Below are 57671 nucleotides of genomic sequence, written 5' to 3'. Positions count from 1 at the left end.
AGGAAGGCTTAACTCGACGCTGTCAGGGTAACTTGCGCGCGCATCTCGTTAACCAAGACGGCGCCGCGCCTCATCGCGCATCTGTTCGCGGAATGCAGCGCGCTTTGCGGGCCGGTCTTCCTCGCGCACGTCATGACGATCGAAGACGTCGAACTTCTCCAGGATCGGATAGCGCTCGCTCGCCATCGCGAGCACGCGCAGCACCTTGGTCGCCGACGGTGTCGGGCCGCTCACTTCCCAGCGCCGGATGGTGTCGGCGCCGCCCTTCTCGGGCAATCCGCAAAGCCGGGCCATGTCGGCCGCGGTGAGCTTGCGCTCGAGGACGTCCGAGAGATCGTTGCGGAGTTGCTTCAGTTCGGGACCGGTCATATCGCCTCAATACGCGAAGTCGATGAGGTGAATGCACTAGCGCTGATTCGGGTCCATCCGAAGGCGAGGCACGCGAGCGGGCGGGCGTGCTAGTCGTGCGACCGCTCCCGGCGCCTCCGCCCGCGCACGGAGTTATGAACGGCTGCCTATGGAAATCCGCGGCTGAATGAACAGATGGCAAGGGGCCCGCAGCGAATGAAGGGATCAGCCATGACAAGCATCAAACCCGCCATTGCCGCCCTAGTCACCGTCGGGTTGCTTGCCGCGCCGATCGCGGCTGAGGCCAAGAAGCACCGGTCAAGCCGAGCTTACAGCACCGGCGTGGTGGCTCCGAGCTATGGGAGCGCCGGATCGTTGGCAGCACAGCCCAGAGCCTACGGGTCGAGCGGACAGTCGGTCGGGACGGTCACGGCGCCGTCGGTCGGTACGTATAACTGGCCGTCGGTCGGCGTGACCAACGCAGTCCCGACCTGGAGCAACACCAACCCGCCGGTCAGGTAGGCGCGCCTGTCCGGCGAGCCAATGCCGGTCACCCTGTGACGGTCGCAAGGCCAAAGAAGATGATAAAGTGCGACCAGCAATGATCATGGCGGTGGACCAGACATTGCGGATCGTTCAGGGAGAGCCCGTCCGATCCTAAATTCCCCGCCCGGCCTGTTGGCCGATCACGCAGCGCCAGCCGGCGAGGCGCTCGGCCGGATGCTGGTTCATCCATTCGGCGAGCTGCGGCGCGCCCATCAGGCACGATTGCATCGAGACGTCGGCGAAGTCGGATGTGGTGACGGTCTGCTCATGACAGTTCGCTGGAGAGGCGAGGTTGCAGAGCACGGCGATGATTTTGATCACGCGAGGTTGCCCCCGTCGCTGCGACGTGCGGAGGCTCCGCCTGATCTCTCGCTCATCGGATCAGTCGGCGGGAAGATGCTGTCGTAGATCGCGCGCGCTTCCTGGATGAGGCGAATGCGCTCGCGCTCGGATTTCGAGACAAACTGAATAATCTGGCCCATGTCGGCTCCAATTAGATCTTCAATCCACCATCACATGATGGAAATCATTTCATGCGGATGTGGGGTGGCGGCTTCGGCTTTGCAGCCATGCGGGCGGTCACGAGGGATAAAAAGCCCGTGACTATTCCGTTCCTGAGGTGGAACGGGGTACCTTCAGCGATGCACCGATCTCACGGCGCATCTGTTCGGCGGGGACCGCTTCGTAACATCGTGATGAAGAGTTGAGCCCACGGGATGATGGCACTGCGGCACATTTTCTCGCGCGTGGAGTTGTAAGATCACTCAGTGCACGGGCGCCTCGAGGAACGGCATTGCGAGTGAGAGACAGCGCCCGAAAGGACCAGCCATGACAAGAACAAAACGCACCATTGCTGCACTTATTGCTCTCGGATTGGCCGCCGCGCCACTTGCTGTAAACGCACAAACATCGGGGACGGGTACACCAGGCAGCACGAGCGGACGCACCGGAGCGCCGGTGCAGCAAGGGACCATCGGAAGTTCCGGGCAGACCGTCGGGACCGTGACGGCGCCGTCGATCGGAACGTCCAACCAGCCCTCCGTCGGCGTAACAAACTCAGTCCCCACCTGGAACAACACGAATCCTCGAACGAAGTAGAAACCGCGGTCGGCTGACTTACGCCGGCGCGCGCTCTCTCTGCCCCGGGACTGCTGCGAGCAATTCGCGTGTATAGGCATGCTCGGGCGCGGCGAACAGCTGCGCGGTCGGCTTCAGCTCGACGATGACGCCGCGCTGCATCACGGCGATGCGGTCACAGATTTGCGCTGCGACTCGCAGGTCGTGGGTGATGAACAGCATCGAGAGGCCGAGGCGGGCCTTGAGGTCTTCGAGCAGCCTTAGGACCTGCGCCTGCACGGAGACGTCGAGCGCGGAGACGGCCTCGTCCGCGACGATGATCTCGGGCTCGAGCGCGAGCGCGCGCGCAATGCCGATGCGCTGGCGCTGGCCGCCGGAGAATTCATGCGGATAGCGTTCGAGCGCGCCGGCATCGAGCCCGACCATCTTGAGGAGATCGCGGGCGCGGTCGAACGCCACTTTCGGATCGGTGCCGGCCGCGATCGGGCCGTCGGCGATGATATGACCGACCTTGCGGCGCGGATTGAGCGAAGCGAACGGATCCTGGAAGATCATCTGGATGCGAGGGCGCTCGGCGCGTAGCGCCTTGCCCGCGAGCTTTGTGAGATCGGTCTCGCCGATCCGCACGGTGCCGCGGTCGGCCTCGATCAGCCGCATCACAAGGCGGGCCACCGACGATTTGCCAGAACCGGATTCGCCGACCAGGCCGAGCGTCTCGCCTTTGAGGATGTTGAAATTAACCCCGCGCGCGGCATCGACGCGGCGGTCCTCGCGAAACCAGCCGCCCGAGGTGACGTAGGTCTTGTCCAGTCCGATCACCTCGACCGCCTTGGCCTGGTCGTCCAGGGGGCTGCGGGCGGGTGGGTCCATCGAGGGCACGGCGGCGAGCAGCGCCTTGGTGTAGTCGTGTTGCGGCGCGTTGAAGACCGCCGAGGCGGGGCCTTCCTCGACCACCTTGCCATGGCGCAACACCACGACTTGGTCGGCGATGTCGGCGACCACGCCGAAATCATGGGTGATGAACATCACCGCCATGTTGCGATTGCGCTGGAGGTTGCGGATCAGTTTCAGGATCTGCGCTTGCGTGGTGACGTCGAGCGCGGTGGTCGGCTCGTCCGCGACCAGCACCGCCGGTTCGAGCGCGAGCGCCATCGCGATCATGGCGCGCTGGCGCTGGCCGCCGGAGAGCTGGTGCGGATAGGCGCGCACGATGCGCTCGGGGTCGGGGAGGCCGACTTCGCGCGCCAGCGATAGCGCCTTTGCGCGCCGCTCCCTCGGCGTGAGCAGCCCGTGCGCCTCGAACATCTCCGCCATCTGGTCGCCGATCCGCATCAACGGATTGAGCGCGGTCATCGGTTCCTGAAAGATCATCGCAAGCCGGCGGCCGCGCAGATCGCGCCAGCATTCGTCGTCGAGTTTGAGCAGGTCGCGTCCTTCGAACTGGATCTCGCCGGAGGTGACGGTGACCGTGTCCGGCAACAGGCCCATCAGCGCATGCGCGCACATCGACTTGCCGGAGCCGGATTCGCCGACCACGCAAACGATCTTGCCGGGCCGCAAATCGAGCGAGATGCCGTCGACCGCGAAGGGACGCTCGGCGCCCTTGGGCAATGCGATCCGCAGATTCTTGACGGAGACGGCGGGCGGTGCGGTCATGATCAGCGGCCCTCCCGCGACAGCCGCGGATTGAGCGCGTCGTTGAGGCCTTCGCCGATCAAATTGAGCCCGAGCACCGAGATCAGGATCGCGACGCCGGGAAACACGGTGATCCACCAGGCCTGGCGGATCACGGTGCGGCCGGCACCGACCATGTAGCCCCAGGAGATCAGATTGGGATCGCCGAGGCCGAGGAACGCCAGCGAGGATTCCAGCAGGATCGCGGTCGCCACCATCAGCGAAGCCAGCACGATCACCGGCGACAGCGTGTTCGGCAGGATTTCGCGCAGGATGATCCAGGTGTTGCTCTGGCCCGTGACCACCGCGGCCTGGACGTACTCCCGCGTGCGCAACGACAGCACCTCGCCGCGGACGAGGCGCGCGACCGGCGGCCAGCTTACCAGCGCGATCGAGGCGACGATCGAATAGATCGAGGGCTGCAGGATCGCGACCAGGACGATCGCGAGCGCAAAGCTCGGAATGGTTTGGAAGAACTCGGTGAAACGCATCAGGGCGTCGTCGACCCTGCCGCCGAAATAGCCGGCCATGGCGCCGATCGGAACGCCGACGACCAGCGCAACCAGGGTGGAGACCATGCCGACGAGCAGCGAGACGCGTGCGCCGAAGATCATGCCGGCGAACACGTCGCGGCCGAGTGCATCGGTGCCGAGCGGCACGGTCGCGAGCGTGAACGGCGGCAGGAACGGCCGCTGCACCATGCGCCAGGGCGAGTTCGGGAACAGCATCGGACCGAACAAGGCGACTGAGATCGCAAGGAGCAGGATGATGAGCCCGATGACGCCGCTCGGGCTCCTCAACATCGATTTCCAGAACTGTTTCATGTGGAGAATTCGATGCGCGGGTCGACCAGGCGATAGACCAGGTCGGTGATGAGGTTGAAGATCAGGACAATGGCGGAGCAGATCACGAAGACCCCGAGCAGCAGATTGTAGTCGCGCTGGAGCAGGGCGTCGTACATCAGGCGTCCGATGCCGGGCCAGGCGAACACGGTCTCGGTGATGACGGCGCCGCCGATCAGGGTGCCGGAGTGGACTCCGGCGAGCGTCACGACGGGCAGTAGCGCGTTGCGCAGGACGTGGCGACGCTGGATCACGGCGTCGGACAGGCCTTTGGCGCGCGCGGTCTTGACGAAGTCGAGACGCTTCACTTCGAGCATCGAGGCTCGCGTCATGCGCGTATACGTCGCCATAAAAAACAGGCCGAGCGTCATCGCCGGCATAATCAGGTGCCTTGCGACGTCGACCACATGGGCAGGGCCGGAAAGGTTGGCGCCGACCGTCTCGTAGCCGAAGCTCGGCAGCCAATCCATGGTGACCGAGAACAGCAGGATGCTCATGAGCGCCACCCAGAAGATCGGCATGGCGTAAAAGATCAGCGCAAAGACGGTGATCGCGGTGTCGAGAAAGGTTCCGGCAAAGCGCGCGGCGAAGGTGCCGAAGAGAATGCCGAGCACGAGCGAGATCGCGAAGGCCGTCAGCGTCAGCAGCAATGTCGCCGGCAGCCGCTCGCCGATCAGCTTCGCGACCGGCGCCTGCTGGCGGAAGGAGAAGCCGAGGTCGAGGGTCAGGATGCCCTTGACGTAGATGAAGAGCTGCTCGGGCAGCGGCTTGTCCAGGCCGAACTTCTCCCTGAGCTGCTGGACGAAGATCTGGTCGCTGGCGCCGGCCTCGCCCGCCATCACGACGGCGGGATCGCCGGGCGCGAGCCGGATCAGGAAGAAATTGAGGACGACGATCGCAAGCAGGACGATCACGCCCTTCGCGACACGCTGAGCGACAAAGGAGAGCATCTAGAGGATCATATCGGTGGTGTGACCTGGAGCGACAGAGACGGAGCGCCCACCTCTCCCCGCAAGCGGGGAGAGGTGACGGAGGTAGCCCTCACTTGTCGAGCCATGCATCCTTGAAGCCGTCGTTGACTCCGATCCCGGTGGTGATCAGGTTCTTGACCTTGCAGCGCATGATGGTCGGGAATTGCAGCTCGAGCATCCAGGCCACCGGCACGTCCTCGACCAGGATCTTCTGCGCCTTCTCGTAGATCTCCTTGCGCTTGGAGTCCGGCGTTGCCACCGCGCCCTCGGCGAACAGCTTGTCGATCTCAGCGTTGGAGTAACCCTCGACGTTGTTGAACACCTGGCCCTTGGCAATCGCGCTGGAGACGTAATTGCGGCCGACGCCGAGCGCGGGGTCGCCGTACTGGTAGAGGTAGGTGAAGGCGATGTCGTAGTCCCAGTCGCCGATCTTCTGGTTGCCGCCGGCGACGTCGGTGGCGATGGTCTCGATGTTCATGCCGACGTCCTGGAGGTTCTGCTTCACGGCTTCACCCCAGCGCTGCCAGGTCTCGCCATAGGCGAGCGGCAGAAGGCGGATCTTCTCGCCCTTGTAGCCGGCTTCCTTCAGCAGCGCCTTGGCCTTGGCGGGATCGTAAGGGTACTTCGGCACGTCGTCGGTGTAGTATTTGATGGTCGAGGCCGACGGGCCGGTTGCGACCTTGCCGAGCCCGTTCCAGATCACGTCCTTGGCGAACTCGCGGTCGATCGCAAACATGACCGCCTGCCGCACCCGCTTGTCGGCGAGCGGACCCTGCCGGTTGTTGAGCCACAGCCAGGCCAGCGGCGAGAAGAACTCCCAGCCGGCGCCGGTGACGCAGGTGTCCTTCAGCTTGGAGAGCCGGGGCACGTCGAAATTCTCGACCGAGCCGCCGGGCAGCACGTCGACCTTGCCGGTCTCATACGCCACCGAGCGCGCCGCGGCATCGGGAATGATCTGCCAGTAGATCTCGTCGAGATAGGGCTTGCCCTTCTCGTAATAGTTCGGGTTCTTGACCAGGCGGATGAAAGAGCCCTTCTGCCATTCCTTGAACATGAAGGGGCCGGTGCCGACAGGGGCGTTATTGTAGGGATTGGTCTTCCAGTCGGTGCCTTCATAAAGATGCTTGGGTACCATCGGCATTGAGCCGACCTCGAAGATGCCCAGGAACGGGCCGAACGGCTGCTTCAGCGTGAACACCACCGTGTAGTCGTCGGGAGCCTCGACCTTGTCGACCTGCGCCAGATTGTTGCGGGCACGCGCGTGGGTCTGTTTCAGCATCTCGAGCGAGAACAGCACGTCGGCGGCGGTGAAGGGCTTGCCGTCATGCCAGGTCACGCCCTTCCTGAGCTTGAATGTGTAGGTTTTTGCGTCCTCGCTGACACTCCAGCTCTCGGCGAGCTCGGCCTGCGGTTCGAGCTTGGGGCTGTAGCGAAGCAGGCCTTCGAAAATGTTGCCCGACACCATCTGCACCGGGCCGTTCTGGACCATCGCCAGCATCAGGCCGGGCGGCTCGGGCTGAATCACGGCATTGATCGCTCCACCCGCTTTCGGGTCTTGCGCCAGCGCCGGGGCCGCGAGACCGCAAGCCAGGAGGACACCAAGCAACACTCGTTTTGACATGTCGTATCTTTCTCAAGCGAGACCAGCCGCAAACGCTTCGCACGTCATGGCGCGCAAAGCTATGGCCGGCCCATCCCAGTCCCCATCCGGGATCGAGGCTCACACAGTCTCGTTCGGCGCCGCAAGATGAAAGTCTCGACAGTGTTCGCACAAAAAATGTACAGCGCGTCCTGTTATGGCGTTTGGCAGCCAATCCGGCGCCGCAGCGCCGCGCGATCCGTCCATCTGCGCCGCAAGCGCGACGCGGACCCGGCGTGAGGATCGTCTAGCGCAAGCCCGCCCGCCGGAATCCTTCCAGATAGTGCTCGCGGTCGGCCTCATTGGCCCATGGCAATTGCGTCGAAATCCAGTGCAGCGAGATGTTGGGCTGGGTGCGGCGGAGCTCGCCCAGCGCCATCTCCCCAAGCACGCCGTCTCCGGTCATGCCGGCAGAAACCGCGAGCACGCGGTAGGCGCCGGTAAGGTCGCCGCGATGACGGATTGCCTCGCGCGCGAGCGCGATGGCCTCGGCATAGCGCCGCTCGGTGAAGCGGGCATAGCCGGCGATGCCGTGATAGATCGCCAGGGATGGATCGCGCGGCGACAGCCGCATTGCCCTCTGCGCTGCCTCGAATGAATCCTTCGGCCGCCCGGCATAGGACAGCGCCAGTGCGTAATAGCCCTGCGCCAGCGAGAAGTTCGGATTGAGTGCGAGCGCCTGCTCGAACTCGGACAGTGCGTCGGCAAGTCTTCGCGTCGAGAAGTAGACGCTGCCGAGCGCGGCGTGCGCCCAGGCATCCTCATGGTCGCAGCGCACCGCGGCGAGCGCGGCGGCTTCCGCCGCTGGCGCCACCATGGCAAGCTCGGCCCAGCCGAGATGCACGCCGAACATGTGGTTCGCCGCGAGCACCGACAGCGCCTGGCCGTAGTTCGGGTCGATCCCCACCGCGCGTTCCAGCAGCGCCCGTGCGGTCTCGTGATCCCGCCGCGTCACGCGCCAGTAATGCGACAGCGCCCGCATCAGGAGATCCCAGGCATCCAGGCTCGCGGGGGGCTTGCGATGGGCGCGAAAACTTTCCGCCGCATGGATCTGCGGCTCGATCGCCGCAGCGATCGCATTCGTGATCTCGTCCTGCACGGCGAACACGTCGACCAGCTCGCGGTCGTAGCGCTCGGCCCAGAGATGGCTGCCCGTCGTGGCGTCGTTGAGCTGCGCGGTGATGCGCACCCGGTTGTCCGACTTGCGCACGCTGCCTTCGACGACGTAGCGGACGCCCAGTTCCTCGGCAATCTGCCGGATGTGGACCGCGCGTCCCTTGTAGGTAAAGGACGAGTTGCGGGCGATCACCATGAACCAGCGCTGCTTCGACAGCGCGGTGAGGATGTCCTCGCTGATGCCGTCGCCGAAATAGTCCTGTGCGGGATCGCCGCTCATGTTCTCGAAAGCGAGCACCGCGACCGCCGGACGGTCCGTCAGGACGCGCGGCAGGGCAGCGACGGGCTGCGCGGGCGCAGTCGTGGCTGCCACTTCTTCCCGGACTTCGCCGACGAAACGAAAACCCTTGCGCGGAATGGTCTTGATCAGCCGCTGGCTTGCGCCATCGTCGCCGAGCGCCTTGCGGGCGGCGTTGATCCGGCTGTTCAGGGCGGAATCCGAGATGATCCGATCGCTCCAGATCTGGCTGATCAGGTCATCCTTGCTGACCACACGCGTGCGCTGCGCCACCAGATAGAGCAGGAGATCGAACACCTGCGGCTGCAACGGCACAGCGGCTCCGCTGCAAGTGAGTTCCCGCAGGTCGCCGTCGAGCACGTTGTTTTCAAAGCAAAATCGCACGTTTTTGTCGTCTCAAGCAAAAATCAAAGTCGTCTCAGGCGAAAATCAACCGTCCGCGAAAGTCTTGGGACCTCCGGTGCGGCATGGTGCAGCGACCAATGAAGTGCCGGCGTTTTGGCACAACGGAGCTGTTTATGACCCAAATTGATCATCAGGTTCATCCTATCGGCCCGGTTGCGGGCTCACGCATTTTCAAGTTCATCGCCTTTCTGTACGGAATTGCGGCGTATCTCGTGTTTTTCATCACCATTCTCTACGCCATCGGTTTCGTCATGGGGCTGGTGGTGCCGAAGACCATCGATACCGGGACCGACACGCCCGTGGCCGAGGCCATCATCATCAATCTGCTCCTGATGGCCCTGTTTGCGGTCCAGCACAGCGTAATGGCGCGCCGGCAATTCAAGGCCTGGTGGACGCAGTACGTCCCCAAGCCGGTCGAGCGCAGCACCTATGTGCTGTTTGCGAGCCTGTCATTGCTCCTCCTGTTCTGGCAGTGGCGTCCGCTGCCCACGGTCATATGGGACGTCGCGAATCCGGATATCGCTGTGACGATCGTCACGCTGTCGCTGGCGGGCTGGGTCCTGGTGTTCACCTCGACCTTCATCATCAATCACTTCGAGCTGTTCGGCTTGCATCAGGTGACCAATCATCTCGTCGGCAAGGAGGCGTCGCCGCCGCGATTCAAGACGCCGCTGCTCTACAAGTTTGTCCGTCATCCGATCTATCTCGGCTTCATCATCGCGTTCTGGGCGGCGCCGGTCATGACCGCGGGCCATCTGCTGTTCGCCGCCGTGACCACGGCCTACATCTTCGTCGGCATTGCGCTGGAGGAGCACGACCTCGTCGATCTCTTCGGCGACGAGTACCGGCAGTACAAACAACGGGTGTCGATGCTTATTCCCTGGCGCAAGTCGGTATAGCTTGCGCGTCGTTCCGTCGCGTCCGCCGAAAGGAGGATGCGCGGCGGCGCCGAGGCGCGTAACGGATCGTGCCGGACGCAACCTTCAACGTTTCTCGGGGTGAATCCCCCTCACCCCGACGCTATCAGTGCGAGCAAAGCTCGTCGCGACCCCGCATTCGTTTTTGCCGAGTTCTCGGCAAACAGGAGCGGGGGGAGGAATCTAAACCATCATCAACGGAGACGACCTAATGAAACATGTTGGAAACTGCTTCTGTGGCGCAGTCACGATCGAGGTCACAGGTGCACCGGAGGCGATGGGCTATTGCCATTGCAGCTCGTGCCGCTCGTGGTCGGGCGGTCCGGTGAACGCCTTCAGCCTGTGGAAGCCCGAAGCCGTGCGCATCAGCGAAGGTGCAGAGAATGTCGAGACCTTTGCGAAGACGCCGCTCAGCCAGCGCAAATATTGCAAGAAGTGCGGCGGTCATCTCATGACCAACCATCCGCCGCTCGGCCTGATCGACGTCTTCACTGCCACCATCCCCACCCTCGCGTTTGCACCAGGCGTCCACGTCAATTACGCCGAGACGGTGCTGCCAATGCGCGACGGACTGCCCAAGCTCAAGGATTTCCCGGCCGAATTCGGCGGCAGCGGCGAGATGATGCAGGAGTAGCGGCGCCCTTCTCCTCTCCCGCAAGCGGGAGACGAGAAATTAGCTACCTCATCCCCGCGCGCCGCAATCCCTCGAGATAATGCTCGCGATCCTCGTCCCGCAGCATCGGCAGCTCGCGTGTGATCCAGGCCAGCGAGATGCCGGGCTGGGCGCGGCGCAAGCCTTCCAAGGCGGAAGCCGCGCGCGCGGAATCCCCTGACATACCGGCGGCGGCCGTCAGCACGCGATGCGCGCCGACGAAATCGGCGCGCTGCCGCATCGACTCGCGCGCCATCTGTGCGGCGCCTTCGTAATCGCGGCCGATGAACCGGGCATAGGCCGCGACGCCGCAATAGATTGCTGCGAGCGGGTCGCGCGGGCTCAGCCGCAGCGCGCGGCGCGCCGCGACATCGCCGTTCTGCCATCGTCCCGCGTAGCACAGCGTCACGCCATAGAAGGCGTGCGCCATCGCAAAGTTCGGATTGAGGTTCAGCGCCAGTTCGAACTCCGCCAGCGCGTCGTCGAAGCGGCGGCGGAATAGATAAGCATACGCCAGACCATGATGAGCCCAGGCATCTTCGCGATCGGCCTCCACCGCCGCGAGCGCGGCGCGCTCGGCGACCGGCACGGTCGGGGCCATGTCGGACCAGCCCATATGCGCGCCGAAGATGTGGCTGGTTGCGAGCAGGCCGAGTGCCTTGCCATAGGCGGGATCGAGCGCGACGGCCTCTTCGAGCAGTCCTTGCGCGGCGGCATTGTCCTCGCGGGTGATGCGCCAGTAATGCGACAATGCGCGCATCACAAGGTCCCAGGCATCCAGGCTTCCCGGCGGCTTCTGCTGGGCGCGAAAACTCTCGGCGGTATAGAGCTGCGGCTCGATCGCGGCGACGATCGCCTCGGTGATCTCGTCCTGCACCGCGAAGATGTCGGCAAGCTCGCGGTCGTAGCGTTCGGCCCAGAGATGGCTGCCGGTCGAGACGTCGTTGAGCTGCGCGGAGATACGCACGCGATCGCCGCTCCGCCGCACGCTGCCTTCGAGCACGTAGCGCACGCCGAGCTCGCGCGCGACCTCGTTCATGTGCACCGCGCGGCCCTTGTAGACGAAGGAGGAGTTGCGCGCGATGACGAAGAACCAGCGCAGCTTCGACAGCGCGGTGATGATGTCCTCGCTGATTCCGTCCGAGAAATAATCCTGCTCGCGGTCGCCGCTCATGTTGGTGAAGGGCAGCACCGCGATCGCGGGGCGGTCCGGTAGCGGCAGCGGGGCCCGTAGAAGCTTCGCTTCGAAATCGGATTCCGGCGCGGTTGCCCCACGCTTGGTTTCGACGTCGCCGACGAAACGAAAACCTTTGCGTGAGATGGTGCGGATCAGCGCCTGGCTCGCGCCGCTGTCTCCGACCGCCTTGCGTGCCGCATTGATCCGGCTGGTCAGCGTGGATTCGGAGACGCTGCGCCCGTGCCAGATCTTGTCGATCAGCTCGTCCTTGCTGACCACCCGATCGCGGTTCTCCATGAGGTGGACGACGAGATCGAAGACCTGTGGCTCCACGGCAACGGGAACCTGCTCGCGGCTCAGCTCGCGCAAGTCGGTATCGAGCAGGTGATCCCGGAACAGAAACTGCACGTCGAAAACTCAGATCTCAAGGCAACATCGGGCAATAATGAAAGCAAAACGGATTTCGGCTGATGTCTGTGAGTCCGCCGAGGGGCCTGCCCGGTTCACCACGATCGCGTGATGGCAGGCATGCAGTTTACGGGGAGGAATGCAATCTGGATTAGAATAAAGCCGTTTCGGCCGGATTGTCGCGATTTCCTCACGTCGTTGCGAGCGCAGCGAAGCAATCCAGCCTGTCGCCGCGGAGACAGCGTGGATTGCTTCGTCGCAAGGGCTCCTCGCAATGACGGTGTTGAGGCAATGGCGTGCGGCAGCTGCCCACGTTGTCCTGGCCTTCGCGACGGCATCGAATGTGTGACGAATAGTGAATGTCCATTGCCGAACAGTTCCGTGTGCGTAAAGCTGCCCTCACACAAAACACCAACCACGAAGAAACGCCCATGCCCGCTTTTCATGCCTCGACCACCGTGCTGGATTCCATGCTGTTCCGCGATGCCTTCGGCACGCCGCAGATGCGGGAGGTGTTTTCCGATATCGCGACGGTCGCGCGCTATGCCGAGGTCGAGGTGGCACTGGCGAAGGCGGAAGCGAAGTGCGGGGTGATCCCGCAGGAGGCGGCCGATCAGATCGCGGCGCGGACCGATGCTGCCGCGCTGGATTTCGATCTGTTGCGGCAGGAGACCGATGTCGTCGGCTATCCGATCCTGCCGCTGGTGCATCAGATGGTGAAGCAATGCGGCGATGCCGGCCGCTACGTGCATTGGGGTGCGACCACGCAGGACATCATGGACACCGCCGTGGTGTTGCAACTGCGCGCAGGGCTTGAGATCGTCGAACGGGACATCGCGGGCTTGCGCAAGATCCTCGCCGATCTATCGAGGCGCTACCGCGACACGCCGATGGCGGGCCGCACCCATCTCCAGCAGGCGCTGCCGGTCACCTTCGGCTACAAGACCGCGATCTGGCTCGCGATGTTCGACCGCCACGCCGAGCGGATCAGTGAGTTGAAGCCGCGCGTCCTGGTCGGTCAGTTCGCCGGCGCCGCCGGCACGCTGGCCTCGCTCGGCGACAAGGGGTTCGAGGTGCAGGAAGCGCTCTGCGCCGAACTGAGGCTCGGCGTCCCCGCTTCGACCTGGCACGTCGCACGCGACGGTTTTGCCGAGGCCGTGAATTTCCTGGCGCTGGTCACCGGCTCGCTCGGCAAGATCGCGCTCGACATCATGATCATGGCCTCGACCGAATTCGCCGAGGTCTATGAGCCCTTTGTCAAGGGACGCGGCGCTTCCTCGACCATGCCGCAGAAGCGCAACCCGATCTCCTCGGAACTGATGCTCGCGGCGTCCAAGGCGGTGCGCCAGCATGCCGGCCTCATGCTGGATGCCATGGTGCAGGATTTCGAGCGCGCCACCGGGCCCTGGCACGCCGAATGGATGGCGATCCCCGAGAGCTTCGTGCTGACCGCCGGCGCGTTGCACCAGGCGAAATTCGCGCTCACCGGCCTCATCGTGGACGAAAGCAAGATGAACGAGAATCTCGCCGTCAGCCGCGGTCTGATCGTGGCCGAAGCTGTCATGATGGGGCTCGCGCCGCAGATCGGACGGCAGGAGGCCCATGACGTGGTCTATGATGCCTGCCGGCTCGCCAATGAGAAAGGTCTTACGCTGGCGGACGCGCTGTCTTCCGACGCCCGCGTCTCTGTCAGAATCGACCGTGCCACGATCGAGGCGCTGACATCACCGAAAAATTACCTCGGCCTTGCTCCCGCCATGGTCGACCGGGTGCTGAAATCGGCAACGCGTTGAAAACCAAAATGCGCGAAACTGCGTATCTTTGGGGTGTCGCAAGGCACTCGCGCACTTGTGTCTCGCGATGCTAGACTTAAATTGAGCAAGAGACGTTCGGCAGAGGACCCGGCATGACTGATCAACGCAACACCTCCACTCCCATCGATCCCGTGAAGCTCGACCGGCTGGCCGAGGTGGCGGTGAAGGTGGGCCTGGGCTTGCGGCCGGGCCAGGATCTGCTCTTGACGGCACCTGCGATCGCGTTGCCGCTGGTGCGGCGGATTGCCATGCATGCCTACAAGGCCGGCGCCGGCATCGTGACGCCCATTCTCTCCGACGAAGAGATGACGCTGGCGCGCTACCGCCACGGCCACGACGACAGCTTCGATCGCGCCGCCAACTGGCTCTACGAGGGCATGGCCAAGGCGTTCTCCAACAACACCGCCCGTCTCGCCATCGTCGGCGACAATCCGATGCTGCTGTCGGGCGAAGATGCTTCCAAGGTCGCGCGCGCCAGCAAGGCCAATTCCATGGCCTATCAGCCGGCGCTGGAAAAGATCGTCAATTTCGATACCAACTGGAACATCATTGCGTATCCAAGCCCATCCTGGGCAAAGCAAGTCTTTCCGAACGATCCTGAAGAGGTCGCGATCGGCAAGCTCGCGGACGCGATCTTCGCGGCGTCCCGCGTCGATCGCGACGACGCGCCGGCCAATTGGGCGAGCCACAATGCGGTGCTGCGCGAGCGCACCAACTGGCTCAACGGCCAGCGTTTCCGCGCGCTCCAGTACTCGGGACCGGGCACTGACCTCACCATCGGGCTCGCCGACGGCCATGAATGGGAAGGCGGCGCTTCGCTCTCCAAGAACGGCATCAGCTGCAACGCCAATATCCCGACCGAAGAGGTCTTCACCACGCCGCATTGCCGGCGCGTCTACGGCCATGTCGTGAGCTCGAAGCCGCTGTCCTACCAGGGCACGCTGATCGACAAGATCGCGGTGCGGTTCGAGGACGGCAGGATCGTCGACGCGAAGGCTTCGCGCGGCGAGGAGGTACTGAACAAGGTGCTCGATACCGACGAGGGCGCGCGCCGTCTCGGCGAGGTGGCCCTGGTGCCGCATTCCTCGCCGATCTCGCAGAGCGGACTGTTGTTCTACAACACGCTGTTCGACGAGAACGCGGCCTCGCACATCGCGCTTGGCCAGTGCTACTCGAAGTGCTTCGTCAACGGCGCGCAGCTCACGCCGCAGCAGATCGCCGCGCAAGGCGGCAACCAGAGCCTGATCCATATCGACTGGATGATCGGCTCGGCCGAGACCGACATCGACGGCATTCTCGCCGACGGCAGCAAAGTGCCGGTGTTTCGCAAGGGCGAATGGGCGAAGTAACTACGCCGCCGGGTTGCGCAGCATCGGGCTGGTGTCGATGCTGAAGCGGTTGAACAGCGTCGTGAACGGGCTGCCGTCGGTGGCCCGCACGACGGCGTCGGAGGCCGCCACCGCATCGTAGAGCGCACCGACCGGATCATTCGCCTCGGGCAGGTCGAGGCCCCTGCGGATTTGCTCGGGGGCCTCGTTGACGTCGTCCTCGTCGTCGAGTGTCGCCTCGAGCGCATCCGCCGCCCGCCGCATCTCATGGAGGTCACCGCCGATCTGCCGAGGGCTTTCGATGCCGCCAACGGTGAACCAGGGCTCCTCTTCGGTTGCGAAGGAGACATCGAGGCTGCCGAGCCAGGCGACGACCTCGCCGTGAGCTTTGAGAACCTCCGGGGTGAGGGGCATTGGCAGGGCTCCTTCAGACGCTTCGCGCACTTTGTCGCACCCCGGAAAAGAAGGGTTCATGTGCGCGAAATTGCAGGGAAATTGCGACGTTAACCGTTTCGCGTCTGCAACTTGCGGCTGATTGTCGGGCCCTCCGTAAGAAAGAATTAAAAATCGGCTACTAGCGTTCCCGCCATCTTTGAACAATCCGGGCCGAGATCCGGGCAGGTCATATTTTATCCCCCGAGGAAACAGATGTCGCGCACATTGATTGAAATCAGTCATTGCAATGTAGATCTCGAGCTGCGGCCGATCGAGCCGTCCTGGATTATCGAAGGCAATCCGGTGTCGCGCTCGCACATCCTGTCCACCAGCGCCGACGGCACCGCTTCGACCATCATCTGGGCCTGCACCGAAGGGCGCTTCAACTGGTACTACGATATCGACGAGACGATCATGATCATGGAAGGATCGATCGTGCTCGAAAGCGACGGCATGCCGCCGAAGCGCTACGGCCCAGGCGACGTCATCTTCTTCCGCGACGGCGCGCATGCCAAATGGCATGTCGAAGGTCACGTCAAGAAGATCGCCTTCTGCCGCAAGACCAATCCCGTGATGATCGGCTTCCTGATCCGCGTCGTCAACAAGCTCAAGAAGATCTTCGTCGCCACCGGCGAGCGCCGTCCGGCCTCGCTGATGGGCGCAAATTAGAGTTCAAACAGTTCAAGGACGCTTCCCAGCGGTCACGACGGAACAGGGGCCGGGATCAACATCCCGGCCCCTGTTCTCGTCATGGCGCCAATCCCTTTAAGGCAAATCGAGCCGGTAGAAATTGCTCGCGGTCTGCGAGAACAACGCCGTCTTCTCGGTCTCGCTCAGGGGCGCCGCGATACGCTTGAACGTGTTGAAGATCACCTGGTAGCTGCACTGGCCCTTGTCCGGCGGGAAGTTGCTCTCGAACATCGCGCGCTCGGGTCCAAACGCCTCGATGCAGGTTTCGATGTAAGGCCGCCACGCCGCGGCAAGCTCCTTGGATGATGGCGGACTCGCGCGCAAATGGAAGTCGTAGCCGAGCAGGCACATCGCGAGCCCGCCGAGCTTCACCACCACGTTCTCGCATTTGGCGATCTCCCGGATCGAGGCGCGCCATTGCGGAAACACCTCCTCGCGTCGCCCGGCAAAGCGGCCGATTCCGGCCGGGCCGCCGCAATGGTCGAGCACGATCCTGGTGTCGGGAAATGCGCGGGCGAGCTCGGTCAGCTCGCCGATTTGCGGATGGAACAGCCAGGCGTCGAAGCTCAGGTTGAGCGGCGCGAGGCAGGCAAAGCCCTTGCGGAAGGTCGGGTCCTGCAGCAATCCCTGCGGCCGGCTCGCATACATGCCGGCGACAGCAGGATCCTGGTCCCAGGCCGAGGAATGCCGGATGCCGCGGAAGCGACCGTTGCCCGCCGCGATCTCGGCCTCCAACACGGGTTGTGCGGCATCGCCGAGCAGCAGATTGACGTGGCTGACGATGCCGGCGCAAATCGCGGTCTTGCCGTAACCGCCACTGGCGCTCATCGCGGCGACGCCATTGGCGAACTCGACTTCGCCCACCGGCCGGAACGCCTCCGGCCCGTGCGCGCGATACATCGAGCGGCAATCGACATAGACGGTGGCGATGACGTTGTGGCCGGAGGCGATATCTGCCGCCATCTCCTCGATCAGATAGCGGTGCCCGCGATTCCAGAGATGGTGATGGGGATCGACGATCGGCCGTGAGGGATCGATGATCTCCTCCTGATGCAGCGCGAGCCAGTCCTCGCGCGGCTCGACGAATAGACCGCTCGTGTTGGCGGGCAAACCGCTTGCAGCCATCGGCGTGCGCTCCCTTGATGTATGCTTCTTGTTTTGGGAGCCTAGCACCTCGTCCTCGCATGCACCAACGCGCGTTGCGCAATCGCGCCCGTCATCGCGGTACAGCGGCGCCGGCGTCAACCCTTGCGCCGCTTCGCCCTCACATCGACCACCAGCCGCCAATCGGTTGCGGTGGCCGGCTTGACCTCGCCGAGCCAGTGGAAGAAATCCTCGGTGACTTCCGTAAAACTCCAGCGCGTCAGGTCGCCAGCTTCGGTCGTGCCTTCCTGCACGATGTCGGCATCGCGTGGACGGCCGATCTGCTGGCGGAATATGCAGCGGCCGGGATCGAACCATGAAATCCGCCAGGCATCGATGGTCGGATCGTAGACCCGCAGCGTCGTGCCGTACCAATTGCCGGCGATCGGCAAGGCCGGGATGCCGGCCGGGCGCGGAATGATCCAGACGTCTTGCACGGCGCGGCCCTCCAGCACCCAGCCGAAATGGATTTCGCCGGGCGCGGTGTGTTTCGTTCCATCGGGTCCATGGGCGGTGATCTCGGCGTCCCAATCGCCGACGAAGCGGCCATAAAGCTGGAGTGCCGCCGCGTGCTGGGGGCTCGGTCCGTCCGCGTGCAATAATCTCGCAAAGTCGGTCATGTCGATCTCCCTTTGCGGGAGATCAGCACGACGGGCCGGCAGCCGACTTGGAGAAAATTGCGTCACACCCCGTCGAGGATGATCACCGTCGGCTTCGACGGCAACGCATCTCGGGACATCCGGAAACTTCGTTCCATGCGCCGGTCGATCTCGAACTGCTGGCCGATGCGTTGCATGAAATCGTCGAGCGGGGTGGCGAAGCGGTGCATCGGCAGCACCACCGAGGCGCGCAGCCGCTTGGTGATCTCGGAGACGCCGTCGAGCGACATGGTGTAGGTGCCGTCGATCGGCACCATCACGATGTCGAGCCGCCCGATCTGGGCGAAGTGGCTGTCATCGAGCTTGTGGTGAAGATGGCCGAGATGGCCGATGCAGAGGCCCGCCACCTCGAAGATGAAGATGGAGTTGCCGTCACGGATCATATCGGCGCCGGCATCGTCGCCGAAATAGCGACGGATGTCGGTCGTGACGTTGCGGATGAAGGTGTCGCCGATGCGCTCCGACACGATGGCCGGCTTGCCGTCCTCGCCCCAGCCATGCAGCACACGAGGAATGCGCTTGTCGGGATATAAAGAGTAGTGCGTGCTGTGGGCCCGGTTCATGGTGACGACATCGGGCAGCCGGCCCACCTGGTAGGCCCCGCTATAGTCGGTGGCGATGCGTAAGCCGCCGGGCGTGTCGATGAAATAGGTGGAATGGCCGGCATAGGTGATCTCGACCTCGGGCGCAGCCGCCGCCTGCCTGAACGCGACCGACATGAGGCGCGGCGCAGCATTCGCCATCGCCAAGCATTCGCTGCGCTGCGACTGCTGGGCGGTGGCAGGTGAGAGGAATGCGCCGAACAGCGCCAGAGCCGCCGAAACCAGTCGCCGCATGAATCCATCCCCGATGACTTCAGGGGAAAGTCTAGCTTGCAATGCAGCGCGTGGCCAACAGTGCGCGATCAATAGCGCGTCAGTGTCGCACCGTCACGCCCGCCCTATGATTCGCGCCTTTACTACTCCCGCCGCGGGCTGAACTTCCAGGTGAGGGCGACGAGGCTCGCGGTGATCAGGCTGCTGACGAAGCCGACGATGGGCAGCGTGAGCACCAGCGCGGCGCTGGCAGCCCAGCCGATCGAGGAAAACGCCTCGGCAAAGGTCGCAAGCCGCGACGAGGTCTGGCGGCGGCGGAATTGGCTGCGCCGGGCTTGCACCCGGAACCAGAGCTGGATTGCGGTGGCGGAGGCCGCACTGACGATGACCGCACCGGCGCTGACCGCGGCCTGGAACGCCGAGGCGAAAGCGAGCGCCGCGATCAGCGGGCAGAAGATGACGCCGATCGCGATCAGCACCACCTCTATCTTGGCGCGGATGACGCTGGACGGCGGCAATGGCGCGGTCGCAACCAGGTCGGGCGCGTCCTCGCCCGAGAGCGTCAGCCAGGCAAGCCCGCCGGCGAGTTGTCCCGCCGCCATGACGATGACGGGCGTGATCAGCGTCAGCGCCGCGGAGCTGTCGGCAAAGTTGCGCCAGAGCAGCAATGCCGGCGGCACCAGATAGAGCAGCTGCATCAGCGTCTGCGAGATCAGCCAGGGATCGCGCCAGAGCAGCGAAAATTCCTTGCGCCGTAGGGCATGCTGCCGCGATCCGCCGCGGAACGGGCGCTCCTTCGCGCTGCGACGGCCGGACGCGCCATAGGCGGCGGCATCGATCGCCGTGTCCGCAAAGCGGCCCGAGAAGATCGCCATGACGCCTCCGAGCAGCACGAGGCCGAGCGCCAGGAGCAGCAGCAGCGCTTCGGCATCCCCCATCGCCGCCCGCGCCGGCCACCACCAGATGCTGTCGGCATCGGGCGCGTAAGCGGCCAAGCTACCCGAGGTCAGGATGGTGAAGCGCGACAGCGTGCCGTAGGACATGATCGCCGCCACCTGGAGCGCGATCACGAAGCCGGCGCCGATGATGGCGGCGAGGATCTGGGCGACGAACCGTGTCCGCGCCGGACCGATCAGGCGGAACAGCAGGATGGTGACGGCGATCGCGATCGCTGCGGCCGACAGGCCCATCGCGACGACGACGCCGAACGCTGCAAGCCAGCGCGCGCCGCCCCCGAACACCAGCACGTCGATGAAGGGTGTCGAGAACAGCAGCGCCATCACCGTGATGGCGAGCGCGATCGCGGCGATGCGCACCGAGAACAGATTGGCCAGCGTCGCGGGTGAGGACATGATGAGGTCGAGATCGGCGCGTGCGTAGAACACCCGCGTCACCGATTCGATCGCCTGTGACAGCATCAGCGTCCAGGCGAGAAAAATTGTCGCCGAAATCACGATCAGCGAGGATTTGTCGAGCGGCAATTGCAGGTCGGCGAAGCGGCCGATCACCGCCCAGGCCGGGACGTGCAGCAGCGCCGCGAAGAACAGCAGGCCGATCACCGCGGCACGCGTTCGATTGCGCCGCCCGCCGGTCATCATGGCAAGCCATTCGCGCCAGGCGAGCCGGAGCTCGTGGCGGGCGAACCAGGACAGCGCGGTGGCCGAGCTCATGCGGCTTCCTGGAGGGTCACCAGCGCGATGAAGAGATCTTCCAGGCTGGTATCGGCGTGCCCGTTTTGCTGCCGGAGCTCAGTCAGCGTGCCCTCGGCAACCAGGCGGCCGGCTGCGATCACGCCGATGCGGTCGGCCATGCGTTCGGCGACCTCGAGGATATGCGTGGTCATGATGACGGTGCAGCCGGCGCGGACGCGCTCGCTCAGGAGTCCCTTGACATGGCGGGCGGAGACGGCGTCCAGTCCCGTCAGCGGCTCGTCGAGGATGATGAGGCGGGGATCGTGCACCAGGGCGCCGGCGAGGGCGACCTTCTGGCGCATGCCCTTGGAAAAGCCCTCGCAGCGTTCGTGCCGGTGCAGCTCGAGCCCGAGCGAGTTCAGGAGCTCCGTGGCGACCGGTTCCGAGGCCGATGGTGCGATGCCCCACAGACCGGCTACGAACTCGAGATATTCGAGCGGCGTGAGCTTGTCATAGATCATGGGCTCGTCGGAGACCCACGCCATCACCTGCTTGGCGGCGACGGGGTTTTGGAGCGCATCGATGCCGAAGATGGAGACCGAGCCGGCATCGGGCCGCAAAAGGCCTGCAACCATGCGCAAAGTGGTCGTCTTGCCGGCGCCGTTGGGGCCGACCAGCGCATAGAATTCGCCGGCATGGATGGTGAGATCGAGGTTATCGACCGCCAGACGGTCAAAACACTTCGTTAACCCCATGACTTCGAGCGCCGAGTCGTCCCGCTTCATCACGGCCACACCTTGCGGTTTTGCATCGCTCGCGACCATGCCCCGAAGATGTTTCGGCACCGTGAATCGCGCTGCCGCAAATTCCGTCATCCGGATTGGACTAATGGCAAGTCACCGTTTGTTGACAGCGCTTGGCGGTTCAGGCTGAATTGGTGAAGGGACGAATGGCGCGAACGCAGCGAAACGACTGCGTAGCGACTGAACACAAGATGCGGCAAGGCGGTCAGGAAGAACCGCCGGTTGTATCGGGAGGATGCGCGACGATGCTGGATTTCGTTCAGCAGCTGGTCAGCGGTGTTGCGCTCGGCTGCGTCTACGGCCTGATCGCGCTCGGCTTCGTGCTTGTCTACAAGGCCACCGAGGTCGTCAATTTCGCCCAGGGCGATTTGATGATGCTGGGCGGCTTCTTTGCCTTCACCTTCATCGGCATGATGGGGCTGAACTACTGGATCGGCTTTGCCGGTGCGGTGGCGGCGATGGCGCTGTTCGGCATGCTGGCCGAGCGCGTGGTGGTGCGGCCGATCCTCGGCTATCCGCAATTCTCGATCATCATGGCCACCATCGGGCTCGGCTATTTCCTGCGCTCGATCGCAGGCATGATCTGGGGGACCGATGATCTGAAGATCGAGACGCCGTTTAGCCAGGGCGTGCTGCGCATCGGCTCGCTGGTGCTCGCCTACGACAAGCTCTCGGTGATCGCGGCGACCATGATCCTGTGCACGCTGCTCTATCTGTTCTTCAACAAGACCACGCTCGGCACTGCGATGCGTGCCAGCTCCGAGAACATGCTCGCGGCCTATTACATGGGCATTCCGGTCAAGCGCGTGGTGTCGATCGTCTGGGCGATCAGCGCGGCGGTCGCGACCTGCGCCGGCGTGCTGCTGGCGCCGATCACCTTCATCCATTCCAATGTCGGCCTCGTGCTCGGCCTCAAGGCGTTTCCGGCCGCCGTGCTCGGCGGCTTCGGCTCGATCCCCGGCGCCGTGGTCGGCGGCGTCCTGATCGGCGTCATCGAGAGCATGGCCGGCTTCTATCTGGCCGAGGGCTGGAAGGACGCCGCGCCCTACATCGTGCTGCTCGCCGTGCTCTTGCTCAAGCCCGAAGGCCTGTTCGGCCTTCACGTCCGCAAGAAGGTCTGAACGCATGCGCTTCCTGTTCAAGACCGACTACGAGGACGACATCAGGCTGTTTCCGCATTCGGGCTATTACGTCTCATACGGTCTCCTGCTGGCCGTGCTGCTGATCGCGCCCTATGTGCTCTCCAGCTATCTGATGAGCCAGCTCGTCTTCGTCTGCATCTATGCGACCGTCGGCGTGGCGCTGCTGATCCTGACCGGTTTCACCGGGCAGGCCTCGCTCGGGCACGCGGCGTTCCTCGCGATCGGCGCCTACACGGCGGCGTACTTGCAGACGTACAACGTGCCGTTCCCGGTCTACTTCCTCGCCGCAGGCCTTCTGTCCGGTTGCATTGGCGCGTTGGTCGGCTTTCCCGCGCTGCGGCTCCAGGGCATCTACCTCGTCATCGCCACTATCTCCTTCGCCTTGATCGTCGAGGAGATCCTGGCGCGTTGGGAGAGCGTGACCCACGGCAACGAGGGCATGCGGGTGAAGACGCTGTCGCTCGGCGTTGCGGTGCCGCGCGACAGCCCCACTTTCTATTTCCTCTGCCTCGCCGTGCTGGTGCTGACCATCGTCGGTACGCTCAATCTGCTGCGTTCGCCCACCGGGCGCGCCTTCGTCGCGATCCGCGACAGCGAGACCGCTGCGCGCAGCATGGGCGTCAATGTCGCGCTGTACAAGGTGAAGTCCTTTGCGATCTCCGCGGCGATCACCGGCTTCGCCGGCGTGTTGTTTGCGCACAAGCTCTCCTTCATCTCGCCGGAGATGTTCACGCTCCAACTCTCGATCGAGTTCATCATCGTAATCCTGATCGGCGGCACCTTCAGCCTGCACGGCGCGGTGCTGGGGGCAATCTTCATCGTGATGATCGATCCGTTCCTGACCTACCTCAAGGACGACATGCCCGGCATCATCGCCGGCATTGCAGCGACCTTCGGAGCGGGCACGCAAGCCGCAGCCAATGTCCAGTCCAAGGTCGCGGCCTTTGCCTCGCTCAACGGCCTGAAAGGCGCGATCTACGGGATCATCATCGTATTGTTCGTGCTGTTCGAGCCGCTCGGGCTTTACGGCCGCTGGCTCAAGATCAAACTCTTCTTCCAGCTGTTCCCGCTCTACAAGCGCGCCACCTTCAAGCGGCAGAAGATCTACGTGAAGTCGGAGCGCAACCGATGAGCTATTTTCGCGCCGAGAACTTGTCCCTGCATTTCGGTGGGCTGAAGGCCGTCGATGCGGTGTCGTTCGCGGTCGAGAAGGGCGAGATCCTCTCGATCATCGGGCCCAACGGTGCCGGCAAGAGCTCGATTTTCAACCTGATTTCGCGGATCTACCGCCCGACCTCGGGTCGCATCTTCTTCGAAGACCAGGACATCACGGAGCAGCCGCCCCACGACATCGCAAGGCTCGGCATCGCCCGCACGTTCCAGAACATCGAACTGTTCGAGAATGCGACGGTGTTGTCGAACCTGTTGGTCGGCCGCCACCGGCATTCGACCACGCAGCTTTGGCAGGAGCTGTTGTTCCTGCCGGGCGTGCGCGCCGACGAGAAGGTGCATCGCCGCAGGGTCGAACAGGTCATCGAATTCCTCGATCTCGAGCCCTACCGCGACAAGCTGATCTCGGGTCTGCCTTACGGCGTGCGCAAGGTGATCGAGCTGGCGCGCGCGCTGTGCTCGGAGCCGAAGCTGATCCTGCTCGACGAGCCGTCCTCCGGCCTCAACGTGGAGGAGACCGACGACATGTCGTTCTGGATCCGCGACCTGAAGAGCGAGCTCGGCGTCACCGTGCTCATGGTCGAGCACGATATGTCGCTGGTCAACCGCGTCTCCGACCGCGTCATCGCGCTGAACTACGGCAGGGTGCTGGCGATGGGCTCGCCGGCCGAAGTGCAGCAGCACCCCGATGTCGTCGCCGCCTATCTGGGAGCCTGACGCGATGGATGCCGTGGTAACACCAGACATCATCCTGAAACTCTCCAACATCGAGAGCTATTACGGGCCGATCATGGCGATCCGCGGCATCTCGCTCGAAGTGCCGCGCGGCCGCATCGTCACGCTGCTGGGCGCCAACGGGGCCGGCAAGACGACGGTGCTGAAGACGATCTCGGGCATTCTCGATCCGCAGAAGGGCGCCATCGAGTTCATGGGCAAGTCGATTCAACGCATGGAGGCGGACAGGATCGTGCGGCTGGGCCTCAGCCACGTGCCGGAGGGACGCGAGGTGTTCCCGTTCCTGTCCGTGCGCGAGAACCTGATGATGGGGGCCTATCCGCGCAAGGATCGTAACGGCGTTGCGGACGATCTGGAGCGCGTCTACGGCTATTTCCCGCGGCTGAAGGAGCGCATCAACCAGCCGGCCGGACAGCTCTCCGGCGGCGAGCAGCAGATGCTCGCGATCGGCCGCGCGCTGATGAACCGGCCGACTCTGTTGCTGCTCGACGAGCCCTCGCTCGGGCTGTCGCCGATCCTGGTGAAGGAAATCTTCGCGATCATCCGTCGCGTCAATGAGGAGCAGGGCATGTCGATCCTGCTGGTCGAGCAGAACGCCAAGGTGGCGCTGGAGACGGCGCATTATGGCTATGTACTGGAGATCGGCCGGATCGTGATGAACGACAGCTGCGACCGTTTGATGCATTCGAAGGACATCCAGGAATTCTATCTTGGCGCCAAGGAAGCGGGCGCACGAGGCGAGCGGCGCTGGAAAAAGAAGAAGACTTGGCGTTAAGGGAAGACTTGGCGTTAGAAAAAGCCTTAAATACCAATGCCCATCCGCCAATATAGACCGCCGGCAAGGCAGGCAGCGGAGGGGAACGCGACAGGGAGGAGACGTGCATGGCCCGACCGGCGGTGCTGACGGTCGCTGACACGATCGCGAAAAGCTTTTTGCGCGCCGCGGAGACGCGGGGCGACAGGCCGGCTATACGCGAGAAGAAATTCGGGATCTGGCAGCCGACCAGCTGGCGCGAATGGCTGGAGATCTCGAAGGAGGTCGCCTACGCGCTGCATGCCATCGGCGTCAGGCCCGGCGACGTTGCTTCCATCATCGCCAACGCCGTGCCGGAATGGGTCCATGTCGACATGGGCATTCTGTGCGCCGGCGGCGTCTCTTCCGGGATCTATCCGACCGATGCCTCATCCCAGGTCGAATATCTCGTCAACGATTCCCGGACGAAGGTGATCTTCGCCGAGGACGAGGAGCAACTCGACAAGATCCTGGCCTGTCGCGCACGCTGCCCGTCTCTGCGAAGGATCATCGTGTTCGACATGGAGGGCCTCAGCGGCTTCTCCGATGAGATGGTGATGTCGCTCGACGAGTTTCGCGCGCTCGGGCGCAACCACATGGCCGGCCGCGAGGCGCTGTGGCAGGAGATGGTCGACAGTCGTAGCGCAAGCGATCTCGCGGTCCTCGTCTATACATCCGGCACCACGGGTCCGCCCAAGGGCGCCATGCACGCCAACCGTAGCGTCACGCACCAGATGCGGCACGCCAACGATTTCATTCCGGCGCGCGAGAACGAGGACCGGCTGATCTTCCTGCCGCTTTGCCACGTCGCCGAACGGATCGGCGGCTATTACATCTCGGTCGCGCTTGGCTCGGTGATGAATTTTGCCGAGAGTCCGGAGACTGTGCCGGACAATCTGCGCGAGGTGCAGCCGACCATCTTCCTCGCGGTGCCGCGGATCTGGGAGAAATTCTATTCCGCGATCACCATCGCGCTGAAGGATGCGACGCCGTTGCAGCAATGGGTCTACCGCCGCGCCATCGACATCGGCTATCGCATGGTCGATTGCAGGATTGAAGGCAAGCCGCCGCCGCTGCCGTTGCGCCTCGCCAACGGCATCGCTTACCGGCTCGTCTTCCGCAACATCCGACGCATGATCGGGCTCGACCGTTGCCGCATCGCCTTCACCGGCGCGGCGCCAATCGCGCCGGAGCTGATCCGCTGGTATCTCGCGCTCGGCATCGACATTCACGAGGTCTACGGCCAGACCGAGAATTGCGGGGTCGCCACCATGATGCCGGCGGAGCGGATCAAGCTCGGCTCGGTAGGCAAGGCGGTTTCCTGGGGCGAAGTCGCGCTGTCACCCGAGGGGGAAATCCTGATCAGGGGCGACTTCCTGTTCATGGGCTACCTGAACCAGCCGGAGAGGACAGCCGAGACCATCGACCATCGCGGTTGGCTGCATACCGGCGACGTCGGCACCATCGACAATGAGGGCTTCGTCCGCATCACCGACCGGATGAAGGACATCATCATCACCTCGGGCGGCAAGAACGTCACGCCGTCCGAGATCGAGAATCAGCTGAAATTCTCGCCCTACATCTCGGATTCCGTGGTGATCGGCGACAAGCGGCCATACCTCACCTGCCTCGTGATGATCGACCAGGAGAATGTCGAGAAATTCGCGCAGGACCACGACATCCCCTTCACCAATTATGCCAGCCTCTGCCGCGCGGCGGAGATCCAGGACCTGATCTGGCGCGAAATCGAAACGGTCAATGCCAATTTCGCCCGCGTCGAGACCATCAAGAGATTCTATCTGATCGAACGCCAGCTCACCCCGGAGGACGAAGAGCTGACGCCAACCATGAAGCTGAAGCGCGGCTTCGTGAACAAGCGTTATGCCGCCGAGATCGACGCGATGTATCCGGCGCGGGCGGTGGCTTGAACAATCTTGTTTGAATAACAGGGAAGGAGTGAAGGCCCCACCCTTCGCATCATAAGGGCCCCAAGGAGAGGAGACTTCAATGTCGAGATCGTTGAAAACGTTCGGCTTTGCGGCAGGCGCGGTGGTGCTCACCTGTCTGCCTGCCGCGGCGCAGACCAAGGTCACCAATGAGGGCATCTCGGCCTCCGAGATCGTCATCGGCACCCATCAGGATCTGTCGGGGCCGATCAAGGGCTGGGGTGTGCCAGTCTCGAACGGCATGAAGATGGCGGTCGAGGAGATCAACGCCGCCGGCGGCGTCCAGGGGCGAAAGATTCGGCTTGTCGTCGAGGACAGCGGCTACGATCCGAAGAAGGCCGTGCTCGCGTCGCAGAAGTTGATCGAGCGCGACAAGATCTTCGCGATGGTGGGGCCAATGGGCTCGCCGACCGTGCTGGCGGCGCAGGATATCCTGCTCGACGCCGGCGTGCTTCAGCTCTTCCCGCTGACGGCGGCGGAGTTCACGTTCAAGTTCGATCCCGCCAAGCCGCAGGAGCGGCTGAAGTTCAACAATCTGCTGCCCTATGTCGAGAGTACGCGGGCGGCGCTGAAATACATGATGGAGTGGAAGAACTTCAAGAAACCCTGCATCATGCATCAGGACGACGAGTACGGGAAGAACGTGCTCGACGGCTTCAACCAGCAGCTTACTGCCATGAAGGTGCAGCCGGCCTCGATCACGAGCTACAAGCGCGGTGCCTCCGACTTCAGCGCGCAGATCGCCAAGATGAAGTCCGACAGCTGCGACCTCGTTGTGCTCGGCGCTGTGCTCCGTGAGCCCATCGGCGCGATGACGGAAGCCAAGAAGCTCGGCTGGGAGGTCACCTTTCTCGGCGCGACGCCGACCAACGTGATGGAGGTGCCCATGCTCGGCAAGGAGGCGGTCGAAGGCCTCTATGCTGCGTCCGGATTCGAGATTCCCTATGAGGACACCGCAAAGGGCAAGGTGAAGGACTGGCTGGTCAACTACAAGAAGATGTTCAGCACCGATGCCAACACGCAGGCCATCATTGGCTACAATGCGGTGATGACGTTCGCGTTTTACGCCAACAAGGCGGGCAAGGATCTGACCGGCCAGAAGATGCTGGACGCGCTGGAATCGGGCGACAAGTTCCTCGACATCTTCAACTCGCCGCCGACCAAATTCTCCAAGACCGACCACCTCGCCAACACCATCACCCAGGTGCAGCAGGTCAAGGGCGGCCGCTGGGTTCTGGTGAAGGACAATCTGATGTTTTGATTTCTTCGCCTCTTCCCGCATGCGGGGAGAGGCGGGAATTTGCGCAGCAAATCCGGGTGAGGGGGCTCTCCCAAGAGTCTAACTGTCACCGGATTCGCTGAAGCAGCCGCTCACCCCAACCCTCTCCCTGCGAAGAGCGGGAGAGGGAGAGCACACAGCCCTACGATCCTCCACCCGCGGTGCCTGAATTCACCGGGGCCAGTTCGTCTTCCCGGCAGCGCCAGCCATCGGCGGCTTTGACAAATGCAAACGTGCGCTGGATCCGCAGGCGGCGTGTGACGTTGAAGGCGTCCGTGGAGCGCTCCTTGTTGCCAACGCCGGGCTGCGGACGACCCGTTCTGGCATCCCAGCAGGTGCCCGTACAGGTCGTGGCGATCTTGCTGCAGGTGGCGAAGGGCGCCAGCACGGCCATCTCGATCTCGCCCGTGACCTGCGCCTCCTGCTCGCCCACCTGGCTGTCGAGTGCGTAGACGCGGTTGATGCGGAGGAAGTTGCCGCAGGAATTGGCCGCGTGGATTCGCGCGGCGCAGAAATCGACGGCATCGGTGTCGGGCGAGTGGGCTGCGACCTGCCGGCCGAACACCTTCTTCGGATCGCCTTTCGCCGTGCCAATCTCGTCAGCCTTGTGCTTCAGATAGCCGGCGAGACAGTCCTCCGCGGACTCGAGCTCCCCGAGCGGCACGTTCTCCTTGCCAACCAGATTGCATTTGCGATCGCGCTCCCGCGTCCACCGGCCGTATTCGGCGAAGGCAAAGCGCGCCGCGGTCGGATCGAGCTTGCCGATCAGGCCGAGAACCTGGCTGTTCAACTCAGTCTCGGCCAGCGCCAGCGACGGGTCCGCACAGATCAGCGCGCCCGCGGCGGTGTTGGCGGCGAGACAGTCGAAATCCGGATCGCGTACGATCGCTGCGCGCTCATCGGTCACCTTGAGAAGACATGCCTTCACCCGGTCGAAATCTTCGGCGCGGATCGCGGTCTGGCCGACGATGCCGCAACCGAGATTGCGCTGGCGGATCCAGATCGCGTTCTCCTCGATCCCAGGCAGGCGATCGGGCAGGCGGGCAAGCCGCGCCTCGATTCCCGTGCTCAGCTTCTCGGCGGCGGCGGCAAGCTCGGCATCACCGCAGAACAATTGATTGCCGGGATCGCGGATCTGCTGGCAGTTGTTCTTGGCAAACAGCGGCAGCCTGTCGGCGACGGAGCGGTCGGACGGGCTGGATTGCGCGAAGCCTGGAGCCGCCGGCAAGGCCAGCAGCGCAAGCATAGTCAGCACGATGAACCGCATTCCAGTCGCCCCCGCATAGCCGCGGGCATGCTAGCGTCCCGAATCGCGCGGCGAAATGGCTTTGTGGGGTAAGCGTACTTTTTACCGGGCTACAACAAGATCAACGCGCCTCGGCGGCGATCATCGAGAACCGCACGGGCTCGTCGACATATTTCAACACGGCCGACTGGTAGAGCACGAACAGCGGCTGGTAGCTCCGTGCAGCGTCGTCCTCGACCATTGCCATGCGACGATTGTCGAGCATCAGCCAGTGGCCGTCGAGCCGTGCAGCGGTAACCGCATGCTCTTCGCCGGCCCTGACGTCGCGCACCACGACGATGCGGAGATCTTCGGCGGCAATGCCCGCGAGCTTAAGAGCGGCGAGCTTGGCAATGGCATAGTCCTCGCAATCCCCGGCGCCACGCGCGAAGGTCGCGAGCGGCGAGCTCCAGACGTCCTCGGTACCGTCATCGGCGGCGCGGATGGCGAGGTTGATGGCGCGATTGGTTTCGCCCAGCCGGGCGCGGCCGTCACGGCTGCGGGCCTGGTCGACGATCGCGAGCAGTTTCAGCGCAGCGGGCGAAGCGCAATTGTCCCGATCGCCGTCGCACAGGGCGAGCTGCACCATGTCATCGTCGAGCCTGGACCTCAGGGCGAGCCATTTCTGTTGCAGGCTGCCGGCGGAGATGGCGAAGGCGAACACGCCGAACGGCTCGGCGGATTTGCGCACGAGGACGCCGGCTCCCGGCGATAGTAGCGTGCCAGCGCGAAGCTCGGCGGCCGATCCGAGCAGGATCAATCCGCACAGCACAAGGATAGCGCGCCAAGCGCGCGAACGAGCAGCGGTCTCCATCTGACATCCCCTTCCGGCTTCGCCAGGTCCCCCTCGACCTGCACGTGCCGGGCTTTGTTGCTTTCGCGGAGATAGTGCGAGGCGGGCGGTTTTGTTCTGCTTAACGCGCCCGGCCTGGGGTCCCAAAACCGGGCAACAGGCTGAAACGGGCCTGCTCATATTGCGTAAAATTTTACGATTCGCCGGCTAGGAGGGCGGCAGTTGCCGCGAAGAGGGACCAATTGCAGGCAGAAGTTGTTGTGGAACTGATTCTGCGCCTTATGGCTAACGGCTGGCTATTTCGCGAGTTCTGTTAGCTGGATCACAGATTTGGCCCCGTATTTGCCGCAGGGTGGTGCGGGGCACCACGAACAAAAGATGACAGAAGTATCTATTGCCAGATTTCTGCAATAGAATACATGAGGTTACTGAAAATGAGCGAAAATAAGCGCTACTTTACTTATGAGTATTTGAAAGATTACTTTGGCTTCCCTGCAGGTGCCCAGCCGTCCGAGAGCATCGACCGCTTGGTGATGCGAAATCACACAAGCAATAGGTGGTTTCGCTAAGGACTTGGTAATGATATGCAAGTTTAGGCGAGCGATACTTACTTAGATTTTAACTCCTTTTTTGGTGCCCGGATTGAATTACGCTGGCAAATTTGACGCCGCGATTTCCTTGGACGGCTTGGGTTCCCGATCGCCCGCCGATGGCCATGTCGATTCCTTTACTGCGAAGGCACACGGCCACGTGCCCGATGGCGCATTCGTGGTTCCCGACCCGAACCTGATCTTCAACGGCGATTTCAAGCGCGCCGGTCTCGATCTCGTGCTGTCTCATGATGGGCACGATTTCGTCGTTCACGATTATTTCAGGGGCGACAAGCGCGCGGCGATCGCCTCGCCCGACGGCGCGCACCTCACCGGCGACGTCGTCAACGCACTCACCGGCCATGTGCAATACGCGCAGGCCGCCTCAGGGATTGCCGCCGCGCAGGTCATCGGCCACGTCACCAAGCTCTCCGGCAGCGCGACCGCGGTCCGTAACGGCGTCTCCGTCATCCTGAACAATGGCGACAACGTCGAGAAGGGCGACGTGGTCTCGACCGGCGGCGACTCGACGCTCGGCATTACGTTCATCGACGGCACGGTGTTCGGCCTGTCCTCCAATGCGCGGATGGTGCTGAACGATATGGTCTACGACCCCAACGGGTCGAACAATTCCTCTCTGCTCAGTCTGGTCGCAGGCACCATCACTTTCGTTGCCGGTGAGACCGCTAAGCACGGCGACATGAAGGTCGACACGCCGGTCGCCACCATGGGCATCCGCGGTACGGCGGTGCTGAGCCAGATCAACTTCGTCGTTCCCGCTGGCGGCGGCGATCCGCAGCCGCAGGCAAGCTTCCAGGTGCTGGTCGAGCCGAACGGCACGACGGGCTCCTACATCCTGTTCGACAAGGTCACGCTGCTGCCGATCGCGACGGTCAACCAGGCCGGCCAGATGATCCAGATCAGCGGCGGCAACGTCTCGATCTCCAATGCGCTGATGTCGCCGGACATCCAGAAGCTGATCACGGACGTGTTCACGCTGAAGTTCACGGACAACAACAGCAACACCAAGCTGACCCAGAACTTCACCGACTCGATCACGCAGACCGGCAACATTGTCTTCATCAAGACGGATACCGGTGCCACCGCGACCGCGACCTTCACGCATCTCCCTGAGCCGGGATCGCAGGGGACCGGCCATAATCCGTCGACCAGCACCCGCATTCCCGGCCCGCCCGTTCGTCAAAGCCTCGATCTCAACGGCAATGTGAAGACGGCGTTCGAGATGATCGAGCGCGCGGGCACGACCGGCGACACAACTCATTACGATACCATCTCCGGTCGCATCACCTTCGTCGATCAAAACCTGGCCGATCTGCCAACGGTGAGCATAGACCTCGGCGATGCGCCGAACTTTGTCTACAAGAACGCCGGCCAGCAGGATGTCAGCGGCGCGCTCTCTGCGCTCCAGAAGCAGGACATCGCGGCAACGCAGATCCAGCTCAGCGTGGCCGCAGCCGCCGGTAACAACAACAACGGCTCGGCGGTCTGGACCTACACGATTCCCGACCACGTCTTCGACTTCCTCGCGGCGGGCGAAACGTTGACGCTGACCTACAAGGTCCGCGTCAACAATAATTTCTCGGTCAATCCCGAAACGTCGACCATCGACATCACCATCACGATCACCGGCACCAACGACAAGCCGGTGATCACCACCAGCGTTCCGACCATCATCTTCGAAGGCGGCACCAGCGTGCCGGGTGGCCCGCTCACCAGCGATGTTCCCACGTCGGGCACGCTGAGCTTCGACGACGTCGATCTCACCGACAAGCATACGGTGTCGGTGGCGTTGAGCAGCGCGACCCTGCCTGACGGCACCGTTCCGCCGGGGCCGCTTGCGGCGTTCCAGAGCGCGATGTCGGTCGCGATCGCGGCGGGCGCCGATAGCACCGGAGACGGCACCGGCACCATCAACTGGTCGCTGGCTGACCTGCCGGTCTATCTCGCCGACTTCATCCCCAAGGGTGAGGTGCTGACGCTGGTCTACACCGTGACGCTCAAGGACGCGCAAGGCGCCACCTCCCAGCAGACCATCACCGTCACGATCACCGGCACCGACGCTCCCGCCGTGGTGTGGATCGCGACCGACAAGCCCGGCGCTCCCTCGGGCGGCTTCTGGAAGGATGCGGCCAACTGGGCAACCGGCACGGTCCCGACCATCAATGACGACGTCATCGTCATCACCGACCAGCTGCATGGGCTGACGCCGTCCTATCCGGTGACGATCGACACGGCAGCCTACGCCAAGTCGATCACGATGAACGACTACGACACCGCGGTCGGCCACAAGGCGCCGGAAGTCATCAACAAGAGTGCGTTGACGATTGCGGGCGAGATCAGCCTCAAGGCCGATTCGAAGCTCACCAATTTCACGGCAAGCACGATCTCGGTTGGTGGCAAGGCTGAGTTCCTGGACAGCAGCGTCCTCACCAATGCCGGCTACCTGACGCTCAAGGGCGGCGGCGATTTCGCCAACGGCACCACAATCACCAATTCCGGCACGATCGAGCTGTTCGGCGGCACGCTGAAGACGCTCGCCGGAATTAACAATGCCGGCGGCACGCTGAAGGCCGATGCCGGCACGACGCTGATCGTCGACACCGCCACCATCAGCGGCGGCACGGTCACCATCGCCGGCACGCTGGAACTCGACGGCAGCAGCGTCCTCAAGAACGGCACGCTGAACAATTCAGGGGCGGTCAACATCAAGGGCACGGCGGATTTCGCCCACGAGACCGTCGCAAACACGTCCGGCGGCACGATCAAGGTGCTGGCGAATGGCTGGCTGACGATCGACCAGGGCTCCGGCGTCGCCAACACCGGCAACGTCACGGTGGACGCCACCGGCAAGCTGACGGTCAACGGCGCCACGATCAGCGGCACCGGCACGGTCACCGGCAACGGTGAGATTGATCTCACCGGCGCTGCGGTGCTGAGCGGCGGCATCCTGAACAACAACGCGGTCTTTAAGGTCAGCGGCACCGGCAACGCGCTGGACCACGAGACGGTCACGAATGCGAGCACCGGCACGATCGAAGTGCTGGCGAACGGCGCGCTGACGATCGACCAGGGCTCGACGGTCGCGAATGCCGGTAACGTCACGGTCGATGCCAACGGCAAGCTGACAGTCAATGGCGCCACGCTCAACGGTGCCGGGACTGTCGCCGGCAGCGGCGAGATCGACCTGACCGGCGCTGCCGTGCTGAGCGGCGGCATCCTAAACAACAACGCGGCCTTCAAGGTCAGCGGCAGCGGCAACGCGCTGGACCACGAAACGATCACGAATGCGACGACCGGCACGATCGAAGTGCTAGCGAACGGCGCGCTGACGATCGACCAGGGCTCGACGGTTGCGAATGCCGGCAACGTCACGGTCGATGCCAACGGCAAGCTGACGGTGAACGGCGCCACGATCAATGGTGCCGGCACGGTCACCAGCAATGGCGAGATCGATCTGACCGGCGGCGCGGTTCTGAGCGGCGGCATCCTGAACAACAATGCGGCCTTCAATGTCAGCGGCACCGGTAATGCGCTCGACCATGAGACGATCACGAATGCGAGCACCGGCACGATCGAGGTGCTGGCGAACGGCACGCTGACGATCGACCAGGGCTCGACTGTCGCGAATGCCGGCAACGTCACGATCGATTCCGCTGGCAAGCTGACAGTTAACGGCGCCACGATCAGCGGTACCGGAACTGTCACGGGCAATGGCGAGATCGATTTGACCGGCGCTGCGGTGCTGAGCGGCGGCATCCTGAACAACAACGCGGCCTTCAAGGTCAGCGGCACAGGTAACGCGCTAGACCATGGAACAATCACGAACGCGAGCACCGGCACGATCGAAGTGCTGGCGAACGGCGCGCTGACGATCGACCAGGGCTCGACGGTCGCGAATGCCGGTAACGTCACGGTCGATGCCAACGGCAAGCTGACGGTGAACGGCGCCACGATCAATGGTGCCGGCACGGTCACCAGCAATGGCGAGATCGATCTGACCGGCGGCGCGGTTCTGAGCGGTGGCATCCTGAACAACAACGCGGCCTTCAAGGTCAGCGGCACCGGCAACGCGCTGGACCACGAGACGGTCACGAACGCGAGCACCGGTACGATCGAAGTGCTGGCGAACGGTGCGCTGACGATCGACCAGGGCTCGACGGTTGCGAATGCCGGTAACGTCACGGTCGATGCCAACGGCAAGCTGACGGTCAACGGGGCGACGATCAACGGCACCGGCACGGTCACCGGCAATGGCGAGATCGATTTGACCGGCGCTGCGGTGCTGAGCGGCGGCATCCTGAACAACAACGCGGCGTTGAAGGTCAGCGGCACCGGCAACGCGCTGGACCACGAGACGATCACGAATGCGAGCACCGGCACGATCGAGGTGCTGACGAATGGCGCGCTGACGATCGACCAGGACTCGACGGTCGCGAATGCCGGTAACGTCACGGTCGATGCCAACGGCAAGCTGACAGTTAACGGCGCGACGATCAGCGGTGGTACGATCAACGGTCTCGGCACGATCGATGTCACCGGCGCCAGCAAGATCGATCAATCGGCGACGCTGAGCACCACTGCCGTGACGGTCGAGAGCGGCGTCATCCTGACGCTGGATGACGTGATAGTTGCGGGCACCGCAATCGCCAATCATGGCACGGTCAAGGTCGATGCAGGCAGCAAGCTGACATTGAACGGTGCGAGCCTGACAGGCGGCGCGCTCACCGTTTCGGGCACGCTGAATTCGACCGGCACAACTGCGATTACCGACGCCAACATCTCGAACAACTATCTGATCGAGGCAGCCCTGGGCGCGTTGACGCTGCTGGCGACGACCTCCGCAAGCTCGATTGCGAATGGCGGCATCCTCAGGGCCAATGGCGCCGAGCTCGACATCAACGGCGAAGCCATCGCAAACACCGGCACGCTGGCGGCGATCAATCATGGGACACTGAAGCTGATCGGGATGACGGTGACCGACACCGGCAGCGGTAGTGTCTCGGTTGAGTCCGGCTCGGCACTCGAACTTCAGGGCGCGACCATCGACGGCGGCACGGTGACGATTGCCGGTACGCTGGAATCGACCGGCACCAGCGCCATCGACAATGCCGACATTACCAACACCGGCACGATCACGGTCACCAGCGGTACGCTGACGATTGATCCCGCCACGCTTCACGCCATCACCAATCACAATCTCATTCAGGCGAAGGGCGGCGTGCTCGACGTCTCCGGTGAGGATGTCTCCAACACCGCGGCTCTTGAGGCAGTCAACCACGGCACGCTGAAGCTGGCAAATCTCACCGTTAGCAACAGCAGTGCTGGGTCGATCACGGTCGACGGCACCTCGAAGCTCTATCTGACCGACGTTTCGATCAACGGCGGCAGCCTGAGCAATGCCGGCAATCTCTACAGCGCCGGCGTCGATACGGTCACGGGCAGCGTCACCAACACCGGCATCATCGAGGTCCAGAGCGGCATTCTCGACCTTGCGGGCGGCATCGCCGGTTCAGGCAAGGTAATCGTCGATGTTGGCGCGACGCTGGAGTTTTCGGGCGCGACCGGTTCGATCCACATCGTCAATTCCGGCTCCATCGTGGGCGCCGGTGGCAATGCGGCGATCCACATCCAGCAGGATACGACCGGTTCGGTGATCAACAATTCCGGCACCATCGGGCCGCCCGCCGCTTCGAGCGTGACCTCCGCGACCGACGCGATCATCGAGATCGGTGGCAGCCTCACGATCAACAACACCGGCCACATCAACGGCAATATCTCGGTCGCCAGCGCGACCTTCAATAACGAGTCCGGCGGCACCTGGACGGTCGCCGGCACGAGCGTCTTCGGCAATGCGTCGTCGATCGTCAATGACGGTGTCATCGATCTCCTCAACGGCGCCTCGATCTCCCTGGGTGGGCCTGGACTCGTCAATCACAGCCACATCGACAGCTGGGGCACGGCGTCGATCTCGGGCACCATCAGCAATACCGGCAGCATCGAGGTCCATGATGGCGAGCTGTCGCTGTTCGGCTTGCTGACCGGCACGGGCTCGGTCACCGTCGATGCCGGTGCGCTGCTGAAGCTCGAAGGCACGGTCGCGCAGACGATCAACCTCGCGGGCGACGGCGCCGCGGTTGAGATCGATACGGATACGTTCGGCGGATCGATCGCGGAGCTGTCCGCGAACGACACGATCGACCTGTCGACGATCAAATACGGGCTCGGCACCAGCGCGGTCTATGTTGCAAACTCCAATCCCGCGACCGGCGGCGTGCTGACGGTGACCGATGCGGACGGCAATCACATCAGCCTGAACCTGGCCGGCGCCGACTACAGCAATGCCCATTTCGCCGGGAGCGACGACGGCACTGGCCACACGCTGATCACGATGACCGATGACCACGCCCCGGCCTTCACCGCCGGCGGCGTGCTGGCGGGGGGCGTCTCCGAGCAGGCGGACGCCACCGGCGACTTCGCCACCTCCGATACCTCAACGCCTGCGACCGGCGCGATTGACTTCACCGACATCGACCTGACCGACCTGCCGTCGGCACAGATCACCGGCCAGGACGTGACCTCGCTTGGCGCCGATCACAGCACTAACCTCACCTCGTCGCTCTCGCTTGACGAGATCGCGGAGCTCAAGAGCGGGCTGACGCTTCTGCCGCAGGCCGGGCTGAACAATGGCATCGTCACCTGGAGCTATTCGATCGCCGACGGCGCGCTGGACTTCCTCGCCAAGGACCAGACCGCGAAGGTGGTTTCTACCATCACGAGCACGGACGATTACGGCGAGACCGCCACAACCGACGTCACGGTCACGATCACAGGCAAGAACGACGCGCCGACCTTGGCCGCGGTCACCACGGATCCGCTCGTCGATACCTCCATCGCCGACAGCTTCTCGGACGTCACGGGAATGCTGGTCGGAACCGACGCCGACCATGGAGAGACGGCGGGGCTGACCTATGCCGTTCTGAACGCGGATAGTCATGGGACGACGGCTGGCCTGTACGGCTCGCTGACGGTCAACGCGAACGGCACCTACACCTACGTTCCCGATGCGGCTTCGATCAACGCGCTTTCGGAAGGCCCTTGTTCGGACGTCTTCACGATTCAGACCACGGACGCGCAAGGTGCTGTCGGCACGGCATCATTCACGGTTGCCGTAACAGGCGCCAACGACGCTCCGGTGTTGACCGATGGTAGCATCGGGCAGCTCACCGATACGTGCGCAGCGGATAATTTCTCTGACCTCACCGGACAGGTGGTCGGGACCGATGCCGACTCCGGCGATACGCTGACCTACACCTTGCTGAACGCAGATCACCAGGCAGTCGGAGAGGTCACGGGTCACTATGGCGCGCTGGCGCTCAACACGAACGGCACCTACACCTACGTTCCCGATGCGGCTTCGATTAACGCGCTGCCGGGCTGCTTGCACTATTCCGACAGTTTCACGGTCCAGGTCACGGATGCACATGGCGCCGCCTCCACGGCGATATACACGGTGGACCTGACGGGCGCCAACGACGTGCCAACGCTGTCCGCTCTCAACCTCGGCAAGCTTACGGACACGGCGGCGACCGACACCTTCTCCAATCTCACCGGAAATCTCGCGGGCACCGACGCCGATGCCGACGAGACGGTGACGCTGACCTATTCTGTCCAGAATGCGGATAGTTGCGGGACGGCTCCAGGACACTACGGCGCGCTGACGGTCCACTCTGACGGCAGCTACACCTACGTTCCCGACGCGGCTGCGATCAACGCGTTGCAAGAAGGGCCCTTCGCGGATACGTTTACGGTCCAGACGACGGACGCGCATGGCGCGACCGGCACTGCGACACTCACGGTGGACGTGGACGGCGCGAACGATGCGCCGGTAATGGACGTCAACCAGATCAGCCTCACGCATGACGACGCTCAAGTCACTGTGCACGGTATCTCGGCCACCGACTCCGATGCGGCTGCCAATGAAACCTTCACGCTCGTTGCCTCCGGCTCGGGTAGCAATTTGAGTCCGGCGTCGACGTCCGATACCTTGGCGCATATCAATTCCGCGCTGCAGACCGTGACCTACACCGATGCAAGTGAAGGTGCGGCCATACAGACGGTCACGCTCACCGTGGCCGACAGTCACAACGCAAGCAAGACGGTTAGCCTGCTCTTTGGCACGGCCGGGCAAGATGACTTCATCGGGACAGGCCATCAGGACCAGTTCGTGTTCGCCGCCAGTTCTAACAACGATACGATCACCAATTTCACGCCCGGTCAGGACCATATCGACTTGTCGGCAGTCGTGACCGCCAGCGATTTTGGGGCATGGATGGCGCAGCACGTGGCGGCTTCGCCGACCAATTCCGCTGACACCCTGGTCACGATCAACGCTTCGGACACCATCCTTCTGAAGGGTGTCGCCCACCTCCAGGCGAGCGACTTCATCGTCCATGCCTGATTGCTGCATGATGGGCCGCGATCGTCGGCAGGCCCGATCCACGCTGCCGTTCACCGCCAAAGCGTGATATCCAGCCACCATGAAACGTCTCAAGATCCTGCGGCGGTGGTTTGCGCGCAAGTTCGGGTTTGCGCGGCTGATGTGCCTTGCGCTGCTGGTCGTATTTGCCGGCGCTCGGCTCTGGGATCCGCCTCCGATCCAGGAACTGCGGCTGCGCACGTTCGACATGTTTCAATTGATCGATCCGCGCCACAAGACGGCGCGGCCGGTCACCATCGTCGACATCGACGACAAGAGCCTCGCCAAGCTCGGCCAGTGGCCGTGGCCGCGGACGCGGATCGCCGACATGATCCAGAACCTCACCAATCACGGCGCGGTGGCGATCGGCTTCGACGTCGTGTTCTCGGAGGCCGACCGGCTCAACCCGGATCTGGTAGCGAGCCAGATGCGCTACCTGGACGACGCCACCCGCGCCAAGCTGCGCGAGCTGCCGAGCAACGACCAGATCCTCTCCGAAGCGATCAAGCGCTCGCGCGTGATCCTGGGCGAGACTGGGCAGCGGGCGATTTCGTCCGAGGTCGACAAGTCGCTGCCCTTCACCGGCGTCGCGACGGTCGGCGAGGAGGGCGCTGAGCGCTTCCTATTCGAATTTCCCGGGCTGTTGCGCAACGTGCCCGAGATCGAGAAGGTCGCGGCCGGCCGCGGCCTGTTCTCGATCAAGACCGAGCGCGACGGCCTGATCCGACGCGTGCCGATGATCATGCGCGCCCAGGGCATGGTCATGCCTTCGCTGAGCCTCGAGATTTTGCGCGTCGTCACGGGCACGCCGACCTTGCTGGTTCGGACCGACAAGACCGGCGTGCGGGCCGTGCGTCTCAAGGGCGTGGAGATCCCAACCGACAGGAACGGTCAGCTCTGGGTGCATTACGCGCGCCAGGATCCCTCGATCTACGTCTCGGCCGCCGACGTGCTCGACAATACGGTGCCGCCTAACAAGATCGCCGGCAAGCTGGTGCTGATCGGCACCTCGGCGGTTGGGCTCAACGACATCAAGACCACGCCGGTGTCCTCGACCATGCCCGGCGTCGAGATCCACGCCCAGGTGCTGGAGAGCGTGCTGAGCGGCGCGGTGATCTCCCAGCCGAACTATTCGCTCGGCGTCGAGCTGCTCGCCGCGCTCGTCATCGGCTTGCTCGTCATCATCTTCACGCCGAACCTCGGACCAGTTCGCCTCGTGCTTGCCGGCGCGACCTTCGCCGCTATCCTGATCGGAGTGTCCTGGTTCTTCTATGCGCAGCACCGCTATCTCATCGACTTCACTTATCCGCTGCTCTCGACCACCGCGATCTATCTGACGCTAATCTTCGCCAGCTTCGTGCGCGAGCAGCGCCAGCGCGTGCAGATCCGCGGCATGTTCGCGCAATACATGTCGCCGGTGCTGGTCGAGCAACTCGCGCAGTCACCGGAAAAACTCGTCCTCGGCGGCGAGGAGCGCGAAATGACGATCATGTTCTCCGACGTGCGCGGCTTCACCACCATATCGGAAACCTACAAGCACGATCCGCAGGGCCTGATCGCGCTGATGAACCGCTTCCTGACTCCGCTGACCGACGTGATCATCGATCAGAAGGGCTATATCGACAAATATATGGGCGACGCCATCATGGCGTTCTGGAATGCGCCGCTCGACGATGCCGAGCACGAGGTCAACGCCTGTGAGGCCGCGATCCAGATGTTGGAGAAGATCGACGCGGTCAACAAGGACCGCGAGCAGGAGGCCATTGATGGCGGTCACGTCTACATCCCGCTCAATGTCGGTATCGGTCTCAACACCGGCATCGGCGTCGTCGGCAACATGGGCTCCGACCTGAAGAAGAACTATTCGGTGCTCGGCGACAGCGTCAACCTGGCCTCGCGCCTGGAAGGCCAGTCGAAGGAATACGGCTTTCCCATTATCGTTGGCTCGCGCACCGCGCTCGCGGCCAAGGACAAGTTCGCGATCCTCGAACTCGACTTCATCATGGTCAAGGGCAAGACCGAGCCGGAGGTGATCTATGCCATCGCCGGCCGCGAGGATGTGATGCTTTCAGGCGCCTTCCAGCGGCTGCGCAACGTCACCATCGAAATGCTCGCCTGCTATCGCAGCCGCGACTGGCAGGGCGCGCTGGACGCGATCGACCGCGGCCGCAGGAGCGAGGATGCCGACACGCTGGAAAAGCTGTTCAAGCTCTATGAAGTGCGCATCAAGGAATTCCAGGTCAATCCACCGCCGGAAGGTTGGACCGGGGCCTATGCGCTGCTGATGAAATAAGGGAGGCGCTTGCTAGCGGCTAAACCCTCGGTGTCGTCCCGGCGCAGGCCGGGACCCATACTCCGCAGCAGAAGCTGTACGCCAGATCGGAGTTGGCTGTCGTTGCCGAATTCAACTCGGTGGTTATGGGTCCCGGCTACGCCGGGACGACAGCGGTGTTCGACGCCGCAGGCCGTCGCCTTAATAAGAGGTGTCGTCCTGGCTTTCGCCAGGACGACAGTGGTGTTTGCGGAAGCGGGGTGCCGACCTTGAGCCTCACTCCGCCCCGATCGTCGTGAGATCCTGGAACCAGTGCTGCGCCTGCACGAACTGCTTGACCTTGGGCGACAGCGCATGCGGGTTGGTGTCGTGCACCACCCATACCAGCGTGGCGTCGTCGACGATCAGCGCGTGCGCCTGCGCCAGCAGCTCGTCCTGCTTGGCGCTGTCGAAGGTCTGCTTGGCCTCGTCGATCAGCGCGTCGACCTTCGGGTTTTTGTAGCCGCCCCAGTTGACGCCGACCGGCGCGATCTGGCTCGAATGGAAGAAGCGGACGATGGCGTAGAGCGGGTCAGAGGTGACATAGGCGATGTTGTTGGCGGTGATGCCGGCGTTCATCTCGTCGGCCGCGCCCTTGCGCCAATGCGTATAGAGTGTCTCGAGCTCGACGACCTTGAAATCGATGTCGATGCCGATCTCCTTGAAGCTCTGCTGCAAAAATTCGTTCATCGGCAGCGACAGCATCTGGCCGGTGCCGCCCTGTGCGATGATGAAGGTCGCTTTCAGCGGCTTCGCCTTGGAGTAGCCGGCTTCCTCGACCAGCTTCTTGGCGGCTGCGACATCGTATTTCAGCTCGAAGCTCGGCTTGCCGAACCAGGGGCTCGACGGATCGACCTGTCCCTTGGCGGGTTTCGCAAGGCCATTCATCAGGCCCACCACGGCTTCACGATCGATCGCGAGGTTCAGCGCCTTGCGCAGGCGGATGTCGGTCCAGGGCGAACCCGGCAGCACGCTCAGATGATAATTCCAGACATGCGGCGTAACGTTGTCGACGAGCTTCATGCCGGCGGCCTTGAGCTGCGGCACGGCATCCGGCGCCGGCGTCTCGATCAGATCGACCTGCCCGGCCAGCAGCGCATTGGTGCGCGTCAGCGCTTCCGGCATCGGCACCAGCACGAGCTTGTCGACCTTGGGAATACGCTTCTTGTTCCAATAATCCGGATTCTTCGTGAGCTCGGCGAGTTCGCGCGGCACCAGTTTTGTCAGTTTGAACGGGCCGGTCCCCGAAGGCTGGCTCGCGAACTTGTCCCAGTCCTTACCGAGCTTCTCGTATTGCGCCGGGCTGGAGACCAGGAACCACAGCATCTGATAGGGAAAGAAGGAATCGACCGTCTTGGTGGTGATCTCCACCGTGAAGTCGTCGATCTTGGCGTAGCTCGCGACCGAAGGCAGGCGGGTCTTGACCTGCGCACTCTGGCGCTTGTCGAATTGCGGCGCCTTGTCATTGAGCACCTTGTCCAGATTCCAGATCACGGCGTCGGCATCGAACTCGCTGCCATCGTGAAACTTCACGCCCTTGCGCAAGGTGAAGCGCCATTTGGTCTTGTTCTCGGCATCGACCCTCCACTCGGTGGCCAATCCGGGCACCAGCTTTCCCGGCCGGTCGGCGACGTCCATCTCCCACGCCACGAGCGGATCGTAGATGGTGTAGGCCGTGAACTGATAGGCGCCCGCGCCGCGATCGGGCTGGCCGGTCGTCAGCGGGATGTCCGCCATCGAGATGCCGTAGCGCAGCACCGTTTCGGCGCCCGCCGGAATCGCGGACAACGCCAGTGCAAGCACGGCGAAACAGGTCGATAGTCGGATACGCATGGGCCAAAGCTCCAAGGAAGAATTCAAGGACAATCGGAGCCAAACCTGCAATCTTGATGCCAGAATAGGCAGCGAGGTGCTTTCGCCGACGTGTCATCACAAGGACTTGTCGTCGCAGGGGCAATTTGCAGAATAAGTTTCCCCATTGGCATAGGCATTGCATACGATTGCATCAAAATTAGTCATCGAAGCCGGAAAAGGATTGAGTCAATGTTGATCAAGAAAAACAAGACCCGCGCGGCGCTGATCGCGTTGCTGGCGCTCAGTAGCGCGGCTGCGTGGCCGCGCGCGGCCACTGCCGAAACCGTGCTGCGCATCGCCATGACGGCTGCCGATATTCCGCGCACGCTGGGCCAGCCCGATCAGGGCTTTGAAGGCAACCGCTTCACCGGCCTCACCATGTATGACGCGCTCACCGGCTGGGACCTTTCCTCGGCCGACAAGGCGAGCGTGGTGATCCCCGGCCTTGCTACCGAGTGGAAGGTCGACGATGCCGACAAGACCAAATGGACTTTCAAGCTGCGGCCGGGCGTCACCTTCCATGACGGCTCGCCGTTCAATGCGGACGCCGTGGTGTGGAATGTCGAGAAGGTGCTGAAGCAGGACGCGCCGCAATTCGACGCCAGCCAGGTCGGTGTCACGGCCTCGCGCATGCCGACGCTGGCATCAGCGAAGAAGGTCGACGACATGACGGTCGAGCTCACCACCAAGGAGCCCGACAGCTTCCTGCCCATCAACCTCACCAATCTCTTCATGGCGAGCCCGGCGAAGTGGCAGGCCTTCTACGACAAGGCGGAGGGCGCCGACGCCAAGGCCAAGTCGCAGGCCGCATGGACCGCGTTTGCCAAGGACGCCGCGGGCACCGGCCCGTGGAAGATGGCGGGCTTCACCCCGCGCGAGCGGCTGGAGCTGGTCAAGAATGCGAGCTACTGGAACAAGGACCGCGTGCCCAAGGTCGACAAGATGGTGCTGTTGCCGATGCCGGAGGCCAACGCGCGCACCGCGGCGCTGCTTTCCGGGCAGGTCGATTGGGTCGAGGCGCCGGCGCCGGACGCGTTGCCCGAGCTCAAGCAGCGCGGCTTCAAGCTCTACGCCAACGAGCAGCCGCACGTCTGGCCGTGGCAGTTCTCGCGCGTCGAGGGCTCGCCCTGGAACGACATCCGCGTGCGCAAGGCCGCGAACCTCTGCGTCGATCGCGAAGGCCTCAAGGACGGCCTGCTCGCGGGGCTGATGGTGCCCGCGACCGGCACGTTCGAGGTCGGCCATCCCTGGCGCGGCAGACCGACCTTCGAGATCAAGTACGACAAGGCTGCTGCACAGAAGCTGATGCAGGAGGCCGGATTCGGCCCGAACAAGAAGCTGACGGTGAAGACCCAGACGTCTGCGTCCGGCTCGGGCCAGATGCAGCCGTTGCCGATGAACGAATATATCCAGCAGGCGCTGGCCGAATGCTATTTCGACGTGCAGCTCGATGTCATCGAGTGGAATACGCTGTTCACCAACTGGCGCCGCGGCGCCAAGGATCCCAGTGCCAACGGCTCGAACGCGACCAACGTCACCTATGCGGCGATGGACCCGTTCTTCGCGCTGGTGCGCTTCCTGCAATCGGGCATGGCGCCGCCGGTCTCGAACAATTGGGGTTTCATCAACAATCCCAAATTCGACGAGCTGGTGAAGAAGGCGCGGCAGACCTTCGATCCCGCCGCGCGTGACGCCGCGCTCGCCGAACTGCACGCGGCCTCCGTCGATGACGCGGCCTTCCTCTATGTCGCCCACGACGTCGGTCCCCGCGCCATCAGCCCGAAGGTGACAGGCGTCGTGCAGCCAAAGAGCTGGTTCATCGACTTCTCACTGGTGTCGATGCAATAGTTCCCGCCTCATACGCAGTGCACCCTCTCCCCTTGCGGGAGAGGGTGGCTTCGCGCAAGCGAAGCCGGGTGAGGGATCTCTTTCCGCGGATGACCCTCTCTCTTTTTCGTTAACACTGCATCCGGGGTTAGAGCCCTCATCCGGCGCTTTGCGCCACCTTCTCCCACAAGGGGAGAAGGGAAGAAAAGAAACAACGTGCTCGCCTATATCGCCAGACGCATCGTCTACGTCATCCCGATCGTCATCAGCGTCGCGCTGGTGTGTTTTCTGCTCGTGCACATCACGCCGGGCGATCCGCTCGTCGCGGTGCTCCCCGCAGACGCCTCGCAGGAGCTCGCCGCGCAGCTCCGGACAGCCTATGGTTTCGACCGCCCGCTGCCGGTGCAGTTCGGGCTTTGGCTGCTCCGCGCGCTTCATGGCGATCTCGGCAATTCCATCGCCACGGGCCGCCCGGTGCTCGCCGAGGTCATGCGCGCGGTCAGCAACACGGTCACGCTGGCGATTGCGGCGGCGATCATCGGCTTCACCATGGGCATCCTGCTCGGCCTGATCGCCGGCTATTTCCGCGAGACCTGGATCGACAAGCTGGCGACCTCCTTTGCCATCGCCGGCGTTTCGGTGCCGCATTACTGGCTTGGCATGGTGCTCGTCATCATCTTCTCGGTCCAGCTGAACTGGCTGCCCGCTGTCGGCGCCGGACCCGGCGGCTCGGCCGCCTGGGCCTGGGACTGGGCGCATTTGCAATATCTCGTGCTGCCAGCGATCACGACCTCGGTGATCCCGATGGGCATCGTCACTCGCACGGTGCGCGCGCTGACCGGCGACATTCTCAGCCAGGACTTCGTCGAGGCGCTGCGTGCAAAAGGCCTGCATGAGCGCGGCGTGTTCCGCCACGTCATCAAGAACGCCGCCCCCACCGCGCTCGCGGTGATGGGACTTCAGCTCGGTTACATGCTCGGCGGCTCGATCCTGATCGAGACGGTGTTCTCCTGGCCGGGCTCGGGCTTCCTGCTCAACTCCGCGATTTTCCAGCGCGACCTGCCGCTGCTGCAGGGCACGATCCTGATCCTGGCGCTGTTCTTCGTCTTCCTCAATCTGATGGTCGACATCGCGCAAGCCGCGATCGACCCGCGCATCAAACGGGGTTAGCGATGAGCGAGCTTCCGTTGTCCGTCACCAGCGATACGGCGCTTCAGTCCGCGCCCGCGACCAAGGCGCGCGGCTATTGGGCGACCGTCGGCCGTCGTATCTGGCGTGACAAGGTCAGCATGGTCTGCGCGCTGGTGCTGCTGCTGATCTTTCTCTCCGCGATCGTTGCGCCGTGGCTCGGTCTGGAAGATCCCTACAAGGGCTCGATGATCCGCCGCCTTCGGCACATTGGCACATCCGGCTACCCGCTCGGCACCGACGAACTCGGCCGCGACATGCTGGCGCGGCTGATCTATGGCGGCCGGTTGTCGCTTCTCATCGGCATTTTGCCTGTGATCCTCGCCTTCTGCATCGGCACCTCGCTCGGCCTCGTTGCCGGCTATGTCGGCGGCAAGCTCAACACCGCGATCATGCGCACGATCGACGTGTTCTACGCGTTTCCGTCCGTGCTGCTGGCGATCGCGATCTCGGGCGCGCTGGGCGCGGGCATCCTCAATTCCATCGTGTCGTTGACCGTCGTGTTCGTGCCGCAGATCACCCGCGTTGCCGAAAGCGTCACGACGGGGGTGCGCAACATGGACTTCGTCGACGCCGCGCGCGCCTCGGGCGCGGGACCGTTCACCATCATGCGCGTTCATATCCTCGGCAATGTGCTCGGTTCGATCTTCGTCTACGCGACCAGCCTGATCTCGGTCTCGATGATCCTCGCGGCAGGCCTGTCGTTCCTCGGCCTCGGCACCAAACCGCCGGAGCCGGAATGGGGCCTGATGTTGAATACCTTGCGGACCGCGATCTATGTCAACCCCTGGGTCGCCGCGCTCCCCGGTGCAATGATCTTCGCGGTCTCGATCTGCTTCAACCTGCTCTCGGACGGCCTGCGCAGCGCCATGGACATCAGGAACTAGCCATGAGCGAAACCAACCTCTCCGTCGCAATGCTGGAGCCGATCGAAGACCTCGGCGGCGTCGCCCAGCCGCTGCTCCAGGTCAACGGCCTCACCAAGCATTTCCCGGTTCGTGGCGGCCTGTTCGCCGCAAAGCGCACCGTGCGGGCGGTCGATAATGTCTCGTTCACCGTCGCCAAGGGCGAGACCGTCGGCATCGTCGGCGAGTCCGGTTGCGGCAAGTCGACCACCGCGCGGCTGCTCATGCATCTGATGCCGCGCGACACCGGCGACATCATCTATGACGGCATGAGCGTCGGCCAGTCGCTCTCCTTGCGCGAGCTGCGCCGCGGCATGCAGATGGTGTTCCAGGATTCCTACGCTTCGCTCAACCCGCGCCTGACCATCGAGGACTCGATCGCCTTCGGCCCAAAGGTGCACGGCATGGCCGACGGCGCCGCGCGCGCGCTGGCGCGCGAGCTGCTGGGCAAAGTGGGCCTGGTTCCTGCAAACTTTGCCAACCGCTACCCGCATGAGATCTCCGGCGGCCAGCGCCAGCGCGTCAACATCGCGCGTGCGCTGGCCCTGTCGCCGCGGCTGGTGATTCTCGACGAAGCCGTCTCCGCGCTCGACAAGTCGGTCGAGGCGCAGGTGCTCAATTTGCTTGCCGATCTCAAGAGTGAGTTCGGCCTGACCTATCTCTTCATCAGTCACGACCTCAACGTCGTGCGCTATATCAGCGATCGCGTGCTGGTGATGTATCTCGGCGAGGTCGTCGAGCTCGGCCCGGTCGACCAGGTCTGGGACCAACCGGCGCATCCCTATACGCGCGCACTTCTTGCCGCGATGCCGTCCTCGGATCCGGACCGCCGCACCGAGACGCCGCCGATCACGGGCGATCCGCCCAATCCGATCGATCCACCCTCGGGCTGCCGCTTCCACACCCGTTGCCCGTTTGCGGAGCCGCTCTGCGCAAATGCGACACCAAAACTCACCGCGCTCGATAGAATGGGCCACGAGGCCGCGTGCTACATGGCGATCCCGGGTTCAGGCCATAGCCGCGCGCCGAAGGAGGAAACCGCATGAGACCGACGACAAAAGAGATCAAGGCGACGGCACAGGTCGCCGGCGTTCCCGTCGACGACGAGATCGCGACGCGCATCTCCAATTCCATCGGACCGGCCTTCGAGGGCTTTGCGGCCATTGCCGGCACGTTGCCGTTCGATCTCGAGCCCGCGCTTTATCCGATCGCGCAGACTGCCAAGGTCTCGAAATGAGCACCGAGCCCGCATTGATGACGCTCACCGAGGTCGCGCGCGCGATCGCGATGAAGCAGGTGTCCTCGCATGAGGTGACGCGTGCGCTGCTGCATCGCATCGCGCAGTGGCAGCCGCACCTCAACGCCTTCATGTCGATCGAGGCAGAGGCAGCGCTGAAGGCCGCCGATGCCGCCGACGCCGAACTCGCCAAGGGGGAAGTCCGCGGTCCGCTGCACGGTGTGCCGCTCGCGCACAAGGATATGTATTACGACGCAGGTCACGTCGCGACCTGCGGCTCGTTGATCCGCCGCGACTTCGTTCCGACAGTGACCTCCACCGCCTTGCAGCGGCTGAAGGACGCCGGCCAGGTTCGCCTCGGCACGTTGCATCTCGCCGAATTCGCCTATGGCCCGACTGGCCATAACGCCCATTACGGCCCGGTTCGCAATCCCTGGAACGTTGCGCACATCACCGGGGGCTCGTCGTCGGGCTCGGGCTCGGCGGTCGCGGCGCGACTGACCTATGCGGCGCTCGGCTCCGACACCGGCGGCTCGATCCGCATGCCCGCGCATTTCTGCGGCGTCACGGGATTGAAGACCACCGTCGGCCGGGTCAGCCGCGCCGGCGCGATGCCGCTGTCGCAGTCGCTCGACACGGTCGGCCCGCTCGCCCGCACCGCCGAGGATTGCGCGCTGCTGCTGGCGCTGATGGCCGGCCCTGATCCTGAGGATTCGACCTGCAGTCATGAGCCGCTGTCTGACTATGTCGGCGCGACCAAGGGCTCGCTGAAGGGCCTCAAGGTCGGCGTCCCCTCGTCCTTCTATGTCGATGATCTCGACGGCGAGGTCGCGCGCGTGCTGGACGAGACCGTTGCGGTGCTCAAGCGTGAGGGCGCCGACATCGTCACGGTCGAGCTGCCCGATCAGCGGCAATTGTCCTCGGCAAGCCAGCTCGTGCTCGCAGCCGAAGCCGCCGCCTTCCACAAGCGCTGGATGATTGAGCGGCCGCAGGATTATGGTCCGCAGGTGTTGATGCGGCTCCAGAACGGCCTCGCGGTCCCCGCCATCACCTATCTCGAGGCGATGCGCTGGCGCGGACCTGCGCTCGCCGCGCACAACGCTGCCACATCGGGCGTCGACGCGATGATCGCGCCGGCGTCCCCCGTGCCGGCGCCAACGATCGAGGAGAGCGACGTTGGCGGCGGGCCGAATGCGCCGGCGCTGTTGCAGCGGCTGACGCTGTTCACCCGTCCGGTGAATTACCTCGGCCTGCCGTCGCTCACGGTGCCCTCGGGCTTCACCAAAAGCGGTCTTCCGATCGGCATGCAGCTGATCGGCCGCTCGTTCGATGAAGCGACCTTGCTCACCATCGGCGCCGCGTTCCAGCGCGCCACCGACTACCACGAAAGGCTGCCGAAACTTCCGTCATGACAAAGCTCGTCGAGATCTCAGGCCTTAACATCCGCTTCACCGGGGAGCGCACGGTCTATGCCGTGAACGATCTCAGCCTCTCGCTCGGCGACGGCGAGGTGCTGGGCCTGCTCGGAGAGTCCGGCTCGGGCAAGAGCGTGACCTTGCGCGCGCTGATGCGCCTGTTGCCGAAGAAGCGCACGCAGATCACGGGCAAGGTCAACGTCATGGGCCGCGACGTGCTCGCCATGAACGACGAGCAGCTGTCGTCGTTCCGCGGCCAAACCGTGTCGATGATCTTTCAGGAGCCGGCGCTGGCGCTCGATCCGGTCTACACCATCGGCGCGCAGATCGCCGAAAGCGTGGTGCGTCACGAAGGCAAGTCGTATGCGGAGGGCAGGGCGCGCGCACTCGAAATGCTCGAGGTCGTGCGCATTCCTTCCGCAAAACGGCGGCTCGATGCCTATCCGCATGAGATGTCCGGCGGCATGCGTCAGCGCGCGATGATCGCGCTGGCGCTCGCGTGTCGTCCCAAGATATTGCTCGCGGACGAGCCGACCACGGCGCTCGATGCCACCGTGCAGATCCAGATCCTGCTGCTGTTGCGCGAGCTGCAGCGCGAGTTCGGCATGTCCGTCATCTTCGTCACCCATGACATCGGGGTCGCCATCGAGATCTGCGACCGGGTCGCGGTGATGTATGCCGGCAAGATCGTGGAGCAGGGCACGCTTCGCGACATCGTCCGCTCGCCGGTGCATCCCTACGCCAGGGGCCTGCTCGCCTCGACCGTCCACGGGGCCAAGCGGGGACAGCGGCTCGAGACCATCCCCGGCACCCCGCCGTCGCTGGGCGAGCGGCCGCACAACTGCTCCTTTGCGCCCCGCTGCGCCGCTGCCCAGCCGCGCTGCCTGGAGCAATTGCCTGGGAATGTGGAGGTCGGGCCGGGCCGGGCAGCACGGTGCGTGCTGGCGGAGCCGGTCACCGCGCTGTCATGATATTTGGACCGCCAGCGGGGAACGGGGGAACAGCATTCAGACCTCGTTCATCCCGGTTCCGCTTCCATGGAACCGTTCACGGAGAGGGACCTCATTTATGTACATTTCGAATGAAGGCTTGCTTGTCATCCTGTTCGTCGGCCTCGTCGCTGGTTGGCTGGCCGGCAAGGTGGTGCGCGGAACCGGGTTCGGCATCATCGGCGATATCGTGGTCGGCATCGCCGGCGCGCTGGTGGCAAGCTTCCTGTTTCCGAAGCTCGGCATTCACATCGGCACCGGGCTGATATCGGAGATCATCTATTCCGCCATCGGCGCGGTCATCCTGCTGCTGGTGGTGCGGCTGGTCCGCGGCGGCGGCCGGTTCTAATGGCGCCCGGGTTCAATTGATCGAACTTTTGACCTCTCCCCGCCCGGGGAGAGGTGACATGTCTGCAAGAAAAAGCCGCAAGATCGTGAGATTCCGGACTTGCGTGCAGGGTCGGTCGGGGGTGATGTGGGCCATAGGGGTCCCGGGTGTTCGACTGCGTTGGGCGATGAGCGCAAACGCGATGTTAATCCGGGTCAATTACTCCTGAATTTGCCTTTGAAATCAGGGACTTTGGCCCCTACCCGAAAGAGATCAGACTGATGGCAGCCGTTCCCGGCGTCCGCCGCTCAGAGCTCGGTGATGCGCTGCGCGCCTGTCGCACGGCGTTTGTCGGCGTCGGCTTGATGAGCTGCATGATCAACCTGCTCTATCTGACCGGGTCGATCTTCATGCTGGAGGTCTACGACCGGGTGCTGCCGAGCCGCAGTATTCCGACCCTGGTCGGCCTGATCGTCCTCGCCGGTTTCCTCTACATGGCGCAGGGCGTGCTGGACATGATCCGCAACCGGATCTTGGGCCGGGTCGGTACCGCCCTGGACGAAGCCTTGAACAAGCGGGTGTTCGACACCATCGTGCGCCTGCCGCTGCTGGTTGGCAGCCGCAACGAGGGGCTTCAGCCGCTGCGGGATCTCGACAATGTCCGTTCCTTCCTCGGCGGCATGGGACCGAGCGCGTTCTTCGACCTGCCCTGGCTGCCGCTCTATCTCGCCATCTGCTTCGCCTTCCACGTCATGATCGGCGTCACCGCGCTGGTCGGAGCCGTCATCCTGGTCGGGTTGACGCTGGTCACCGAGTTGATGTCCCGCCAGCCGGCGCGCGAGGCGATGGGGCTCGCCGCCCAGCGCAACGATCTCGCCCAGGCCAGCCGCCGCAATGCCGAAGTCATGGTGTCGATGGGCATGGCCGGCCGGATGAACGCGCGCTGGAGCGAGGCCAACGAAAAATATCTCGACGGCAACCAGCGTGCGAGCGACGTCGCCGGCGGTCTCGGCGCGGTCGCAAAAGTGCTGCGCATGATGCTGCAATCGGCCGTGCTCGCGGTCGGCGCCTATCTCGTCATCCACCAGGAGGCGACCGCCGGCATCATCATCGCCGGCTCGATCCTCTCGGCACGCGCGCTCGCGCCGGTCGACCTCGCGATCGCGCACTGGAAATCCTTTGTCGCGGCACGCCAGAGCTGGCATCGTCTGACCCGCCTTCTCGAGCAGATGCCGGCGCAGACGATGCCGACCCAGTTGCAGGCGCCCACCAGCCGCCTCTCGGTCGAAGGTATCGCCATGGTGCCGCCGGGCGACCAGCGCCTCATCGTGCAAGACATCACCTTTGCGCTCGAAGCCGGCAATGGCCTCGGCGTGATCGGACCGAGCGGCTCCGGCAAGTCGTCGCTGATCCGCGCGCTGGTCGGCGTCTGGCAGCCGGTCCGCGGCAAGGTGCGGCTCGACGGCGCGGCGCTCGACCAGTGGTCGTCGGACATGCTTGGCCGCCACATCGGCTATCTGCCGCAGGACGTCGAATTGTTCGGCGGCACCATCGCGCAGAACATCAGCCGCTTCGATCCCGAGGCCACGTCTGACGGCATCATCGCCGCCGCCAAGGAAGCCGGCGTGCACGAGATGATCATCAAGATGCGCGAGGGCTACAACACCCAGGTCGGCGAGCAGGGCACGGCGCTCTCCGCGGGCCAGGCGCAGCGCGTGGCGCTGGCGCGCGCGCTCTATGGCAACCCCTTCCTGATCGTGCTCGACGAGCCCAATTCCAATCTCGATACCGAAGGCGACGAGGCGCTGACCCGCGCCATCCGCGCGACGCGCGAGCGCGGCGCCATCGTCATCGTAGTGGCGCACCGTCCGATCGGCGTGGAAGCGGTTGACCAGATCCTGGTGCTGCGCGACGGCCGCATGCAGGCCTTCGGGCCGAAGGAACAGGTGCTCGCCCAGGTGCTCCAGCCGCGCGTGACGGCGCCGGCGCCGATCAAGATCGTCAGCGAAGGCGGAGCCAAGGCATGAGCACGATGGCGCTCGGCGGCGCGAAGCCTGCCGCGAAGAGGACCGTACGGCAGTCGATCCGGTTTCACTTGATGCTCGGGCTTGGGATCGTGCTGGTCCTCCTGGTCGGCCTCGGCGGCTGGGCTTCGACGGTGCAGATTTCGGGCGCGCTGATCGCGCCGGGTCAGATCGTCGTCGAGTCCAATGTCAAAAAGGTGCAGCATCCGACCGGCGGCGTGGTCGGCGAGGTGCGTGCGCGCGATGGCGACGTGGTCAAGGCCGGCGACATCGTGGTGCGGCTCGACGACACCGTCACCAAGGCGAATCTCGCCATCGTCACCAAGAATCTCGACGCGGCGCAGGCGCGTGCGGCGCGGCTCCAGGCCGAGCAGCGCGGAATCGACAGGATCGACTACCCGCAAGCGTTGCTCGATCGCGGCAACGATCCCGACGTCAAGGCGCTGCTCTCCGCCGAAACCAAGCTGTTCGACGTCCGCGTCAACGGACGCGCCGGCCAGAAGGCGCAGCTGCGCGAGCGCATCCAGCAGCTCAACGAGGAGATCGAGGGCCTCTCCGCGCAGGAGCGAGCCAAGGACAGGGAAATCTCGCTGGTGCAGCAGGAGCTCGTGGGGGTCCGCGATCTCTATGACAAGCACCTGGTGCAGATCTCCCGTCTGACCACGCTCGAACGCGACAGCGCCCGCCTCAACGGCGAGCGCGCGCAATACATCGCCTCGCGGGCGCAGGCCAAGGGCAAGATCACCGAGACCGAGCTCCAGATCATCCAGGTCGACAAAGACATGGTCAGCGAGGTCTCCAAGGATCTGCGCGAGACCAACGACAAGATCGGCGAAATGATCGAGCGCAAGGTCGCCGCCGAGGACCAGCTTCGCCGCGTCGACATTCGCGCGCCGCAGGACGGCATGGTGCTGCAATCGACCGTGCATACCGTTGGTGGCGTCATCACCGCCGGCGACGCCCTCATGCTGATCGTGCCGCAGGCCGACGATCTCCAGGTCGAAGCCAAGGTCAATCCGGTCGATATCGACAAGCTCCAGATCGGCCAGAAGACGCTGCTGCGCCTGTCCGCCTTCAACCAGCGCACCACGCCGGAGCTCAACGGCGTCGTCAGCCGCGTCTCGCCCGACGTCACCACCGATCAGCGCACCGGCCAGAGCTACTACACCATCCGCGTCTCGCTGTCCGCGGAGGAGGTCGCCAAGCTCGGGGACTCCAGGCTGATCCCCGGCATGCCCGCGGAAGCGTTCGTCCAGACCGGTGATCGCACCATGCTGTCCTACCTGATGAAGCCGCTGCACGACCAGTTCATGCGGGCGTTCCGGGAGAAGTGACGCGCGAAAGCGCGTCATCCCATCCGTCATTGCGAGCGATGACGGCGAGGCGTCATTCTTGCTATAGTTCGATTCAGCCCCAGCAACCCGGCGTCGAACAATGCAATCTCCACCTACCATCGCCACCGAATCCTATTCCGACGCTGGCCTCGCCGTCGCCCGCCTCGAAGAGATCTACGAGCGCAACACGAAGTTCCTGCGTGACCGGTTCGAAGCTTACGTCAACGGCGAGTTAATCACGACGCGGGTGCGAGCCTTCTACCCCTTCGTCCGTATCACCACTGCGACGCATGCGCGGCTGGATTCGCGGCTCGCCTACGGTTTCGTCGCGCGGCCCGGTGTGCACGAGACCAGCGTCACGCGGCCGGATCTGTTCCGGACCTATCTCACAGAGCAGATCGGACTGTTGATCCAGAACCACGGCGTCCCGGTCGAAATCGGCGAGTCCAGCGAACCGATCCCCGTTCACTTCGCCTATCGCCGCGACATCAACATCGAGGCCGCCATCACCACCAGCGAGAATTCGCCGGTGACGCGGTCGCTGCGCGATGCGTTCGACGTGCCTGATCTGGCCACCATGGACGATGCCATCGCCGACGGCACTTTCGAACTTCAGCCCGGCGCGCCCGAACCGCTGTCCCTGTTTCGGGCAGCCCGCGTCGACTACTCGCTGCGCCGGCTCTACCACTACACGGGTACGGATCCAGAGTATTTCCAGAACTTCGTGATCTTCACCAACTACCAGTTCTATGTCGACGCCTTCGCGCAGCTTTGCCAGCAGCGGCTTCAGGCTGGCGAGGCGGGCCTCGATGCCTTCGTCGCTCCAGGCAATGTGATCACGCGCAGCGGCGGCGCGACGACGGGCGTTGCGCCCGCGCGCACGCCGCAGATGCCTGCCTTCCACCTGGCCGCGCCCGGCTATCGTGGTATCACCCTGATCAACATCGGCACCGGTCCGTCGAACGCGCGCAACGTCACCGACCATGTTGCCGTGCTGCGGCCCCATGCCTGGCTGATGCTCGGCCATTGCGCGGGCCTGCGCAACACGCAGCGGCTCGGCGACTACGTGCTCGCCCATGGCTATGTGCGCGAGGACCATGTGCTCGATCGTGAGTTGCCGCTGTGGGTGCCGATCCCGGCGCTCGCGGAGATGCAGGTGGCGCTCGAGGAGGCGGTCGAGGACGTCACCGGGCTCGAAGGATTCGAGCTCAAGCGCCTGATGCGCACCGGCACCGTCGCGAGCGTCGACAACCGCAATTGGGAGATCAGCGGGCCCGATGTCATTCGCCGCTTGTCGCAATCGCGCGCGGTTGCGCTCGACATGGAATCGGCCGCGATTGCCGCCAACGGCTACCGCTTTCGCGTCCCTTACGGCACGCTGCTGTGCGTCTCCGACAAGCCTCTCCACGGCGAGATCAAGCTCGCAGGCATGGCCAGCGAATTCTACCGTCGCCGCGTCGGCCAGCATCTCGAGATCGGCTTAAAGGCGCTGGAACGGCTCAAGCAGCAGGAATCCGAGCGACTGCATTCCCGCAAGCTCCGCAGTTTCGCCGAAGTTGCATTTCAGTAGGCCATGGATTGCCTTTGCTGCTGACAAGCAGCGGGATTTTCGGCATTTTCGGCGCGGGGGTCGACGGGACGAATTGATGCCACTCATGCGCGACAGGATCATTGGCCATGATCTCGAACGGCTCGCCTTTCGCTTCACCATGCTGAACGACGGCGAGGTCGTGCAGTGCCAGATCAGCGACGCCGCCATGGACGAGCTTGCGGGCATGCAAGGCACCGAAAGCAGCGCGCGGCAGGCCCAGTTCCTGTCGCTGCGCGAGACCATCGAGCGGCTCGCCTCAGACCTCTACGACGAGGCGCCGCGGGTCAGGGGCCATGTGGTGCGGATCTTCACGCGACATTTGCAGCGATAGTGCCGCTCCAGCCTCCGCAATCATGCTCCAGGACAGTTCATCAGTTGGTCAAGATTTGGTCTTGCCGGGCTTACCTTCCCGCCGGCAGCCATTTCGACGAGCGTCAATTCCTCTAAAGCATTCGCTAACCAAGCAACCGTTTCGCGGCAATCTTAAGACCTGCGAAACCAGACGTTATCCAGCTATGAATTGATGGCCCGTAGAGGTTGGGTCACGAAATGGAGCCTCACGAGTAATCGCGTGACAAAAGACATTGTTGGAATCGACGCGATCCGCGGGCCCGGCCATGACGTCAATCCGAACAAGACGCGGCCAGAGAGTTGGCGGCTTGCAATCGCCGTCGCGATCGGATGTGGACTTGTCGGCCTTGCGCTCCGCTACGTTGCCCGGGAACACGCGACCGATGACGCCATTCAGCATCTGATCCCCTGGTATGTCTTTGCTCGCGATCACGGAGTCGCCGGGCTGGCCGAAGCCTTTACCAACTACACGCCGTTCTACAGCTACCTCCTGCTGATTGCCGCCCGATTTGATTGGCTAGGCGAGCCACTTTCCCTCGTGAAAGCGATCTCGGCAGTATTCGAGTTGGGCTGCGATCACTGTGGCCCAGATCGTCTGGCGAGCGACAAAGCTGCCGTTGCGAGCTTCCCTGGCCTTCTGCGCTGTCTGGCTTGCACCGACGGTGATCTTCAACGGCGCGGTGTGGGCGGAGAGTGATT

At 63.7% G+C, this 57671-nt stretch carries 46 protein-coding genes; 28 read left to right on the top strand and 18 right to left on the bottom strand.

The features are described 5' to 3' along the window. Positions 1–48: 48 nt before the first annotated feature. Positions 49–369, bottom strand: coding sequence for a hypothetical protein (locus ACIPUD_RS21515; protein WP_007599476.1), 321 nt, complete (start codon positions 367–369; stop codon positions 49–51). A gap of 210 nt (positions 370–579) precedes the next feature. On the opposite strand from ACIPUD_RS21515, the gene ACIPUD_RS21510 reads away from it, so the two are divergent. Next, positions 580–870, top strand: coding sequence for a hypothetical protein (locus ACIPUD_RS21510; protein WP_018458165.1), 291 nt, complete (start codon positions 580–582; stop codon positions 868–870). A 135-nt stretch (positions 871–1005) separates the two neighbouring features. Here ACIPUD_RS21510 and ACIPUD_RS21505 read toward each other — a convergent pair whose 3' ends face one another. Then, a complete protein-coding gene (locus tag ACIPUD_RS21505) occupies positions 1006–1215 on the bottom strand; it encodes a hypothetical protein (RefSeq protein ID WP_007605116.1) in 210 nt (69 codons plus the stop codon). Next, complete coding sequence (locus tag ACIPUD_RS21500) at positions 1212–1376, bottom strand: hypothetical protein (RefSeq protein ID WP_446481507.1); 165 nt, start codon at positions 1374–1376, stop codon at positions 1212–1214. Before ACIPUD_RS21500 ends, ACIPUD_RS21505 begins: the two co-directional genes overlap by 4 nt. Positions 1377–1722: 346 nt before the next feature. Between ACIPUD_RS21500 and ACIPUD_RS21495 the strand changes: the two genes are divergently transcribed. Beyond that, positions 1723–1992, top strand: a complete 270-nt coding sequence (locus ACIPUD_RS21495; RefSeq protein WP_083926507.1) for a hypothetical protein — start codon at positions 1723–1725, stop codon at positions 1990–1992. 18 nt (positions 1993–2010) lie between these two features. Here ACIPUD_RS21495 and ACIPUD_RS21490 read toward each other — a convergent pair whose 3' ends face one another. The 5 genes from ACIPUD_RS21490 to ACIPUD_RS21470 all read right to left on the bottom strand — a co-directional run bounded on the left by ACIPUD_RS21490 (position 2011) and on the right by ACIPUD_RS21470 (position 8895). Next, positions 2011–3627: an ABC transporter ATP-binding protein gene (locus ACIPUD_RS21490; protein ID WP_204513214.1), complete on the bottom strand. Its 1617-nt coding sequence runs from the start codon at positions 3625–3627 to the stop codon at positions 2011–2013. A gap of 2 nt (positions 3628–3629) precedes the next feature. Then, the gene (locus ACIPUD_RS21485) at positions 3630–4469 is read right to left on the bottom strand and encodes an ABC transporter permease (RefSeq protein WP_018458168.1); all 840 of its coding nucleotides are present in this window, start codon (positions 4467–4469) and stop codon (positions 3630–3632) included. Continuing rightward, positions 4466–5437: an ABC transporter permease gene (locus tag ACIPUD_RS21480; protein ID WP_446481506.1), complete on the bottom strand. Its 972-nt coding sequence runs from the start codon at positions 5435–5437 to the stop codon at positions 4466–4468. Before ACIPUD_RS21480 ends, ACIPUD_RS21485 begins: the two co-directional genes overlap by 4 nt. Before the next feature lie 91 nt (positions 5438–5528). Then, positions 5529–7079 (bottom strand): ABC transporter substrate-binding protein, encoded by a 1551-nt coding sequence (locus tag ACIPUD_RS21475; protein ID WP_026233516.1) that lies wholly within the window; start codon positions 7077–7079, stop codon positions 5529–5531. A 265-nt stretch (positions 7080–7344) separates the two neighbouring features. Then, positions 7345–8895: a winged helix-turn-helix domain-containing tetratricopeptide repeat protein gene (locus tag ACIPUD_RS21470; protein ID WP_026233517.1), complete on the bottom strand. Its 1551-nt coding sequence runs from the start codon at positions 8893–8895 to the stop codon at positions 7345–7347. A gap of 134 nt (positions 8896–9029) precedes the next feature. On the opposite strand from ACIPUD_RS21470, the gene mddA reads away from it, so the two are divergent. Next, complete coding sequence (mddA, locus tag ACIPUD_RS21465) at positions 9030–9815, top strand: methanethiol S-methyltransferase (RefSeq protein WP_018458172.1); 786 nt, start codon at positions 9030–9032, stop codon at positions 9813–9815. A gap of 229 nt (positions 9816–10044) precedes the next feature. Beyond that, positions 10045–10467 carry a GFA family protein gene (locus ACIPUD_RS21460; protein ID WP_026233518.1) on the top strand — a complete coding sequence of 141 codons (423 nt, stop codon included), beginning with the start codon at positions 10045–10047 and terminating at the stop codon, positions 10465–10467. 43 nt (positions 10468–10510) lie between these two features. Here ACIPUD_RS21460 and ACIPUD_RS21455 read toward each other — a convergent pair whose 3' ends face one another. Further along, positions 10511–12070, bottom strand: coding sequence for a winged helix-turn-helix domain-containing tetratricopeptide repeat protein (locus ACIPUD_RS21455; protein ID WP_018458174.1), 1560 nt, complete (start codon positions 12068–12070; stop codon positions 10511–10513). A 431-nt stretch (positions 12071–12501) separates the two neighbouring features. Here ACIPUD_RS21455 and pcaB point away from each other — a divergent pair, with 431 nt between their 5' ends. Continuing rightward, the gene (pcaB, locus tag ACIPUD_RS21450) at positions 12502–13863 is read left to right on the top strand and encodes a 3-carboxy-cis,cis-muconate cycloisomerase (protein WP_446481505.1); all 1362 of its coding nucleotides are present in this window, start codon (positions 12502–12504) and stop codon (positions 13861–13863) included. 113 nt (positions 13864–13976) lie between these two features. Then, complete coding sequence (locus tag ACIPUD_RS21445; RefSeq protein ID WP_446481504.1) at positions 13977–15233, top strand: aminopeptidase; 1257 nt, start codon at positions 13977–13979, stop codon at positions 15231–15233. On the opposite strand, the gene ACIPUD_RS21440 is transcribed toward ACIPUD_RS21445, so the two are convergent. Then, positions 15234–15626: a hypothetical protein gene (locus tag ACIPUD_RS21440; protein ID WP_446481503.1), complete on the bottom strand. Its 393-nt coding sequence runs from the start codon at positions 15624–15626 to the stop codon at positions 15234–15236. A 234-nt stretch (positions 15627–15860) separates the two neighbouring features. Between ACIPUD_RS21440 and ACIPUD_RS21435 the strand changes: the two genes are divergently transcribed. Continuing rightward, complete coding sequence (locus ACIPUD_RS21435; protein WP_018458179.1) at positions 15861–16316, top strand: cupin domain-containing protein; 456 nt, start codon at positions 15861–15863, stop codon at positions 16314–16316. Positions 16317–16412: 96 nt separating this feature from the next. Here ACIPUD_RS21435 and ACIPUD_RS21430 read toward each other — a convergent pair whose 3' ends face one another. The 5 genes from ACIPUD_RS21430 to ACIPUD_RS21410 form a co-directional block, all read right to left on the bottom strand. Further along, entirely contained in the window at positions 16413–17462 is a 1050-nt protein-coding gene (locus tag ACIPUD_RS21430) for an amidohydrolase family protein (protein ID WP_446481502.1), read from the bottom strand. A 116-nt stretch (positions 17463–17578) separates the two neighbouring features. Next, positions 17579–18100, bottom strand: coding sequence for a hypothetical protein (locus ACIPUD_RS21425; RefSeq protein WP_446481501.1), 522 nt, complete (start codon positions 18098–18100; stop codon positions 17579–17581). A gap of 62 nt (positions 18101–18162) precedes the next feature. Beyond that, the gene (locus tag ACIPUD_RS21420) at positions 18163–18975 is read right to left on the bottom strand and encodes an MBL fold metallo-hydrolase (protein ID WP_085358033.1); all 813 of its coding nucleotides are present in this window, start codon (positions 18973–18975) and stop codon (positions 18163–18165) included. Positions 18976–19097: 122 nt separating this feature from the next. Next, on the bottom strand, positions 19098–20624 hold the full coding sequence (locus ACIPUD_RS21415) for a permease (protein ID WP_446481500.1): 1527 nt from the start codon (positions 20622–20624) through the stop codon (positions 19098–19100). Continuing rightward, positions 20621–21370, bottom strand: a complete 750-nt coding sequence (locus ACIPUD_RS21410) for an ABC transporter ATP-binding protein (protein ID WP_085383890.1) — start codon at positions 21368–21370, stop codon at positions 20621–20623. Before ACIPUD_RS21410 ends, ACIPUD_RS21415 begins: the two co-directional genes overlap by 4 nt. Before the next feature lie 263 nt (positions 21371–21633). Between ACIPUD_RS21410 and ACIPUD_RS21405 the strand changes: the two genes are divergently transcribed. From ACIPUD_RS21405 to ACIPUD_RS21380, 6 genes are all read left to right on the top strand, one after another. After that, a complete protein-coding gene (locus ACIPUD_RS21405) occupies positions 21634–22509 on the top strand; it encodes a branched-chain amino acid ABC transporter permease (protein WP_446481499.1) in 876 nt (291 codons plus the stop codon). 4 nt (positions 22510–22513) lie between these two features. Further along, a complete protein-coding gene (locus ACIPUD_RS21400; RefSeq protein ID WP_446481498.1) occupies positions 22514–23662 on the top strand; it encodes a branched-chain amino acid ABC transporter permease in 1149 nt (382 codons plus the stop codon). Then, the gene (locus ACIPUD_RS21395) at positions 23659–24417 is read left to right on the top strand and encodes an ABC transporter ATP-binding protein (RefSeq protein WP_018458187.1); all 759 of its coding nucleotides are present in this window, start codon (positions 23659–23661) and stop codon (positions 24415–24417) included. Before ACIPUD_RS21400 ends, ACIPUD_RS21395 begins: the two co-directional genes overlap by 4 nt. A 4-nt stretch (positions 24418–24421) precedes the next feature. Next, positions 24422–25210 carry an ABC transporter ATP-binding protein gene (locus tag ACIPUD_RS21390; protein WP_204513223.1) on the top strand — a complete coding sequence of 263 codons (789 nt, stop codon included), beginning with the start codon at positions 24422–24424 and terminating at the stop codon, positions 25208–25210. 107 nt (positions 25211–25317) lie between these two features. Beyond that, a complete protein-coding gene (locus ACIPUD_RS21385; RefSeq protein ID WP_204513224.1) occupies positions 25318–27156 on the top strand; it encodes an AMP-dependent synthetase/ligase in 1839 nt (612 codons plus the stop codon). A 79-nt stretch (positions 27157–27235) separates the two neighbouring features. Beyond that, positions 27236–28435 (top strand): ABC transporter substrate-binding protein, encoded by a 1200-nt coding sequence (locus ACIPUD_RS21380; RefSeq protein ID WP_026233521.1) that lies wholly within the window; start codon positions 27236–27238, stop codon positions 28433–28435. Between the two features lie 160 nt (positions 28436–28595). Here the strand turns inward: ACIPUD_RS21380 and ACIPUD_RS21375 are convergent, their stop codons facing one another. Next, positions 28596–29720: a lysozyme inhibitor LprI family protein gene (locus tag ACIPUD_RS21375; protein WP_085349300.1), complete on the bottom strand. Its 1125-nt coding sequence runs from the start codon at positions 29718–29720 to the stop codon at positions 28596–28598. Positions 29721–29820: 100 nt separating this feature from the next. Continuing rightward, complete coding sequence (locus ACIPUD_RS21370; protein ID WP_446481497.1) at positions 29821–30552, bottom strand: transglutaminase-like cysteine peptidase; 732 nt, start codon at positions 30550–30552, stop codon at positions 29821–29823. A 621-nt stretch (positions 30553–31173) separates the two neighbouring features. Here ACIPUD_RS21370 and ACIPUD_RS21365 point away from each other — a divergent pair. After that, a complete protein-coding gene (locus ACIPUD_RS21365) occupies positions 31174–39600 on the top strand; it encodes a VCBS domain-containing protein (RefSeq protein ID WP_446481496.1) in 8427 nt (2808 codons plus the stop codon). 79 nt (positions 39601–39679) lie between these two features. Then, positions 39680–41911 (top strand): CHASE2 domain-containing protein, encoded by a 2232-nt coding sequence (locus ACIPUD_RS21360; protein WP_446481495.1) that lies wholly within the window; start codon positions 39680–39682, stop codon positions 41909–41911. Between the two features lie 255 nt (positions 41912–42166). On the opposite strand, the gene ACIPUD_RS21355 is transcribed toward ACIPUD_RS21360, so the two are convergent. Beyond that, positions 42167–43762: an ABC transporter substrate-binding protein gene (locus tag ACIPUD_RS21355; protein WP_085358025.1), complete on the bottom strand. Its 1596-nt coding sequence runs from the start codon at positions 43760–43762 to the stop codon at positions 42167–42169. A gap of 210 nt (positions 43763–43972) precedes the next feature. Between ACIPUD_RS21355 and ACIPUD_RS21350 the strand changes: the two genes are divergently transcribed. The 13 genes from ACIPUD_RS21350 (at position 43973) to ACIPUD_RS21290 (ending at position 57669) form a co-directional block, all read left to right on the top strand. After that, positions 43973–45631 carry an ABC transporter substrate-binding protein gene (locus ACIPUD_RS21350; protein ID WP_018457597.1) on the top strand — a complete coding sequence of 553 codons (1659 nt, stop codon included), beginning with the start codon at positions 43973–43975 and terminating at the stop codon, positions 45629–45631. 195 nt (positions 45632–45826) lie between these two features. Further along, a complete protein-coding gene (locus ACIPUD_RS21345; protein WP_085349306.1) occupies positions 45827–46780 on the top strand; it encodes an ABC transporter permease in 954 nt (317 codons plus the stop codon). 2 nt (positions 46781–46782) lie between these two features. Continuing rightward, positions 46783–47685, top strand: coding sequence for an ABC transporter permease (locus ACIPUD_RS21340; RefSeq protein ID WP_018457595.1), 903 nt, complete (start codon positions 46783–46785; stop codon positions 47683–47685). 2 nt (positions 47686–47687) lie between these two features. Next, entirely contained in the window at positions 47688–48749 is a 1062-nt protein-coding gene (locus ACIPUD_RS21335) for an ABC transporter ATP-binding protein (RefSeq protein ID WP_085383889.1), read from the top strand. After that, positions 48746–48940: a hypothetical protein gene (locus tag ACIPUD_RS21330; RefSeq protein WP_018457593.1), complete on the top strand. Its 195-nt coding sequence runs from the start codon at positions 48746–48748 to the stop codon at positions 48938–48940. The genes ACIPUD_RS21335 and ACIPUD_RS21330 overlap by 4 nt, the downstream gene beginning before the upstream one ends. Next, positions 48937–50352, top strand: coding sequence for an amidase (locus ACIPUD_RS21325; RefSeq protein ID WP_446481494.1), 1416 nt, complete (start codon positions 48937–48939; stop codon positions 50350–50352). Before ACIPUD_RS21330 ends, ACIPUD_RS21325 begins: the two co-directional genes overlap by 4 nt. Next, on the top strand, positions 50349–51326 hold the full coding sequence (locus tag ACIPUD_RS21320; RefSeq protein ID WP_446481493.1) for an ABC transporter ATP-binding protein: 978 nt from the start codon (positions 50349–50351) through the stop codon (positions 51324–51326). The genes ACIPUD_RS21325 and ACIPUD_RS21320 overlap by 4 nt, the downstream gene beginning before the upstream one ends. Before the next feature lie 97 nt (positions 51327–51423). Continuing rightward, entirely contained in the window at positions 51424–51693 is a 270-nt protein-coding gene (locus ACIPUD_RS21315; RefSeq protein WP_007605178.1) for a GlsB/YeaQ/YmgE family stress response membrane protein, read from the top strand. 260 nt (positions 51694–51953) lie between these two features. Further along, a complete protein-coding gene (locus ACIPUD_RS21310; RefSeq protein ID WP_085349309.1) occupies positions 51954–53699 on the top strand; it encodes a type I secretion system permease/ATPase in 1746 nt (581 codons plus the stop codon). Beyond that, positions 53696–55030, top strand: coding sequence for an HlyD family type I secretion periplasmic adaptor subunit (locus tag ACIPUD_RS21305; protein ID WP_085354331.1), 1335 nt, complete (start codon positions 53696–53698; stop codon positions 55028–55030). Before ACIPUD_RS21310 ends, ACIPUD_RS21305 begins: the two co-directional genes overlap by 4 nt. Positions 55031–55130: 100 nt before the next feature. Further along, entirely contained in the window at positions 55131–56600 is a 1470-nt protein-coding gene (locus tag ACIPUD_RS21300; RefSeq protein WP_204513229.1) for an AMP nucleosidase, read from the top strand. Between the two features lie 76 nt (positions 56601–56676). Next, entirely contained in the window at positions 56677–56952 is a 276-nt protein-coding gene (locus tag ACIPUD_RS21295) for a DUF1488 family protein (protein ID WP_026233404.1), read from the top strand. A 240-nt stretch (positions 56953–57192) separates the two neighbouring features. Beyond that, entirely contained in the window at positions 57193–57669 is a 477-nt protein-coding gene (locus ACIPUD_RS21290; RefSeq protein ID WP_446481492.1) for a hypothetical protein, read from the top strand. Positions 57670–57671: the final 2 nt, after the last annotated feature.

The organism is Bradyrhizobium sp. CAR08 (genome assembly GCF_052871955.1).
The sequence above is the reverse complement of the archived record's forward strand: the minus strand, read 5'-3'. Positions and strand labels throughout refer to the sequence as shown.

What these genes read in the sequence shown, in the direction of transcription:
- ACIPUD_RS21515 (WP_007599476.1), bottom strand. Translation starts at nt 369, where the DNA reads ATGACCGGTCCCGAACTGAAGCAACTCCGCAACGATCTCTCGGACGTC.
- ACIPUD_RS21510 (WP_018458165.1), top strand. Translation starts at nt 580, where the DNA reads ATGACAAGCATCAAACCCGCCATTGCCGCCCTAGTCACCGTCGGGTTG.
- ACIPUD_RS21500 (WP_446481507.1), bottom strand. Translation starts at nt 1,376, where the DNA reads ATGGGCCAGATTATTCAGTTTGTCTCGAAATCCGAGCGCGAGCGCATT.
- ACIPUD_RS21495 (WP_083926507.1), top strand. Translation starts at nt 1,723, where the DNA reads ATGACAAGAACAAAACGCACCATTGCTGCACTTATTGCTCTCGGATTG.
- ACIPUD_RS21490 (WP_204513214.1), bottom strand. Translation starts at nt 3,627, where the DNA reads ATGACCGCACCGCCCGCCGTCTCCGTCAAGAATCTGCGGATCGCATTG.
- ACIPUD_RS21485 (WP_018458168.1), bottom strand. Translation starts at nt 4,469, where the DNA reads ATGAAACAGTTCTGGAAATCGATGTTGAGGAGCCCGAGCGGCGTCATC.
- ACIPUD_RS21480 (WP_446481506.1), bottom strand. Translation starts at nt 5,437, where the DNA reads ATGCTCTCCTTTGTCGCTCAGCGTGTCGCGAAGGGCGTGATCGTCCTG.
- ACIPUD_RS21475 (WP_026233516.1), bottom strand. Translation starts at nt 7,079, where the DNA reads ATGTCAAAACGAGTGTTGCTTGGTGTCCTCCTGGCTTGCGGTCTCGCG.
- mddA (WP_018458172.1), top strand. Translation starts at nt 9,030, where the DNA reads ATGACCCAAATTGATCATCAGGTTCATCCTATCGGCCCGGTTGCGGGC.
- ACIPUD_RS21460 (WP_026233518.1), top strand. Translation starts at nt 10,045, where the DNA reads ATGAAACATGTTGGAAACTGCTTCTGTGGCGCAGTCACGATCGAGGTC.
- pcaB (WP_446481505.1), top strand. Translation starts at nt 12,502, where the DNA reads ATGCCCGCTTTTCATGCCTCGACCACCGTGCTGGATTCCATGCTGTTC.
- ACIPUD_RS21445 (WP_446481504.1), top strand. Translation starts at nt 13,977, where the DNA reads ATGACTGATCAACGCAACACCTCCACTCCCATCGATCCCGTGAAGCTC.
- ACIPUD_RS21440 (WP_446481503.1), bottom strand. Translation starts at nt 15,626, where the DNA reads ATGCCCCTCACCCCGGAGGTTCTCAAAGCTCACGGCGAGGTCGTCGCC.
- ACIPUD_RS21435 (WP_018458179.1), top strand. Translation starts at nt 15,861, where the DNA reads ATGTCGCGCACATTGATTGAAATCAGTCATTGCAATGTAGATCTCGAG.
- ACIPUD_RS21430 (WP_446481502.1), bottom strand. Translation starts at nt 17,462, where the DNA reads ATGGCTGCAAGCGGTTTGCCCGCCAACACGAGCGGTCTATTCGTCGAG.
- ACIPUD_RS21425 (WP_446481501.1), bottom strand. Translation starts at nt 18,100, where the DNA reads ATGACCGACTTTGCGAGATTATTGCACGCGGACGGACCGAGCCCCCAG.
- ACIPUD_RS21420 (WP_085358033.1), bottom strand. Translation starts at nt 18,975, where the DNA reads ATGCGGCGACTGGTTTCGGCGGCTCTGGCGCTGTTCGGCGCATTCCTC.
- ACIPUD_RS21415 (WP_446481500.1), bottom strand. Translation starts at nt 20,624, where the DNA reads ATGAGCTCGGCCACCGCGCTGTCCTGGTTCGCCCGCCACGAGCTCCGG.
- ACIPUD_RS21410 (WP_085383890.1), bottom strand. Translation starts at nt 21,370, where the DNA reads ATGAAGCGGGACGACTCGGCGCTCGAAGTCATGGGGTTAACGAAGTGT.
- ACIPUD_RS21405 (WP_446481499.1), top strand. Translation starts at nt 21,634, where the DNA reads ATGCTGGATTTCGTTCAGCAGCTGGTCAGCGGTGTTGCGCTCGGCTGC.
- ACIPUD_RS21400 (WP_446481498.1), top strand. Translation starts at nt 22,514, where the DNA reads ATGCGCTTCCTGTTCAAGACCGACTACGAGGACGACATCAGGCTGTTT.
- ACIPUD_RS21395 (WP_018458187.1), top strand. Translation starts at nt 23,659, where the DNA reads ATGAGCTATTTTCGCGCCGAGAACTTGTCCCTGCATTTCGGTGGGCTG.
- ACIPUD_RS21390 (WP_204513223.1), top strand. Translation starts at nt 24,422, where the DNA reads ATGGATGCCGTGGTAACACCAGACATCATCCTGAAACTCTCCAACATC.
- ACIPUD_RS21385 (WP_204513224.1), top strand. Translation starts at nt 25,318, where the DNA reads ATGGCCCGACCGGCGGTGCTGACGGTCGCTGACACGATCGCGAAAAGC.
- ACIPUD_RS21380 (WP_026233521.1), top strand. Translation starts at nt 27,236, where the DNA reads ATGTCGAGATCGTTGAAAACGTTCGGCTTTGCGGCAGGCGCGGTGGTG.
- ACIPUD_RS21375 (WP_085349300.1), bottom strand. Translation starts at nt 29,720, where the DNA reads ATGCGGTTCATCGTGCTGACTATGCTTGCGCTGCTGGCCTTGCCGGCG.
- ACIPUD_RS21370 (WP_446481497.1), bottom strand. Translation starts at nt 30,552, where the DNA reads ATGGAGACCGCTGCTCGTTCGCGCGCTTGGCGCGCTATCCTTGTGCTG.
- ACIPUD_RS21360 (WP_446481495.1), top strand. Translation starts at nt 39,680, where the DNA reads ATGAAACGTCTCAAGATCCTGCGGCGGTGGTTTGCGCGCAAGTTCGGG.
- ACIPUD_RS21355 (WP_085358025.1), bottom strand. Translation starts at nt 43,762, where the DNA reads ATGCGTATCCGACTATCGACCTGTTTCGCCGTGCTTGCACTGGCGTTG.
- ACIPUD_RS21350 (WP_018457597.1), top strand. Translation starts at nt 43,973, where the DNA reads ATGTTGATCAAGAAAAACAAGACCCGCGCGGCGCTGATCGCGTTGCTG.
- ACIPUD_RS21340 (WP_018457595.1), top strand. Translation starts at nt 46,783, where the DNA reads ATGAGCGAGCTTCCGTTGTCCGTCACCAGCGATACGGCGCTTCAGTCC.
- ACIPUD_RS21335 (WP_085383889.1), top strand. Translation starts at nt 47,688, where the DNA reads ATGAGCGAAACCAACCTCTCCGTCGCAATGCTGGAGCCGATCGAAGAC.
- ACIPUD_RS21330 (WP_018457593.1), top strand. Translation starts at nt 48,746, where the DNA reads ATGAGACCGACGACAAAAGAGATCAAGGCGACGGCACAGGTCGCCGGC.
- ACIPUD_RS21325 (WP_446481494.1), top strand. Translation starts at nt 48,937, where the DNA reads ATGAGCACCGAGCCCGCATTGATGACGCTCACCGAGGTCGCGCGCGCG.
- ACIPUD_RS21320 (WP_446481493.1), top strand. Translation starts at nt 50,349, where the DNA reads ATGACAAAGCTCGTCGAGATCTCAGGCCTTAACATCCGCTTCACCGGG.
- ACIPUD_RS21315 (WP_007605178.1), top strand. Translation starts at nt 51,424, where the DNA reads ATGTACATTTCGAATGAAGGCTTGCTTGTCATCCTGTTCGTCGGCCTC.
- ACIPUD_RS21310 (WP_085349309.1), top strand. Translation starts at nt 51,954, where the DNA reads ATGGCAGCCGTTCCCGGCGTCCGCCGCTCAGAGCTCGGTGATGCGCTG.
- ACIPUD_RS21305 (WP_085354331.1), top strand. Translation starts at nt 53,696, where the DNA reads ATGAGCACGATGGCGCTCGGCGGCGCGAAGCCTGCCGCGAAGAGGACC.
- ACIPUD_RS21300 (WP_204513229.1), top strand. Translation starts at nt 55,131, where the DNA reads ATGCAATCTCCACCTACCATCGCCACCGAATCCTATTCCGACGCTGGC.
- ACIPUD_RS21295 (WP_026233404.1), top strand. Translation starts at nt 56,677, where the DNA reads ATGCCACTCATGCGCGACAGGATCATTGGCCATGATCTCGAACGGCTC.